This is a genomic window from Vibrio sp. 1CM8B, assembly GCF_023161685.1.
GTDB lineage: Bacteria > Pseudomonadota > Gammaproteobacteria > Enterobacterales > Vibrionaceae > Vibrio > Vibrio coralliirubri.
In genome coordinates this window covers 57,051-114,721 of the sequence record NZ_JALNTU010000010.1, presented here as the reverse complement: position 1 = coordinate 114,721, position 57,671 = coordinate 57,051, and the positions used below count along the sequence as shown (strand labels likewise).

Annotated in this window: 54 protein-coding genes (1 of these 54 only partly in view); 26 read left to right on the top strand and 28 right to left on the bottom strand. The window is 44.3% G+C overall.

All coding sequences use genetic code 11. The features are described from left to right. On the bottom strand, window positions 1-653 hold the beginning of the coding sequence (locus MSG36_RS18095; RefSeq protein ID WP_248369163.1) for an MATE family efflux transporter. The gene continues 811 nt to the left of window position 1, outside the view; 653 of the gene's 1,464 nt are visible here — the first part of the coding sequence; it begins with the start codon at window positions 651-653; the stop codon falls past the left edge of the window. A 178-nt stretch (window positions 654-831) separates the two neighbouring features. Further along, window positions 832-1,248: a CBS domain-containing protein gene (locus MSG36_RS18090; RefSeq protein WP_017060213.1), complete on the bottom strand. Its 417-nt coding sequence runs from the start codon at window positions 1,246-1,248 to the stop codon at window positions 832-834. 302 nt (window positions 1,249-1,550) lie between these two features. On the opposite strand from MSG36_RS18090, the gene MSG36_RS18085 reads away from it, so the two are divergent. Both MSG36_RS18085 and MSG36_RS18080 read left to right on the top strand, forming a co-directional pair. Further along, window positions 1,551-1,784 carry a hypothetical protein gene (locus MSG36_RS18085; protein ID WP_048609358.1) on the top strand — a complete coding sequence of 78 codons (234 nt, stop codon included), beginning with the start codon at window positions 1,551-1,553 and terminating at the stop codon, window positions 1,782-1,784. A 165-nt stretch (window positions 1,785-1,949) separates the two neighbouring features. After that, on the top strand, window positions 1,950-2,246 hold the full coding sequence (locus MSG36_RS18080) for a hypothetical protein (RefSeq protein ID WP_050622140.1): 297 nt from the start codon (window positions 1,950-1,952) through the stop codon (window positions 2,244-2,246). A gap of 98 nt (window positions 2,247-2,344) precedes the next feature. Here MSG36_RS18080 and MSG36_RS18075 read toward each other — a convergent pair whose 3' ends face one another. Continuing rightward, window positions 2,345-3,331 (bottom strand): glycosyl transferase family protein, encoded by a 987-nt coding sequence (locus tag MSG36_RS18075; RefSeq protein WP_282452248.1) that lies wholly within the window; start codon window positions 3,329-3,331, stop codon window positions 2,345-2,347. 167 nt (window positions 3,332-3,498) lie between these two features. On the opposite strand from MSG36_RS18075, the gene MSG36_RS18070 reads away from it, so the two are divergent. The 3 genes from MSG36_RS18070 to MSG36_RS18060 all read left to right on the top strand — a co-directional run bounded on the left by MSG36_RS18070 (window position 3,499) and on the right by MSG36_RS18060 (window position 6,074). After that, on the top strand, window positions 3,499-4,107 hold the full coding sequence (locus tag MSG36_RS18070) for a TetR/AcrR family transcriptional regulator (protein ID WP_248369159.1): 609 nt from the start codon (window positions 3,499-3,501) through the stop codon (window positions 4,105-4,107). 123 nt (window positions 4,108-4,230) lie between these two features. Then, window positions 4,231-4,725, top strand: a complete 495-nt coding sequence (locus tag MSG36_RS18065; RefSeq protein WP_048616619.1) for a peptidylprolyl isomerase — start codon at window positions 4,231-4,233, stop codon at window positions 4,723-4,725. 224 nt (window positions 4,726-4,949) lie between these two features. Next, window positions 4,950-6,074: a BamA/TamA family outer membrane protein gene (locus MSG36_RS18060; RefSeq protein ID WP_248369157.1), complete on the top strand. Its 1,125-nt coding sequence runs from the start codon at window positions 4,950-4,952 to the stop codon at window positions 6,072-6,074. Between the two features lie 73 nt (window positions 6,075-6,147). On the opposite strand, the gene MSG36_RS18055 is transcribed toward MSG36_RS18060, so the two are convergent. Beyond that, the gene (locus tag MSG36_RS18055) at window positions 6,148-6,585 is read right to left on the bottom strand and encodes a cytochrome c (RefSeq protein WP_248369155.1); all 438 of its coding nucleotides are present in this window, start codon (window positions 6,583-6,585) and stop codon (window positions 6,148-6,150) included. Between the two features lie 208 nt (window positions 6,586-6,793). Here MSG36_RS18055 and MSG36_RS18050 point away from each other — a divergent pair, with 208 nt between their 5' ends. Beyond that, window positions 6,794-7,438 carry a cytochrome b/b6 domain-containing protein gene (locus tag MSG36_RS18050; RefSeq protein WP_248369153.1) on the top strand — a complete coding sequence of 215 codons (645 nt, stop codon included), beginning with the start codon at window positions 6,794-6,796 and terminating at the stop codon, window positions 7,436-7,438. A gap of 16 nt (window positions 7,439-7,454) precedes the next feature. Next, window positions 7,455-7,883 carry a MarR family transcriptional regulator gene (locus tag MSG36_RS18045; RefSeq protein WP_050622032.1) on the top strand — a complete coding sequence of 143 codons (429 nt, stop codon included), beginning with the start codon at window positions 7,455-7,457 and terminating at the stop codon, window positions 7,881-7,883. A 100-nt stretch (window positions 7,884-7,983) separates the two neighbouring features. Here MSG36_RS18045 and MSG36_RS18040 read toward each other — a convergent pair whose 3' ends face one another. The 4 genes from MSG36_RS18040 to MSG36_RS18025 form a co-directional block, all read right to left on the bottom strand. Next, the gene (locus tag MSG36_RS18040; protein WP_248369151.1) at window positions 7,984-8,850 is read right to left on the bottom strand and encodes a DMT family transporter; all 867 of its coding nucleotides are present in this window, start codon (window positions 8,848-8,850) and stop codon (window positions 7,984-7,986) included. 110 nt (window positions 8,851-8,960) lie between these two features. Continuing rightward, the gene (locus tag MSG36_RS18035) at window positions 8,961-10,058 is read right to left on the bottom strand and encodes an alkene reductase (RefSeq protein ID WP_248369149.1); all 1,098 of its coding nucleotides are present in this window, start codon (window positions 10,056-10,058) and stop codon (window positions 8,961-8,963) included. Window positions 10,059-10,072: 14 nt separating this feature from the next. After that, a complete protein-coding gene (gloA, locus tag MSG36_RS18030) occupies window positions 10,073-10,450 on the bottom strand; it encodes a lactoylglutathione lyase (protein WP_017084654.1) in 378 nt (125 codons plus the stop codon). Window positions 10,451-10,707: 257 nt separating this feature from the next. Beyond that, window positions 10,708-11,643 (bottom strand): LysR family transcriptional regulator, encoded by a 936-nt coding sequence (locus MSG36_RS18025; RefSeq protein ID WP_248369147.1) that lies wholly within the window; start codon window positions 11,641-11,643, stop codon window positions 10,708-10,710. Window positions 11,644-11,777: 134 nt separating this feature from the next. Here MSG36_RS18025 and MSG36_RS18020 point away from each other — a divergent pair, with 134 nt between their 5' ends. From MSG36_RS18020 to lepB, 8 genes are all read left to right on the top strand, one after another. Continuing rightward, window positions 11,778-13,004: an outer membrane protein transport protein gene (locus MSG36_RS18020; protein WP_248369145.1), complete on the top strand. Its 1,227-nt coding sequence runs from the start codon at window positions 11,778-11,780 to the stop codon at window positions 13,002-13,004. Window positions 13,005-14,004: 1,000 nt separating this feature from the next. After that, entirely contained in the window at window positions 14,005-14,616 is a 612-nt protein-coding gene (locus tag MSG36_RS18015) for a hypothetical protein (RefSeq protein WP_017070446.1), read from the top strand. Next, a complete protein-coding gene (locus tag MSG36_RS18010; protein ID WP_012604427.1) occupies window positions 14,616-15,605 on the top strand; it encodes a biotin/lipoyl-binding protein in 990 nt (329 codons plus the stop codon). Before MSG36_RS18015 ends, MSG36_RS18010 begins: the two co-directional genes overlap by 1 nt. 330 nt (window positions 15,606-15,935) lie before the next feature. Then, the gene (locus MSG36_RS18005) at window positions 15,936-17,912 is read left to right on the top strand and encodes an alkyl sulfatase dimerization domain-containing protein (RefSeq protein WP_248369143.1); all 1,977 of its coding nucleotides are present in this window, start codon (window positions 15,936-15,938) and stop codon (window positions 17,910-17,912) included. A gap of 221 nt (window positions 17,913-18,133) precedes the next feature. After that, on the top strand, window positions 18,134-18,622 hold the full coding sequence (locus MSG36_RS18000; protein WP_248369141.1) for a hypothetical protein: 489 nt from the start codon (window positions 18,134-18,136) through the stop codon (window positions 18,620-18,622). A 308-nt stretch (window positions 18,623-18,930) separates the two neighbouring features. Beyond that, entirely contained in the window at window positions 18,931-20,004 is a 1,074-nt protein-coding gene (locus MSG36_RS17995; protein WP_050650264.1) for a WYL domain-containing protein, read from the top strand. A gap of 388 nt (window positions 20,005-20,392) precedes the next feature. After that, window positions 20,393-20,635 (top strand): hypothetical protein, encoded by a 243-nt coding sequence (locus tag MSG36_RS17990; protein ID WP_050650265.1) that lies wholly within the window; start codon window positions 20,393-20,395, stop codon window positions 20,633-20,635. Further along, the gene (lepB, locus tag MSG36_RS17985) at window positions 20,622-21,269 is read left to right on the top strand and encodes a signal peptidase I (protein ID WP_248369140.1); all 648 of its coding nucleotides are present in this window, start codon (window positions 20,622-20,624) and stop codon (window positions 21,267-21,269) included. Before MSG36_RS17990 ends, lepB begins: the two co-directional genes overlap by 14 nt. Window positions 21,270-21,352: 83 nt before the next feature. On the opposite strand, the gene cyoE is transcribed toward lepB, so the two are convergent. From cyoE to MSG36_RS17950, 7 genes are all read right to left on the bottom strand, one after another. After that, window positions 21,353-22,222: a heme o synthase gene (gene cyoE / locus MSG36_RS17980; RefSeq protein WP_086970421.1), complete on the bottom strand. Its 870-nt coding sequence runs from the start codon at window positions 22,220-22,222 to the stop codon at window positions 21,353-21,355. A gap of 8 nt (window positions 22,223-22,230) precedes the next feature. Then, window positions 22,231-22,542, bottom strand: a complete 312-nt coding sequence (gene cyoD, locus MSG36_RS17975) for a cytochrome o ubiquinol oxidase subunit IV (RefSeq protein ID WP_016786088.1) — start codon at window positions 22,540-22,542, stop codon at window positions 22,231-22,233. After that, the gene (cyoC, locus tag MSG36_RS17970; protein ID WP_016786087.1) at window positions 22,542-23,159 is read right to left on the bottom strand and encodes a cytochrome o ubiquinol oxidase subunit III; all 618 of its coding nucleotides are present in this window, start codon (window positions 23,157-23,159) and stop codon (window positions 22,542-22,544) included. The genes cyoD and cyoC overlap by 1 nt, the downstream gene beginning before the upstream one ends. Continuing rightward, window positions 23,149-25,236, bottom strand: a complete 2,088-nt coding sequence (gene cyoB, locus MSG36_RS17965) for a cytochrome o ubiquinol oxidase subunit I (RefSeq protein WP_248369138.1) — start codon at window positions 25,234-25,236, stop codon at window positions 23,149-23,151. The genes cyoC and cyoB overlap by 11 nt, the downstream gene beginning before the upstream one ends. 5 nt (window positions 25,237-25,241) lie before the next feature. After that, complete coding sequence (cyoA, locus tag MSG36_RS17960) at window positions 25,242-26,138, bottom strand: ubiquinol oxidase subunit II (RefSeq protein ID WP_081228834.1); 897 nt, start codon at window positions 26,136-26,138, stop codon at window positions 25,242-25,244. Between the two features lie 768 nt (window positions 26,139-26,906). Then, a complete protein-coding gene (locus tag MSG36_RS17955) occupies window positions 26,907-30,005 on the bottom strand; it encodes an efflux RND transporter permease subunit (protein WP_248369136.1) in 3,099 nt (1,032 codons plus the stop codon). Window positions 30,006-30,013: 8 nt separating this feature from the next. Next, on the bottom strand, window positions 30,014-31,135 hold the full coding sequence (locus tag MSG36_RS17950) for an efflux RND transporter periplasmic adaptor subunit (RefSeq protein WP_052879834.1): 1,122 nt from the start codon (window positions 31,133-31,135) through the stop codon (window positions 30,014-30,016). Window positions 31,136-31,371: 236 nt separating this feature from the next. Here MSG36_RS17950 and MSG36_RS17945 point away from each other — a divergent pair, with 236 nt between their 5' ends. Beyond that, window positions 31,372-31,986: a TetR/AcrR family transcriptional regulator gene (locus tag MSG36_RS17945; RefSeq protein ID WP_248369133.1), complete on the top strand. Its 615-nt coding sequence runs from the start codon at window positions 31,372-31,374 to the stop codon at window positions 31,984-31,986. A gap of 18 nt (window positions 31,987-32,004) precedes the next feature. On the opposite strand, the gene MSG36_RS17940 is transcribed toward MSG36_RS17945, so the two are convergent. Then, window positions 32,005-32,916 carry a LysR family transcriptional regulator gene (locus tag MSG36_RS17940; RefSeq protein WP_059021005.1) on the bottom strand — a complete coding sequence of 304 codons (912 nt, stop codon included), beginning with the start codon at window positions 32,914-32,916 and terminating at the stop codon, window positions 32,005-32,007. A gap of 189 nt (window positions 32,917-33,105) precedes the next feature. On the opposite strand from MSG36_RS17940, the gene MSG36_RS17935 reads away from it, so the two are divergent. Next, complete coding sequence (locus tag MSG36_RS17935) at window positions 33,106-33,411, top strand: monooxygenase (protein ID WP_048609337.1); 306 nt, start codon at window positions 33,106-33,108, stop codon at window positions 33,409-33,411. Between the two features lie 73 nt (window positions 33,412-33,484). Continuing rightward, window positions 33,485-33,859 (top strand): hypothetical protein, encoded by a 375-nt coding sequence (locus MSG36_RS17930; protein ID WP_193840701.1) that lies wholly within the window; start codon window positions 33,485-33,487, stop codon window positions 33,857-33,859. A gap of 89 nt (window positions 33,860-33,948) precedes the next feature. Here MSG36_RS17930 and MSG36_RS17925 read toward each other — a convergent pair whose 3' ends face one another. Next, entirely contained in the window at window positions 33,949-34,476 is a 528-nt protein-coding gene (locus MSG36_RS17925; protein ID WP_248369130.1) for a cytochrome b, read from the bottom strand. A 108-nt stretch (window positions 34,477-34,584) separates the two neighbouring features. Continuing rightward, entirely contained in the window at window positions 34,585-35,103 is a 519-nt protein-coding gene (locus tag MSG36_RS17920; protein WP_050645693.1) for a lipocalin family protein, read from the bottom strand. Between the two features lie 320 nt (window positions 35,104-35,423). Here MSG36_RS17920 and MSG36_RS17915 point away from each other — a divergent pair, with 320 nt between their 5' ends. Beyond that, the gene (locus MSG36_RS17915; protein ID WP_248369127.1) at window positions 35,424-37,154 is read left to right on the top strand and encodes an amidohydrolase; all 1,731 of its coding nucleotides are present in this window, start codon (window positions 35,424-35,426) and stop codon (window positions 37,152-37,154) included. Between the two features lie 99 nt (window positions 37,155-37,253). Here MSG36_RS17915 and MSG36_RS17910 read toward each other — a convergent pair whose 3' ends face one another. Next, complete coding sequence (locus tag MSG36_RS17910; RefSeq protein WP_017065270.1) at window positions 37,254-37,742, bottom strand: hypothetical protein; 489 nt, start codon at window positions 37,740-37,742, stop codon at window positions 37,254-37,256. A 267-nt stretch (window positions 37,743-38,009) separates the two neighbouring features. Here MSG36_RS17910 and MSG36_RS17905 point away from each other — a divergent pair, with 267 nt between their 5' ends. After that, window positions 38,010-39,272, top strand: coding sequence for an amidohydrolase family protein (locus MSG36_RS17905; protein WP_017086137.1), 1,263 nt, complete (start codon window positions 38,010-38,012; stop codon window positions 39,270-39,272). 655 nt (window positions 39,273-39,927) lie between these two features. Here MSG36_RS17905 and MSG36_RS17900 read toward each other — a convergent pair. From MSG36_RS17900 to MSG36_RS17885, 4 genes are read right to left on the bottom strand one after another with little or no spacing between them, the layout of a single operon-like run. After that, entirely contained in the window at window positions 39,928-40,653 is a 726-nt protein-coding gene (locus MSG36_RS17900) for a DsbA family protein (RefSeq protein ID WP_048614638.1), read from the bottom strand. A 10-nt stretch (window positions 40,654-40,663) separates the two neighbouring features. After that, window positions 40,664-41,191 (bottom strand): protein disulfide oxidoreductase, encoded by a 528-nt coding sequence (locus MSG36_RS17895; protein WP_048609330.1) that lies wholly within the window; start codon window positions 41,189-41,191, stop codon window positions 40,664-40,666. Then, the gene (locus MSG36_RS17890) at window positions 41,188-43,284 is read right to left on the bottom strand and encodes a protein-disulfide reductase DsbD domain-containing protein (protein WP_248369125.1); all 2,097 of its coding nucleotides are present in this window, start codon (window positions 43,282-43,284) and stop codon (window positions 41,188-41,190) included. The genes MSG36_RS17895 and MSG36_RS17890 overlap by 4 nt, the downstream gene beginning before the upstream one ends. Window positions 43,285-43,340: 56 nt before the next feature. Continuing rightward, window positions 43,341-43,763: a hypothetical protein gene (locus MSG36_RS17885; RefSeq protein ID WP_248369123.1), complete on the bottom strand. Its 423-nt coding sequence runs from the start codon at window positions 43,761-43,763 to the stop codon at window positions 43,341-43,343. A gap of 355 nt (window positions 43,764-44,118) precedes the next feature. Between MSG36_RS17885 and MSG36_RS17880 the strand changes: the two genes are divergently transcribed. The 5 genes from MSG36_RS17880 (at window position 44,119) to MSG36_RS17860 (ending at window position 50,319) form a co-directional block, all read left to right on the top strand. Next, window positions 44,119-45,363 carry an alpha/beta fold hydrolase gene (locus tag MSG36_RS17880; RefSeq protein ID WP_248369121.1) on the top strand — a complete coding sequence of 415 codons (1,245 nt, stop codon included), beginning with the start codon at window positions 44,119-44,121 and terminating at the stop codon, window positions 45,361-45,363. A gap of 186 nt (window positions 45,364-45,549) precedes the next feature. Continuing rightward, on the top strand, window positions 45,550-47,121 hold the full coding sequence (locus MSG36_RS17875; protein ID WP_248369119.1) for an amidase: 1,572 nt from the start codon (window positions 45,550-45,552) through the stop codon (window positions 47,119-47,121). Between the two features lie 43 nt (window positions 47,122-47,164). After that, window positions 47,165-48,163, top strand: coding sequence for a DUF2860 family protein (locus tag MSG36_RS17870; protein WP_248369116.1), 999 nt, complete (start codon window positions 47,165-47,167; stop codon window positions 48,161-48,163). 104 nt (window positions 48,164-48,267) lie between these two features. Continuing rightward, window positions 48,268-49,287, top strand: coding sequence for a helix-turn-helix transcriptional regulator (locus MSG36_RS17865; protein WP_048614650.1), 1,020 nt, complete (start codon window positions 48,268-48,270; stop codon window positions 49,285-49,287). A gap of 138 nt (window positions 49,288-49,425) precedes the next feature. Beyond that, a complete protein-coding gene (locus tag MSG36_RS17860; RefSeq protein ID WP_248369113.1) occupies window positions 49,426-50,319 on the top strand; it encodes a DMT family transporter in 894 nt (297 codons plus the stop codon). 112 nt (window positions 50,320-50,431) lie between these two features. Here MSG36_RS17860 and MSG36_RS17855 read toward each other — a convergent pair whose 3' ends face one another. Further along, a complete protein-coding gene (locus MSG36_RS17855; protein ID WP_248369110.1) occupies window positions 50,432-51,316 on the bottom strand; it encodes an SMP-30/gluconolactonase/LRE family protein in 885 nt (294 codons plus the stop codon). Window positions 51,317-51,415: 99 nt separating this feature from the next. Here MSG36_RS17855 and MSG36_RS17850 point away from each other — a divergent pair, with 99 nt between their 5' ends. Further along, entirely contained in the window at window positions 51,416-52,312 is an 897-nt protein-coding gene (locus tag MSG36_RS17850) for a LysR family transcriptional regulator (protein ID WP_248369107.1), read from the top strand. A gap of 922 nt (window positions 52,313-53,234) precedes the next feature. On the opposite strand, the gene MSG36_RS17845 is transcribed toward MSG36_RS17850, so the two are convergent. The 4 genes from MSG36_RS17845 to MSG36_RS17830 form a co-directional block, all read right to left on the bottom strand. Continuing rightward, a complete protein-coding gene (locus tag MSG36_RS17845; RefSeq protein WP_123322200.1) occupies window positions 53,235-54,248 on the bottom strand; it encodes a manganese-dependent inorganic pyrophosphatase in 1,014 nt (337 codons plus the stop codon). A gap of 425 nt (window positions 54,249-54,673) precedes the next feature. Next, window positions 54,674-55,123, bottom strand: a complete 450-nt coding sequence (locus tag MSG36_RS17840) for a septal ring lytic transglycosylase RlpA family protein (RefSeq protein WP_048614662.1) — start codon at window positions 55,121-55,123, stop codon at window positions 54,674-54,676. 308 nt (window positions 55,124-55,431) lie between these two features. Further along, the gene (locus tag MSG36_RS17835; protein WP_248369104.1) at window positions 55,432-55,923 is read right to left on the bottom strand and encodes a VOC family protein; all 492 of its coding nucleotides are present in this window, start codon (window positions 55,921-55,923) and stop codon (window positions 55,432-55,434) included. A 246-nt stretch (window positions 55,924-56,169) separates the two neighbouring features. Continuing rightward, window positions 56,170-57,546, bottom strand: a complete 1,377-nt coding sequence (locus tag MSG36_RS17830) for a nucleobase:cation symporter-2 family protein (protein ID WP_248369101.1) — start codon at window positions 57,544-57,546, stop codon at window positions 56,170-56,172. Window positions 57,547-57,671: the final 125 nt, after the last annotated feature.

The following is a 57,671-nucleotide window of genomic DNA, read 5'->3' as shown; positions in this document are numbered from 1 at the left end:
CTGCGAATAAGAGGATAAAGCGAAAAGAATAGCACCGAGAAACGAGCGACAACCGAAGCGATAGCCGCCCCTTCGATGTTCCAACCAAAACCAAAAATAAACAGAGGATCGAGAATCGCGTTAACAATGCCGCCCGACAAAGTTGCCCACATCGAACGTTTGGCATCACCTGCCGCTCTTAAGCCCGCACCCGCTGCCATCGCTAACGCCAAAAATGGACCACTTGGTAGCAAAATCTGTAGGTAAGCTTGAGCGCGCTCGGCCGCAATCCCTTTAGCGCCTATCGCGGCTAGCAGCTCTGGAATATAAGCGAACATGATTGCAGTTATGGTTGAACTGATAACAAACGCAGTCATCATGATACTGGTGCTTAGGTTTCGAGCGTGCTCTTGATTCTTTGAGCCGATGGCTTTGGACACTAATGCGCCCATGGCAATGGAAGTACCGATAGAAACGGAGGTAGAAAAGAAAGTCAGCGTACCTGCAAAGCCTACCGCAGCAGCTAATTCGACCTGTCCGAGCATACTGATAAACAGCATGTCGAGTAAGTCGACCACGAATAACGCCATCAAACCAACAGAGCCAGCCCCCGACATCACCAATATGTGGCGCATCGTTGAACCTTCAACAAACTTTGCCGTTTGATTTGACATGATACCTCCAAAAGTTGGAATACCCAGAGCTAAAGCCCAATCAGCTAATCAACAGATCAACAGGATACGGATCCCCAAAGAAAGGATCGACCAAGAAAAGCGCTATACAGAAAAAAGGCGCTAGTGCGCCTTTTTTCAATTGAGGGTATTGAGAAAAATAATCGTTCTTAACACGCTACTATACCTGATGTTTGAAGCATTCTTCCAAGTTCTTGCCGATTGCTCTCAAAACATCGGTTCTGGTGATAATACCCACCAGTTTTCGATTATCGATCACAGGGTATGCTTTAGGTTTTCCAACCTGCATCATGTCCGCCAATTCAATAATGGATAAGTCAGGGGACACCGACAGCACTTCTTGGTACATGCAGTCACCCACAAGGTGTGTGTCTTGGCAGAAGTAACTGACCTTCACAAGTTTCTCGAGTAAATCCTGCTCTGAAAGGAAGCCAATCACTTGTTCATTATCGTCGATTACGGGTCCACCCATGTGGTGACTACGCATCACTTTGTCTAACGCTAGACTTAACGGCATATCAGGAGTAAATGTCACAACCTGCTGCGTCATGTAATCTTTCACTTTAATAGAATGCATTGCGTTCTCCCTAAATACTTTGCGTCATATATTTTTCTATCTTGTTAAGTTAATTGTTGTCTAAAATCTTGATTTTACTAAATGGATTTCAACAATTTTATTGATAGGCAAAACCTAACAAGACAAAAAAGTGAGACAAACAAAGGGTTGAGCACGTTTTCGAACGCCAGAAAAAAGAAAAAAAGAGCCCTTACAAAGCCTTACTTTCCCTTGCTTAACCTTACTTAGCCAAACTAGCCTGCGTAAATAAACCCTGTAATCTTCACCGCACTAACAATTAGAAATCCCGATTTAGGAAGTTTATGCAACACGACAACAACATGTACGCGTATGTTTATGCAGGTAACGACGGCACAGAAAACACACTCATCGCCACTATCGATAATCAAGAAAAACCGCTGATATCAAGCTGCGTTGATGAGATAAAACGCATGTCATGCTTAGCCATTGATTTAGCAGCAAAACACGACCTAAAAGTGAAGCTGGTGAAGTATCAAAGAGAACAAGAGATCGACTTCGGCCTATTCGTTAAATAGTGAATCCGACACCGGTTTGGTTAATCACGAACTGGCAGCCACAGTAGCAATAGCAAAGCATTAGCGTGAATGGCTGCCGAATTCGACCTGACAAGCCTAACGGGTAAAGGCTATAATGATCAGACGGCGTCCTTGCCGATTTTCATTGTCCAAATACGGTTTACTATGTCTTCTCAAACCTCACCTAAAACGTATCTAACGAATTCCTTATCTAAGTTAAAAAGCTACTTTAGTGAGTTATTGGATTTCCAATCACGCATTTGGGTGGTTCATATCTTTGAAGACTCTATTACCGATCAGTCGTTTGTGATTAATGAAGATGGATTTAAAGAACCGCTAGAGTGGATGAAAAAACGTGATTACCAAGCGAGAATGCTTGATCGTGTTGATAAGATGAAAATCTCACAGGTGATTGAGATTCAGTTCGAAGACAAAATGCATCGCTTGATGCGAGTGAAGTAGCTCTATTATTTGGGCACGCACGAAAAGCCATTACTAGAAATTAAGCATAAAAAAGGCCAGCGCTCGCTGACCTTCTCTCATTGGCTACAAACCATCATCTAACGCGCACAATACCCATGCCACAAACGCACCGCTTTCTGGTATGCCTCAGTTTTATCGTGCGTTTCCGCAAACAGAATGGCTGTCATGCTGTCGACAACGGTATTCGCCATTAGCGCCATCTCTTCAGCCGACGTACCAAGTACACATTGACTAGGAAGTGGCAACTCTAGGTTCATCATCTCTTCCCAGTAGAACGATTCGACTTTGTCAGGGGAGCTCATCCACACCGTTTGGCTAACTTTCGGATTATATTCCGACTCACCGTTCATCCCTTTGAATGAAATCACCGAGTGGGATTTATTTCCGATAACATGCTCAACTTCCGCATGAAGTTGTGGGAAGCCAGGATGGAAACTGCCACGCAAACCTAAACGGCCACCACCAGGATTCAATGCTCGAACTACCGTGTTAATTGGTGTTCTCAAACCGTAACGGTGTTTCCAACCAATCATGGTTTGTGCTTCGGGCGCAAAGTTAGCTAGCGGTAAATAAGCAATGCCGTCTTGTTCAAGAATCGACTTAGCATGTTCAGGGTTCTCAGCACTTTGCACACCGACATCTTGCAAATGGCTTTCAACGTGCGTCCTACCGCTCGGCTTATCCATATAGCCATGCATTAACAGTTTATAGCCATTGTCAGCGAGTATTTTTGCTGCCAACAAGTTCCAAGGCTTGCCACTGGCGTTATCGTTACGCTTACCTGCATAACACGGCCAATCAATATCAGCGCCTAAATCTGGCACTCGAGATTGAAACGCTTTTACAAAGCCAGCGATCTCTTCATTAGTTTCATTCTGCACACGAATCAGCATCAGTAGCATAGCCATTTGGTCGTCACCGACCTCTCCGCTTAAATACTCATCCATGATGCGGTAGGCCTGTTCGAACGATAAAGGCTTACGCCCTCTTTCTCCTCGTCCAACTGTACGAATACACTCTAAAATACTACTCATTGATTGTTTATTCTCTTCCGTTGATATCAATAAAATTCGAATACACTTTCGATTCTATGATACCCACAGTGCATTGCAAAGCGATTCAGTTGCTATCGACCGAATTACCAATACACGGATTGGTGTTCTAAAAGTAAACTTACTGGTGTAAAATTAGCGTATGCAATGCTAACCGCGACATATTGAGTAGTATCCCGATGACTGTAAAAAAAACGCTGAGCCAAAGAAAACGTGAATCGATCGTTGCCGCTGCTATCGCAGAGTTTACTGAGCATGGCTACAAGGCCACCAGCATGGATAAAATATCGAGCCGCGCAGAAGTATCAAAGCGCACCGTATACAATCACTTTGCCAGCAAAGAACTGCTTTTAGATGAGATTCTAGACAGTATTTGGAGCAAAACTCTGGCCGCTACGCATTTCCCTTATCAAGCAGAACTGCCACTTGAAGAACAGCTTTCATCGATAGCCAATCAAGAACTTGAATTACTTGAGTCTGAAGGCTTCATCGACCTGTCACGCGTGTTGTTCTCAGAGTATTTCCATAACGTAGAACTGGCGCATCAAGCGATGGAAAAATATTCCCAAGCAGAAAGTGGACTTACAACCTGGATTAAAGCCGCATTGGCAGACGGTCGTCTAATCGATCTTGACCCACAATTCGCCTCCACGCAGTTCATTGGTCTGCTTAAGTCTTTTGCGTTTTGGCCGCAAATCATTGGCCATGTGCCGTCACCGGATGCTGCGCACAAACAAGTGATCATTACTTCAAGTGTCGAGATGTTTCTTAAGCAATATCGGGCGTGATTTTGGTGGTTGACGAGAATTCAACCACAATAAAACCATCACTGGTATCCGCTGTTATTTTCCCTATACTGCAACCCACTTTCGTCATTACGACTCAGTAAAACTTCAACTTTAGGTAGCCCTATGATTACTTTCACCACCAACTTTGGCGATATCGAGATTGAGCTGAACCTTGAAAAAGCGCCAGTAACGTCGAAAAACTTCCTTAAATACTGCCAAGACGGTTTCTACGAAGGCACGACATTTCACCGTGTTATTGAAGGTTTCATGATTCAAGGTGGTGGACACACTATCGACATGACAGAAAAACCAACTCGTGCACCGATCGTCAACGAAGCAAACCGTGGCTTAAAGAACGTAATTGGTTCTGTGGCAATGGCTCGTACTGATGCACCACATTCTGCAACGGCGCAGTTCTTCATCAACCTTGATGACAACGATTTCCTAGATCACACCTCAACAACCAATGCTGGCTGGGGTTACGCAGTATTCGGTAAGGTTTCAGCGGGTATGGATGTGGTAAACAAAATTGCGGAAGCACCAACAACCATTCGCTGGGGACACGAAGATGTGCCTTGCGAAGATATTGTGATTACTAAAGTCACCATCAACGAGTAATTCACGACGAAAACGCAACGAAATGGTGAGAATTTTTCTCACCATTTTTTTATTGTCGATGTTATCAACTGTACTCATTTCTGTACGGTATATTTACAGGGTTAACCATTCCCTTACTATTAATCAGTATAAATGACGTGTTATGCTCCTGATCCGCAAGCTCCCATTGCTCTGTGGTCAACCTTACATTGGACGTAACTCTCTACATGACTCGACACTCTTTTTTGACAACAGCCCTCTTCTCTTCTGTTGCCAGTTTCTCTAGTTCCGCATTCGAAGTTGATACACGAGAATCAAAAGAACCAGAACTCGATGACCAATTTCGTGTTATCGCGATCCCCTTTTATGACCCGAGTGTAGATACCGGGATCTCTGTGGTGCCCATCTATAACTTCTACGCCGATGGCGAAACCAAGAACGCTTCCACATTATCAGCGACACTGACTTACACACAGAACGACAGCTATTACATCAAAGGTAATGCGGAGCTTTTGCTGAAAGGTGACTCAATAAGATTTAGCGGTGAGATGGGGTTCTCTAGCACCAACATAACCTTGGTCGACCTTGTTGATACCAACCATCAAGAGTACGCGTTCGATGGCGATTTCTACTTCAAAGTGTATGACAATATCTATCTAGGTATGGGGTTAGACTTTTCTACGGCTCGCTATTTAGCTGACACACCCCGTGACAAGTTGTTATTGAAGTTGACAGGGTTTAGCGAAGAATATGAAGCCGATACTGGGGCTAAACTTTCATTCTTGTGGGATGAGCGAGAGCATTACTATTATCCGTACCATGGCTTTTTATTCGAACTCACGTATGAGAACCACGGGACTTGGTTAGGCAATGATGAAGATGCGACCTACTCTTCACTGTTTTCAGACTACCGTTTTTTCTACAGTTTGACCCATAACGATAACCATATTATTGCCAGCCGATGGGTGACTCGCTACCTATTAGATGCTGAAAATGCCCCAAGCAGTGCGTACAGCACTTACGGGCGACAAGGGCGAAACGTTCAACGAGGCTTTGTTGCTGGGGATCATATAGCCTCTCATATGACCAATCTAGAAATGGAATATCGCTACTCAATTTCTGGCTCATCGATCAATTTCCTAAACAACGTTTCTGTGGTCGGGTTAACCGGTGTCGGCAAAGTATTTGGTGAGAGGCTCAACCCGAAAGACCCATACCATAGCTTTGATGATGGTGACCTTCTATCAATGGTTGGATTGGGGCTGCGTTATCGCCTAATGCGTCAAGAGCGTATCAATGTTCGCATGGACTTCACCTACAACAGCGAAGATGAAGTGTTGGCGTATTTTAGCTTGGGCGAAAATATTTAGCTCTCACCAACAACTATCACATCAAGCCTGTCGCGAACCGCACAGGCTTTTGTTTTTAAAGGCCTTTCAAAAACTACCAACGAGAACGATAAGTACGGTGACACCCTTTGCACGTCTTATTCGCAGAATTTAACCCTTGCTCTGCACTCGACAAGTCTTGTTCAACACTCGCCTGATACAGATCTACAAAGCCTTGGTTCATCTGTAACATCAGTTGGTTAAATTTCTCAGGCTTGCTCCAAATCTCCTTTTTTGCCTTACCTCCAGTATCACCTTCAGCAAAACTCGCGTTCAAGACATCACCATGTTCCACCAACATTTCACTTAACTCGCCCACCTTCAGCCAATCCACGTCACTGTTATTCAATTCTGAATCGACTTGTTTACTGACCTCTTCAATAGAGCTAAAAGCCTGTTGACGATTATTTACAACATCCGCTGCGGCTGCAGAGTTCATAGGCAGAGCAATCGTTGGTAGTGCGATGATTAAAGCGATAGTGAATTTTTTCATAGTGTCATTCCTCGTGATTAATTGACTGAGTGGTTAATTGATTGAGTGATTTCTTCGTTAATTACTGATTGGTTTCTTAGTGAATTACGGCTTGATAATTCAACCGTAATCGAAGAGATGCATTTAATTTACACAACAATAGTTGCACGAGCAACTATTGTTGTGTAAATTATTACCATCAGGCAAATTTACGAACAGGAAAAGCATTATGAAAATCTGGGATCTACCAACTCGACTTTATCACTGGCTTCAAGCCGCACTCTTTATTGGTCTTGCTGCATCAGGATTTAACGGACAAGGCCCCCATGTTTACTTAGGCCTCGCGCTGTTCAGTCTGATTTTATGGCGCTTGGTTTGGGGAATCGTCGGCAGTGATACCAGTCGTTTTTCTCAATTCATTAGCTCCCCGAAATCGGCATGGAATTACTTGCGTGGAAAGGCTCGCCCAAAACCGGGACATAATCCGTTGGGTGCCTGGATGGTGATAGGAATGATCACGACTCTGTTTGTCCAATGTATGACAGGGCTTCTTATTGCTGGTTTCTTTGATGCGATTCCAGGTTCGGAACGCGTGATTACTGATGCAATATTCGATGTGTTATGCACAGTACATGGCATTGCCGCCCGCATGTTAGTGGTCTTTGTCGTACTGCACTTGGTGGCCATTATCATCTACAAACTGCGTTCAAAACCTCTGGTACTTGCCATGATCACAGGCAAACAAAACCATTCAGCGTCAACGGATTATTTCAGAAATGGCAGTCAATTGGCTTTTTCATCAAATAGGAAAGCGTTGTTGGTGCTAATTGCATCGGTATTAGTTACGATGACAATAGTTGTAATATCACAGTAAAATTAGGTAGCGAAAGATGCCAGAAGAGTTTGATAGACAAAAAAGCTTTGGTTGGATGATCAATGTGATCGCCAATAAGTCGACCAAAGATTTCGACACGGAATTGAAAGAACATGGCTTAAGCATTGCTCTATGGCCAACCATGATGTGTCTTTGGGAAGAAGAAGGTGTGACTCAGCGTGATATTGCTGCGAAATCCAAAGTCGAGAATTCAACAACGACACGCACATTAGACAAGTTAGAAAAGCTTGAACTGGTCGAACGCAGAGCCGATCCAAACAGTCGCCGTTCTTTCCGAATTTACTTAACGGAAAAAGGCAAAGCACTTGAAGAACAACTCGTTCCTATCCCCGTTCGTTTAAACAAAGAGTTGATGAACGAGTTAGATGCTGAAGAACAGCAACAAATGCTCAAGCTACTTCAGAAAGTAGTCGCGGCAATCTGATCTTACCGCGTTCACTGCTTAGCAAGCTTAGTGCTTAGACATTATTACACTCTGAACGTGTATTGAAAAACAACCCACACTCGGTCTTGCGCCGAGTGTTTTATTTTCGTCTCGACCATTTGATATAGCAAAACAGTGAAGCAATGATCACCGCTCCACCGAGCAGCTTCTGCATCTCTACACTTTCGCCAAGCACACTCACACTTAACAGCAGCGTCCACACTGGCTCAAGAATCATGATCAATGCCGCCACTTCCATGTTCACGGAGTGCTGACCGACCGTTTGCAGCAAGTAACGAATAGACGTTGCGATCACCGCAGAGACAATAAACCAGAAGACTAAGGTTTTGGTGATTTCGAACTCCGGCTGAGCAGTCATAGAAGCAAAGGCTAAACCACTCACACCCACCACAAACAGTTGCACACAGATTGATGCGATAGGCTTGATATTAGTAATCACACGCTTGTTCATCACAAAGTGAACGGACAACAACATCGATGCTAGTAAGAAGTAAATCTGACTCTGCTCAACATGCCAACCATTGCCCAAAGTCAGCAGTAGCATGCCAATAATCGCGATCGGGAAAGACATCCAAAACGCACGATTAGGCTTAACTCGAAACAAAATCCAAGACACAAACGGTGCAATGATCATGGCTAAGCTCATGATGAATGCCCCTTCCGACAAGCTTTCCGTCACTGAAACCGCAAACACCCATACCTGCAATGAGGCAGACAACAACAAACCCACGCCGCAAAGAGACAGAATCTGCTTAAGCGAAAGCTTACGAATATGGTGAATACAAAATGGCAGAAGAATAAGACTCGCGACGAGGAATCGCACACCAATGAACACTGGCCCAGGCATTTCTAATACCACCAGCTTAGATGCAATCCATCCCACCCCAGCTAGCAGGGTGGCAAATAGAAGGTAAAGCTCTCCGCGTATCGCTTTCACATTCATCATTTTACTTGGTCCAATAACAAAAAAAGCAACCCGACTCTGCAAGGTTGCTTTTTATAAACATTCAACAGGATCAAGATACTATCTCAATACTCTGCTTCAAACAGCTGTTTTTAGCCTGCGTATTCAGGGTAATCCGTTAAACCTTTTTCAGCACCACCGAACAATGTGTTTGGATCGTGCGCCGCAAGTGGGTAACCATTTTGAATACGAGCTGGTAAATCTGGGTTCGCAACGAATGGACGACCAAAGCCAACCATGTCAGTTACGCCTTCAGCAACGGCCTTTTCGCCACGCTCGCTATCATATTTACCCGCATAAATAAGGACACCATCATAAGCTTCACGAACTGCCGCTTTGAACGCTTTTGGCGTTTCAGGTGCATCGTCCCAATCAACTTCTGCAATGTGCAGGTAAACAATTTTGTAAAGGTTAAGTAGTGCTGTCGCTGCTGTGTAAGTCTCTACTGGTGTAGCGTCAACCGTACCATTCAACGATGTGAACGGAGCAAGGCGTACACCAACACGGTCAGCACCAATCGCTTCAACCATAGCTTCAACCACTTCGCCTAGGAAGCGTAAACGGTTTTCAATTGAACCACCGTATTCGTCAGTGCGGTTGTTTGCTTCAGAATCAATGAATTGGTTGATTAAGTAACCATTCGCGGCGTGAAGTTCGATACCATCAAAGCCCGCTTCAACAGCATTCAAAGCCGCTTGGCGATACTGTTCAACCACTTGTTTGATGTCTTCTTTCGTCATCTCACGAGGTTCAACCACGTCAACAAAGCCCGGTTCATCAGTGCCGTTATCGATGAATACTTTTACGTTTTCTGCTTTAAGTGCAGAAGACGAGATTGGCTGTTCACCACCAATGTTGTCTGGGTGTGTTACACGGCCTACATGCCAAAGTTGAGCGAAGATAACGCCCTCTTTTTCATGTACGGCATCAGTCACTTTTTTCCAACCAGCAATCTGCTCGTCAGAATAGATACCCGGAGTCCAAGCATAGCCTTGACCCATAGGTGAAATTTGTGTGCCTTCCGCAACAATCAAACCTGCAGAAGCGCGTTGAGCGTAGTAAGCCGCCATCATGTCGTTTGCTGAATTACCAGGTTGCGTTGCACGAGAGCGCGTCATCGGTGGCATAACAATACGGTTTTTAAGCTCGATATTACCAAGTTGAATTGGTTGAAATAGTGCGTTTGTCATTGTTATATCCTCGATTAACCTAGTTGAATCAGTTCGATTTGGTAGCCGTCTGGGTCAGTAATAAAAGCGATATGAGTTGAACCGCCTTTCACTGGACCCGCTTCGCGAGTGACGTTGCCACCTAGCGATTTGATCTTGTCACATGCTGCGTAAATATCTTCTACACCCAATGCCAGATGACCAAACGCGCTGCCCATCTCGTACTCGTTAGTATCCCAGTTGTATGTTAGCTCGATAGTCGTGCCGCCTTGCTCGTAGCCAACAAAAACCAATGTGTAGCGGTAGTCTTTGTTTTCATGACGTTCAAGTTCCTTCATTCCCAATACCTTGGTGTAGAACTCGATAGACTTGTCTAAATCAGTAACTCGGATCATTGTGTGTAGGAATTTCATATTTCGCCCTTGATACTTTAATCTCAGCCTCGTCGTATGAAGTTAACTCATAGAATAAAGCTAAGTATTGTTCGTTTAGGTTGACCTTGAGGCCACCTACTTCTCTGTTGCTAGGTATATTACTGAACACACACAAATCAGTGAAATTATTAAATATTCTCATTTTAATAATTTTCTGTTATTAACATATGATCTAGTACCAACTAAGCGACACAAAAAAGGGAAGCCAATGCTCCCCCTTAGATTTAGACTCTCAATTAAAATCGCAACCGCCTATCTTTAAGCGCCTTCGACATTGAGTCTGATGTACTGATGACTTGTTCTCTGAACCATTTATGAGCGGGGTCGCTGTTCTGCTTCTTCAACCAAATCAGGTAGTGAGACATCGGCTGATACTCAAAGGGTGGCTTGAACAGCTGTAAACTTAACTTTTCTTGGAACTGCACGGCCATAGATAAAGGCACGACAGTGATGTAATCGGATTGGCTACACAGCAAGATATTACTGAACAGCGAACGCCCGTGAAACACGATTTTACGCTGGGACAGATCCAAAGATGTGTAGTGATTCAAACTGCGAACTTTGCGTCGTGTTCTGTCTAATACGGCATGCTTTTCACTTAGGAACTGAGCTTCGCTGATTTCACCTTGGATTCGCGGGTGATCAGCTCGACACACGATCACAAACTCGCCTTCATAAAGTGTTTCACTGACGATACTTGGGTGTTCAGGCACCACAATATCGATCATCGCATCGAACTCTTGCGTCAAAAGATCTTCGTAAATGCGCTCATCACTGTCTGGTTGATCAAAGACTTCCAACGACAAGTTTTGATTAGGAAGCTCCGCGAAACTATTGAGCAGCACCCACTGTAAGTGCTCAGGTGCAGAAATAACAAACTTACGCTCAGAGGATTGCTCATCAAAATTAGTCATCGACTGAAACACGCCATTGAGTTCATTGATCGGCGCTTTAATTTGTTCATACAAGCTTTGCGCATAAGACGTAGGCGCAACACCTCTTCCTTTGCGAACAAAAAGCTCTTGGCCAATCTCTTTTTTTAGGCGGGCTAATGCGGTACTGATGGTCGATTGATTGGTGCTGAGTTGATCCGCAGCTTTACTTAAACTGCCCTGCTCCATCACCGCAGAAAACACGGCAAGTAGATTGAAGTTGGGGATGTCGTTGCTCATATATCATTACTCGTTAGGCGACCATGAGCACCATGCTATCGTAAAAACGATAGAATGAAATAAGAATCCCTCGTTTAAAGTCCCAAATTGAGACACTAACATCCCGCATAATTAGTTTCTTAATAGGTTTCCCCATGAAAAAACATTACCTTGCCATCACTATTGCGATGATGACGAGTAACGCGATGCTTTCAAACCCAGCACAGGCTGCAGCTCACCTTCTTCCTGAACTTGGCTCTCTCAACGCAAGTACCGCGGGCGCAGGATCGGCAGCGTTAGCTGAAAGTGCGTTAACCGCATGGACTAACCCTGCCGCTATGTCTCAACTAGAAAACCCTGAACTCACCGTCAATCTGGCAGGCCTCTACACAGACATCAACTATTCAGACACAAACCCAACAGAGCGTTTTGACAGTAACATTGATGCTGGCGGTTGGGCTCCGGTAGGAAGCTTCTACTTTGTCACCCCTATCAACGACAAATTTCACGCAGGATTTGCTTTGGCTTCTCAAGGTGGTTCAGGGATCGATTATGGTGATAACTTTTCTGGGCAGCGTTTATTAAAGAATGTTGAATTCATGACTGTTCAACTGATGCCTTCGATATCTTACAAAGTGAATGAGCAGTTTTCGTTGGGTGCCTCAGTCAATGCGGAATACCTCACTGCAAACGGCGAGTTGAATCCTTTTATCGGCACTGGCGACATTGGATCTGAGCACTTATTCGAAGCAGACGCGGATGATTTCACGGTTGGCTACTCTCTTAGTGCCTTTTACCAACCGAACGAACAACACCGTTTTGGCTTTATGTACCGCTCTGAACTTGCTCATTACGGTGAGGGTGATCTTCAACATTCGGCGAGCGACACCAAGCGTGATGTTGGGCTCGACTTTATCATGCCTCAACACATCCAAATTAGCGGCGTGCACGCCGTCAATGACCAATGGGACATGCTGTGGAGTGTGACTTGGTATGACCTATCAACTTGGACAGACCTCACACTAGACATCAATGATAACTCAGTAAAAGTTGTCGACCGTAACTTTGACGATGTGTGGAACCTAGCCATAGGTACTCATTACCAAATCACCCCTACCTTACGACTAGAAACAGGCATCAGCTACGAGACTTCCCCTCAAGATGACGCAACTCATCAATATATGGATCTTCCTGTAGGCGAAACCAAACGTATTGGAGCAGGTGCTACCTATGCGCTCAATAAGAACTGGGAACTACGCGCTTACTACGATTACATCGATCTTGACGAGCCTGAACTGAATTATGCGAATGGCCGCGTTGTAGGCACGTATAACAACAGCGCACACTTCTTTGGCATGCAAGCGAACTACCGCTTCCTGTAAAGCAGCCGTCTCGACCTTTTCGTCGATTATCGATTAGTAATGCACAGTACCTGATTCATGGCTTAACTCGTGCACCACATCAAGGCCTAGCTATCCGCTAGGTCTTTCTCTATCTGTTCTTCAACTGCAATATTTCATCCCCATTCAACATCGCATTTGATTGGGTTAGATTACATACTCAATAGAACTTAAACAATACGATATTGTCTCGTTTATCATGACACTGTGTTCAGCGTCATTGAGATATACATTTGAGCAATTAAAGCTACAATATTTCGAATCCAGCACTCTACCGTAAATAGAAACGTATTTTCCCAGTGTTCAAAAACCTATTATCAGTTATATGTCATCCATCATTCGTTTCTATTACTCCCTTTATTGTAAGAAGCGTGTAAAAAGATGAATTCCGCCAAATTTCTTATTGATGCTTTTATTAGTCATTTCATTGATCCAAACCAAATTAACTAACGATGTTTTAAAGCCGAATTTGAGCGCTAGCAAATAATTCAACCTACCGATTTAGAGTGATAGCGACTCATCGTAATTACGATATTATCAAATCGTAATTCTGGGTAGATACTGCTCAAAACTCTTCCTATTATCCTGCTAACAAATCAATTCTTAGCCCAAACAGAATGCTGACAAATGTTTTACAACACTATGTCAATGACCATGGAAGATCCCCTCGACAGACGAGGTATTACACGTAAAGAAGACAATAGCTAAAAGAACGAGTCTAATATTTCGTTCAACAGTGCATCGTCATTCAACCTGCGTTTCAGGCTAACAATAAGAATTGGTTTGTAGGGAAGCATATTCGCTTCTTGATACCGAGAATCGGTTGTCTGGACTGAGTAGTATCACTTTAAATACCATCTATTACTTTTGTTTATTATGCGCACCAATCTACCCACATAATAGACATCTACTTTTTAAGATGTCGTTAAAAGTTAGACTTCTAGGCTGCAAATTCTCTCTTCTTATTGATGTAGGTTGAGATATGAACTTTATTAAAATCGTTTTCCAGAAAATCTGGGCCGTTGTGATGGTCTTGATTAAATTCTGCCTGTTTATGGCGGTGATGTTTGCTGGAGCATGGGCTCTTGCACCATTAGGCACAATCCATTCTAAAGACATCGACATGTCTCAATTCAACAATCATCCCAATGAAATGATGATGAACTTCTTCCAGATGGAGTCCTTCTCTGGTTACTTGTTCTCAGTGACCATTGCTGTGGTTTTAGCCGGTGTTTACGGCATGTGGCAGTTGCATGAACTGGGTGTGCATAAAGCAAAAGAGCACAAAAGCGCTCACGTTCAGATCGTGTTTGCACTGTCACTTTGCGGACTCTTCATCAGCAAAACGTTCTGGGTTATCGCTTTGGTTATCGCATTGGCGAACTGGAAACATATTGGTCAATCACTGAGTGATGTGATTCGCCGTGGTGTTCAGCCTAAACAAGATACGACCAATACAGAGACAGCCGCAGTCCACGTATCACCTGAACAACCGGTAACAGAGCCGTCTTCAGTAGAGCAATCTTCAAAAGAACAGGCTTCAGAAGAAAAGACTCCAACAACACCATCCGCTACAGAAAAAGAGGTCGCATAATGAAAGAGATGATGATCCCATACATCCTAATTGTATGGTCACTGTTTGCGACAGGCGCACTTAAGAAGAACTTCAAGAACTACACATGGGCTGCCATTGGTGGCGTAACGATTCTTGCGGTATTAGCGGTAATCTCTCGCTTGTGGGCACCCGTTGATTTAACCAACTCAACCACAGTGAAAGCACCACACGCGGTGATGTCACCTATCTTTGGCCAGCAGATCGACCAAGTGCTTGTTGAGCACAACCAAATGGTTAAAGAAGGCGACGTAATTTACACACTCGTCGACATTGACTCAGCCGCAGACAAAGCAAAGATCGAATCTTCAATTGTTCAGAAAGAAGAAGAGATCAAGCAAATGAATCGCGACTTAGAGCGTGCTGAAACGTCACCTGAAATCTTCAATATGCGTGACGTAGAAAAGTACGACTCTGATCTTCGAGTGCTGCACGCTGAACTTGTGTCGTTAAAAGCCGATCTACAAAAAGTAAATTGGGCGCAAGAGAAAAAGACCATTAGAGCTGAGTTTGACGGTCAGGTTTCGATAGTGAACATTGCTGAAGGTTCTGTTATGGGTAACATGCACCTCTACAACACCAGCAAAAAATTCCTTGAGATGCGTATTTCAGACCAAACTTATGGCTATGTTCAAGTAGGAGACTTCGCTGAGTTCTTCGTTGATGCATACCCAGGCCACGTGTTCCGAGCAAAAGTACACAGCTTTAATGCCGGTACTGGTGAGTCGAGTATTTCTCCACTTCAGGGGCCACAAAGCGTCGGTCAACACGTGGTAAGAAACGGCAATGGTTTAGGTCGTACTATCGTACTTGAGATCATTGAACCAGAAGGTTACAACATCCCTATTGGTTCAACTGGCGCGGCTTGGATCTCGGCTGAGAAGCCGCATCCGTTCTGGGGCTTCATTGATGTAATCGGCGCAGCAACGGTTCGCCTACAATCTTACAAGTCATACTTAGGTGCTTGGTAAGCGATTAAGCTCTTGGTAAACGATTAGCTCTTGATAAGCAATTAAGTATTCAATGATTTGGCTGTTATTCACTCGTATCACAGCCACTCATGAACTAGCGACTAATTGTAAAACAAATGCCCTGAATTTCAGGGCATTTTTGTATCTGTTGCAAGCTCGACTGACTAATTGATTTAGATCAAAACAAATCGCCAATACAATCATTGGATAAATAATATATCGAAAAAACGATGAATTGAAATCTTATTAGCGCGTAGATAGCGACCTCCACCACCTCTATCATTTGGCTCAAGAAATCCAATTCCTGTATCCAAATATAAGGTCACTACCATGACTAATACATTCAAAAAAATGGCGCTTCCTGTTGCTATTGCGAGCACTCTACTTGCTTCTGGTTTTGCATCTGCAACGCCAACTGTAGAAGCGACATCGAAAGTCGGCCAAGAACTTCAGACGGCAAATGCTGCGCAATACCAAAACATTGATCTTGATGCTCGCTACAAGAGCGAGGTTCTATTCGAACACAAATCAAACATGTTCTGGGGAAAAGGCGAACGTATTCAAGTTGTTTCTAAAACAGGCGATTCTCTAGCTTACACTGCTGAGTCTGACCATGTTCACCCAATCCTCACCAAGCATGGTCGTAAAATGGACCAAGCAATCATCAAAGTAGATGACAACGTATATCTTGGTTACGGTTTCGGTCTAGATACACCCGTCATGATTGAAGGTACGGACGGCATCATCATTGTTGATCCAGGCGAGTCGGTAGAAATGGCTCAATCGGTTAAAGAGCAGTTCCGTCAAATCACCGACAAGCCGGTTAAAGCAATCATCTATTCTCACAACCACATCGACCACATCTCTGGTGTGCGTGCATGGGTTACTGACGAAGAAGTGGCATCAGGTGAAGTAAAAATCATCGCTGAAGAAGGCCTAACCGCTGCCGTGGCTAACTGGTCTTCAAACCTAGGTACTCTATTTGGTCACCGTACTTCTTACACAGGTGCTAAGCACGTAGAAGAAGGCGAGCACGGCACAGTAAACGACGGCCTTGGTCCGCGCTTCATGCAAGGTGCTATCTCGTTCATCGAACCAAACCTGCTTGTACCAAGCCAAAGCCACATCGAAATCGAAATTTCTGGCGTGAAAATGCACATCGAGAACGTGCCATCTGAAACTAAAGATGAGTTAGTGGTTTACTTCCCAGATCAGAAAATCCTGCACGCGGCTGAAGTACTTCAAGGTGAGAACTTCCCTAACCTTCACACTATCCGTGGTACTAAATTCCGTGACCCATCAATGTGGTTCAAGGGCATCGACGTAATGCGTAAGTTCGACACTGAGATCATGATTAACTCTCACGGTCGTCCTGTTGAAGGTAAAGAAGCAGTAGCTGACGTACTAACGGCTTACCGTGATGCGATTCAATACACTCATGACCAAACTATCCGTTACATGAACAAAGGTATGACGCCAGACGAGCTAGTTGAAGTAGTTAAACTTCCTAAGCACCTTGCAGAACACCCTTGGTTAGGTGAACACTACGGTACTGTTGCACACGCCGTGCGTCAGATTTACGTAGGTTACAACGGTTTCTTCGAAGCGGATCCATGGCAGCTAGAGCCAATGGCTTACGAGCAACGCGCTAAAGCATTCGTAGAGATCATGGGCGGTCGTGACAACATCCTTACTACTGCACAAGCAGCAATTAAGGCTGAGAACTACACATTTGCAGCAGAAATTCTTTCTTACCCAATCACGGTAAACAAGCAAGATATGGAAGCTCGCGAAATGAAAGCACAAGCTTACAAAGCATGGGCTGCAGACCAAGTGAACATCAACTGGCGTAACTGGGCGCTTAACGCGGCTGCTGAACTAGAGAACAAACGTGACTTCTCTAACATGATCAGCTTCGCTTCTGTTGACGTTCTTACTGCACTACCAAGCAAGCAGATCTTCGACATGATGACTTCAACGCTTATCGCAGAAAACTCGTTAGACGTGAACATGATGCTAACGTACAACTTCTCTGATACGAACGAAGCATTCACTATCGAAATTCGCAACGGTATTGCTCAGTTACACGAAGAAGCAGTGAAAGGCGCAGACGTTCAAATCGACACCACTCGTGCAGTATTGAACCAAATCTTGATTGCGGGTCCAAACGCTCAACAAGTGATTGGTACCAACCTACAGTCTGGTGCATTCAAGTTCTCGAACGGCGACATCAAAGGCTTCGGTCAATTCATGAGCTACTTCGATAAGGCAATGACTCCAGAAGAGATCATGCTCATCGTTCGCTAATAGCGAGCTCGAACGGTCACTCTTTGGCGATAGATCTTCGACGATGGCTCTTTGACGAAAGCTACTTAGCAAACAATCTCGCTAAATAGCTATCAATCGATTCGCTGACCGTTACATGGACGACAAACAAATACAGGGACCCTTTGTGGTCCCTTTTTTTATCGTTAGGTTCGGCTGCTGCCGTCAGCTTCTTAACCCTGTTATAGGTCTCGATAACCATTATGTTAAAACGATTTGCTTTGATTCTTTCACTCACCTCTTCACTCACGTTTGCCTGTGGCCTTCACCAAGATACCGGGTTTAGTTTAGTGACAGAGCCCGGTTCACTAGAGGTGTTTGGCAACGTCATCACAGCCAGACAAAACAATGAATTCAACAACCTCAATAAACCGGATCACTTTCGACTCTTTGCCATCAAGGCTGCGCTTTCGAAGCCCCACCCAAGCAAAATTGAGTTCAACTTATTCGAAGCAATTAAAGGTCATTACAGCCAAGTGAAACTTGAGAAGGGCGTCGATGTGTCAGGCAGAGACACTTTGCCTACTGAAGAAGATCTACTGTTAATTACTGAATTAGATGTGTTCGATGCGCTAGCAACTGGCACTATATCTTGGGATCACGCGACACTAAACGGCTTAGTGATCATCAACGGCCCACAAGATAAACGAGAACAGCTTGAAGATTGGCTTGGTGATATTTTTGGAAAGTAGTTCGATCTCCTATTCGTATTTACTCCCCCGTTCAATTTGAGACAACAAACAAAACCCAACATAACTAAAGCTAAGTAACAATAAGCAAGAAAACTATTTATGGGAGCAATGTTTTATTTTTGAAACAAAACCCATCAACTTCGAACAAAAAACAACCCAATTACAATCAGTTACAAAATACATTACAAAACTGATGTTAAAACCACCTGTTTCATTAAGTTCTACATACAAAGTGTGATTTTCTACCATTCTTTGAAATATTTTTGTGATTAAATACGACAAATTTCAATCAAAGGTGGAGAGATAACATGTCTGCAAAAGCATTCGGTGACTTTTACTGTTACTTGCACTGTATGAATTTACTTTCAATTAAAGAGCATGGGATAACACCAAAAGAGTACCTGGATGATGTGCGCAAAGAGCCTTTTTACTATCGTGGAGACACCTCCAAAGAAGCGCAACAAAAGTGGGCGGAGAGAATTTTGGAGTCGATCTACAAATATCACGGTATTCAAGGCGACGGTCCAAACGGACATAATGATCTCTTGATACGAGAAGGTATCGCATCAAAAGCCCGCTACAAAATAAGAGAAGGCGCTGAATTCGATGTTAACCCGGGATTACATGAATCAATAGCAATACTCAACACCATCGGTAGCCAATTACTTGAACGAGTTCTACCCGCGGCAGGGTCTAAACTCAGCAAAGCATTAACACTGCTTTCTAGGTCCAAGAATGTATCCAATACAGCACCTTTTAAGATGATAATCGGCAGTTATGACCTCATTGCTCCTGCCGCAGATTACACAGTACTAAGCAAGCTAGAGAGCGCACTAGAAAACCGTCTTGTGGTTTCATTTGAGTACGAAGGAAGTCGTTGCGAAGTCGATCCTTATGCTTCATTTGTTTACCAAAGGAGCTTCTATCTTGTCGGTCTAGAGCGCTATAGAAAAAGCACTGAAAGTAGTTTGATGCTCGGCGATTATCGTACTTACAAGGTCCATAATATTAACAATCTTGAGGTTCACTCTACTCAGAGCTTTTCAATGGGTAATCAAAAAGACTTTTGCCTCCATGATTTCCTCTCATCAAGCAATGGTAAAATGGTTAATGGTGGCGAAACCTGTGAAGTAGTCTTAAAGATGAAAAGAGACACTGATGGCTACAACAAGTTTGTAGATGAATACAAACTAAGTGAATGTCAAAAAATAGAAGAGATCGCTGACAATCATTACATTGTAAGAGCTCAAGCTCGTGATAGCGTAGTTTTCAAAAGCTGGCTCATTAACAACGCCGATTGCGTTGAAATTCTAAAACCACTACAACTACGTACTGATGTGATACAAGACATTAAGCACGCTATGAGCGTCTATGCACATTAAATTTAAAAACCACCATATATGAAGTTCAACATTGGATCCTCCAATATCAATAACCATTAAATATAGTAATAAGTTCAACAATAAACAAAAGTAATTCATAAAGTAGCATTCAACTAAAATAAAAGTTAACGGTATTATTTTTAGCTATTTTCTATTTTAGACAGAAAATGTCAGATTTTATTGTCACAATACTATTCTCACAACAAATAAAATTAGGCTTAGCTGTGATATACAAAATAAAAAAATCATTTATTGATGAACTTTATCACCTTAATTATAAATCAAACAGTTTAGTACATCGTCTTCCTTTTTATTGGTATAGACCTTTAAAGGTATTAAGTCGACTACTCGCATTGCCTGTTATCTTATTTTTCATGGTGTAAAAATAATGAACCGTAATTTATCAAAGGTAGAATGGATTCTGCTGGCCATAGCTGCAATATTCTTAGGTTTAAGCTTATTCCTCTACTACTCACTCTGTAAAAATCTATTCTCTGGCGGATTCAATGACATCATTGAAATCATTGTAGTTCTGGGGCTTTTTTACTGCTCATTCATTGCAGCAAACTACAGTATAACCATGCTCGCTGAAAAATACTGTAGTCGGAGAAACCGCTATGAAGAGCTTTAAGTTCCTTCTCTCGGTATCCACTTCGCTTGCATTTTGGATATTCGCACTATTTTATTTCTTCTCAAGCTCGATTAATACCAATACGGGGCTAAGTATGGCTCCTACTTTTGAAGGTAAATACTGGACAACAGTAAATGGGGTTAGACCCGGGCGATATACTCCAGAACATGGTGATGTAATTAGATTCCGACACCCACCTAAGCACCGAAGCGAAAATATAACCTTTAGAAAGCGGGTAATTGGTATTCCAGGCGATACAGTCACGTTAAAGAATGGCTACCTTTATATCAATGATAATAAGATGTCACATGGAGTGACCAAAAAAGAAGATGGATTTTTCTATATAAAAGAAAAAATAGGTAATAGTAAATATAATGTCAGGTATCTAAAAGAAGATTCAAACATACTTGAAGACAATATTTCTTGGCATGTACCAGAAGGAAAGCTATTTGTTCTTGGCGACAATCGAGACTACTCCTACGACTCAACCTATGAGAGTTTTGGTTATGTCGATATAAATAGCGTTAATGGTGTCTATAACAAAGTCCTGCTCAATGTTGCCAATGGAAATCGTAAATTCAATTGCTCATTAACGATGGCAACGAACTACACGCCTTTTCATAGAACTTGTTAGAAACCGCCCAGTAGCGAGCCAATAATGATAATAAAAAACCGAGCTATTTAGATAGCTCGGTTTTTGACATACTTGCCATTTACCTACAAGAAAGGCAGTGGAATCAACTCCAGCCCCAGCACACCACTGATGCTCATCACCACCAACAGTGACACCTTAAACACGGTCTTTGACCACTGGATGTAGTTGAGGCAATCGACTTTGCGGAATGTCACTTTGGTCCACATAAAACAGACTGCCGCCGACACAGCTAGGTATTCATAACCTGCTTCTCCGAGTAGGAACAGCGCCAATGAGACTGCGCCAAACGCCACCACATAGGCTTTCATGTGTTTATGTGCTTTGTCGACGCCCTCTTTCACCGGTAACACGGGAATGCCTGCATCGCGGTAGTCTTGAATGCGGAACATCGCGATCGCGTACGAGTGTGGCATTTGCCATAAGCAGAACATCACAAACAACAATACTGCTTCAAGGCTGATGTAATTCGTCACCGCCAAGTAACCTACCAACGGCGGAACTGCGCCCGAAATACTGCCGACTAAAGTGCCGTAAACCGATGTACGCTTGTACCACATGGTGTAGAAAAAGACGTAAAACACATAGCCAAGCAACACCATGACCGCAGAGATCGGATTAGCGAACTGAAACAGAAGCGCTGTGCCTGAGAGCAGTAAAACCAAGGCATAAACGAACGCTACGTCTGTATTGATGTTGCCCTGAACCAATTCTCGATTTTGTGTGCGCTTCATCTTTTGGTCGATGTCTCGATCAAAGATGTTATTCACCACACAACCTGATGCAATCACAAGTCCCACACCCGCTAATGTTGTCACTAACAACATCGCATTGGCTGGTTCTGTTTTTGCGGCGAGGAAGAACCCCGCCGCAACAGAAATCAGGTTGCCGAAAATGATGCCCGGTTTGGTGATAGACAGATATCTTTTCAGCATACCCTAGCCTACAACTTCATGTTGACGTTCATGTTGTAGATGATCCATACCGAGCCAGCGATAAGAATCAATACAACAATGGCGGTAAACATCAATGACACCAAGTTCCAACGTCCATCGGAAGATTTCGCTTCCATGTGCAAGAAGTACTTAAAGTGGACAAAGATTTGTACCAGCGCACAACCGAACAAGATCACATAAGTTTCCGTGCTTGGTAGCGCATGTGCCCACACGATGTAGAACGGAATAATGGTGAGAATCAGTGACGCAATAAAGCCTTTCACATAATCCGTTGCACCGCTGTCTAGATGCTGTTCCATTACATCACCCCCATTAAGTACACGATGGTAAATACACAAATCCAAACGATATCAAGGAAGTGCCAAAACAAGCTTAAACACTGGAAACGCATCGACATGTTGTCGTTCAATCCTTTGGTTGAAAGCTGGTGATACGCCACCGCCATCCAGATCAGACCGAACGTTACGTGCAAGCCGTGTGTGCCAACCAAGGTAAAGAACGCGGAAAGGAACGCACTCTCTTGAGGACCATAGCCTTCTGCAATCAAGTGATGGAACTCATACACTTCCATACAGATGAAGGCTAAGCCCAATACGAAAGTCACTTTGATCCAGCGTTTCAGTCCTAGAACATCTTTACGCTTCATTGCAATCATGCCAAAGCCAAAGGTGATGCTACTGAACAGCAGCATCATGGTTTCGACAAACACGAACGGCAGTTCAAAGATGTCTTTACCTGTCGGCCCTGCGATTGATCCACTCTCAAGCACGGCATACGTCGCGAAAAGCGTGGCAAACAGGACACAATCACTCATCAAGTAAACCCAGAAGCCAAACAACTTGTTGCCCGCAGCTTCGTGGTGATGATCATGCGAATGTGCAAGATCATAAGTGTGTGACGGAGTATTAGCTTGCATACGTCGTCTCCAAATCATCTTTATTGTCGTTATTACCACTATCAGCATCACTGTCAGCGCTGTTACCACGGCCAGAATGGTCGCCTTTCACTGACTGTTTCTTTGCTTCTGCAAGCTGCGCACGTCGAGCGGCTTCAATCGCTTTGATCTCTTCAACTTCCACGTAGTAGTCCACATCGTCGTTGTAGCTGTGTTGAATACACGTCACTACGATGCCCACTAAGCTTGCAGCCGCTAGCCACCAGATGTACCAGATCATTGCGAAGCCAAATGCCAACGCCCATGCAGACACATAAATGCCTGTCGGTGTGTTCTTCGGCATGTGAATACGTTCGTATTCTTCTTCCTGAGTTGGGTCAAACTCACCACTTTGCTTTTGATACCAGAAGGAATCGATCTCATCGCCCTTAGGCAGTTTTGCAAAGTTATAGAACGGTGGTGGTGACGATGTTGCCCATTCGAAGGTACGTCCGCCCCATGGGTCACCGGTTAGATCTCGGTTGTGGTCGCGGTCACGAACACTCACGTAAATCTGAACGAATTGACACACCACACCCATCGCAATCACGCCCGTACCTGCAGCCGCAACCGCCAGTAGAGGGAAGAACTCAGGGTTGATGTCTTGGCTCAAACGACGCGTCATGCCCATAAAACCTAGAGCGTAAAGCGGCAAGAACGCCATCAAGAAACCAATGATCCAGCAGTAGAATGCGCGTTTGCCCCAAAGCTCGTTCAGAGTGAAGCCGGTCGCTTTCGGGAACCAGTAACCAATCGCAGCAAAACAGCCGAACACGACGCCACCGATGATTACGTTATGGAAGTGAGCAATCAGGAATACCGAGTTATGCAGAATGAAATCTGCGCCCGGAACTGCCATTAATACGCCCGTCATACCACCAACAGTGAAGGTGATAAGGAAGCCCACAGTCCACATCATTGGTGTGGTGAAGCGGATACGACCTTTGTACATGGTAAATAACCAGTTGAAGATCTTAACCCCGGTTGGGATAGAGATAATCATGGTTGCGATGCCGAAGAAGGCATTCACATTGGCGCCAGAACCCATGGTGAAGAAGTGATGCAGCCAAACCACAAACGCTAAAATAGTGATAGCCACCGTCGCCCATACCAGCGAGGTATAACCAAACAGTTTTTTGCGAGAGAAGGTTGCAGTCACTTCAGAGAACACACCGAAGATAGGCAAGATCAGGATATACACCTCAGGGTGTCCCCATGCCCAAATCAGGTTCACATACATCATCACGTTGCCACCAAGGTCATTGGTGAAGAAGTGCGTGCCGATGTATCTATCCAAAGTCAGTAACGCAATGGTCACAGTTAGGATTGGGAAAGAGATGATGATCAGGATGTTGGCACACAGCGATGCCCAAGTGAATACAGGCATCTTCATCATTGGCATAGATGGAGTACGCATGCGCAGAATAGTCGCGAAGAAGTTCACACCCGTTAATGTGGTACCCACACCGGATATTTGCAGCGCCCATATCCAATAATCGACCCCGACTCCCGGGCTCGCCTCAATGCCAGACAGCGGCGGATACGCCAACCAACCCGTACGGCCAAACTCACCTAAGCCCAGTGACATGTTGGTTAGAATAATACCCACTACAAACAGCCAGAAGCTCAAGTTATTCAGGTAAGGGAATGCAACATCACGAGCACCAATTTGCAGCGGCACGATGATGTTCATCAAGCCGATAACCAGAGGCATCGCTACGAAGAAAATCATGATCACGCCGTGAGCCGTGAAGATCTGGTCATAGTGATGTGGCGGTAAATAGCCCGCCTCACCAGCTGCAGAAAGCAATTGCTGACTGCGCATCATGACCGCATCAGCAAAACCACGAACTAACATCACCATCGCAACCGCAATGTACATGAAGCCCAGTTTTTTGTGGTCTACAGAGGTAAACCATTCATTCCAGAGGTATTGCCACTTACCGGCTTTAGTGACCGCGTACACCACTAAAGCACCCACCAAAGCGATCATGGTTAAGGTAACCACAATAATGGGTTCGTGGTAGGGAATTGAGTCTAGAGTTAATCTTCCAAACATGACGATTATCCTTGGGTTTCCGGCAGACAGTTCATTGAACCAGGGTGCTGGGTCACGACATCAGTGAATAAAAATGGTGGGATACTAGAAAACAGCGTCACAGGTTCAGCCACACTTGGCGCGGCCAATGAACGGAACTGCTCCCAATCTTCGATGCGATCAGGACTTGCTTTCACTTTCTCTACCCAGTTTAAAAACGCCACTTGATCAGGCATGGCCGATGCGGTGAATTTCATCTGAGAGAACCCTTTGCCACTGTAGTTCGAAGCAAAGCCTTTGAAGTCACCTTCGTGGTTTGCAATCAAATTCAACTTAGTCACCATTCCCGGCATCGCGTAGATCTGCGAACCAAGACGCGGGATAAAGAACGCGTTCATGATGTTGTCTGAAGTCAGCTTAAACGTCACCGGAACATCTTTCGGGAACGCAACATAGTTAACCGTCGCAATGTTTTGCTCCGGATAGATGAACAGCCATTTCCAGTCCAGAGAGACCACTTCGATCACCATGGGTTTAACGTCACTTTCCAGAGGCTTTGATGGCTCCAGTTCATGGGTTGTTCGCCAAGTGATGGTGGCTAGAATCGCAATAATGATGATTGGAATTGTCCATACCACTATTTCAATTTTGGTTGAGTGCGCCCAGTCTGGTGCATACTCTTCCGTGGTATTGCTTTCGCGGTATCGGTAAGCAAAGTAGATGGTCATCAGAATTACTGGGATGACGACAATCAACATCAGCAACAGAGCCGTGATAATCAGCTCTTTTTCCTGAACGCCAACGCTACCTTTTGGGTCGAGCAATGCGGAGTTACATCCTTCGAGCATCAGAATGGTTCCCAGCAAACCAATCTTCGACAAACTTGTCCTCGATAAAATGCGTTTATATCTTGAAGCTTCCATTAACTTTCTCGATGGTTATCCAGCCTCAGAACGAACGCCTAAGTACTGGTTGTCATGATCATTAGAATATTTATGTGTTGAGCATGTGAAACGCCGCATCTCAAAAAGCAATGCAATAGAGCCCGTTACCGCTGGGTTAAAACCACACAGAAAACATGACTTAATTGTTACACTTTGAAATACATTGTTACATTTGGCGCATTATGAAGAGTTGAATTTGAAAGCTCACCAAACAAACTTGGAAACTAACCTTCCATTTATGGATGCGAAAACTAAGAAGTAGAAGAGGTTAAGACACACACCAGCAGCGTGCTACATGGGTGGAGCCAGTGCTGACAAGGGATTTAGAAAAAGCAGATAAACACTCGCGCGTCACCACAGCTCAGGGCAAGTTCAAGGTACATTAGAAAGAGCGAATAAATAGAAGTGTGACGCCCGTCAAGATTGTGAATTCACATACCATTTACAAGGTATTCACTGGTTAGATTATTCAAAACACCCACTCATTCACCAGAAAGATAACCAATCATTCATCGATGCACTAATGTGACGAATTGAAAGAATATAATGACTAACAGAAAGAGTATTGTGGCTAACAGAAAGGATAATTTGACTAATTGAGGGCGTAATAGCGGTGAAAGAACAACAGAATGGTAGGAATTGGGATGAATTTATCGAGAATAACAACACCATAATCGAGCCAGATACGGCTCGATTATGGGCAATTGAAAAGCAGTTAAATTGAAGATGCGTTAAATTGAAAAACAGTTATGCCGCTTGAGTCGCGATGGTTTTTCGCTGATTTCGAGTCATCAAGTGATAAACCACCGGCACAAAGTAGAACGAGATAAGCGTGGTTAACACGGTACCGCCCACAATCGCGACCGCAAACGGAGGCCAGAAACCACCGCCAGCAATGATCAATGGCATAAAACCGCCCACGGTTGTGATCGTGGTCGAGCTGATATGGCGAGTACACGACATAACGGCTTCGACGACTGCATCGACATTGCCAGATGAAGCCTCTTTATCGAGTTTCAACTCGGTCAGAATGACAATGGCCGCGTTAATCGCCAAACCCGCAATCCCGAGCATCGCGATAATCACCGTAAAGCCGAACGGATAACCGAAAGTCCAAACAGACAACAACCCTAACCCACCAGCCAATCCTGCGACCATGAAGATGATGCTACTCATTCGGAACGAGTTGAACGACATCACCACCACCAACACCATCAATACCACCACGACTGCGACATTCGAAATGAGACTGTTGACTGAATTATCTCGTTCAGCGGATTCACCACCAAAACCAATCGTATAGCCCGATGGCATCTGATAGCTTTCTAAACGTTTTTGGAACTCATTGAGCACAGTTTGAGGCAAGACACCCGCTTCAATGTAACCCTCAATGGTATTCACTCGCTGCCCATTTCTACGTGTAATCGCACCACGACTGGTGGTCAGTTCAAGCTCAGCCAAGGTAGACACATTGATACCCGTAGAATAGACATCAGAGCTTATCGGCAAGCGAATATTACTCAGGTGAGCCAAGTTTTCACGCGCATCATCCGCAACACGAACACGGATTGGCACAGACTCACTGCCCTCAATCACCGAGCCACTTTCACGACCTGTCAGCGTGGTTTGCAACATGCCAGCAAACTGGTTGAGTGAGATGCCGTTAAGTTTCGCGGTGTCTTCATCAACCTTCAACCACACCTTCGGCGTACCCGGCTGCAGGGTTTCCCTTGTGTGCGTGACATGAGGGACACCTGCCAGAATCAAGCGTACATCTTCACCAATTGCTTTTAACGTATCAAGGTTTTCACCATATACTCGCAGTTCAACAGGCGCGGTAAATGGAGGCCCTTGGTTAAGCTTACGTACCAAGATTTGTGCTTCCGGCACCTCTTTATCTAACACCTTTTGCAACTGTGGAATTAGCGCATTGGCTTGGTCAAAATTCTCTGTTTTCACCATGGCTTGCGAGAAGTACGGCGCATTGTTTTGCCTTGCTTGCAGGTTGTAATAGAAGGATGGGAAGTTTGCGCCCACGAGCCAATCGATACGCTCCACTTCGGGGTAACGATGAATGATGTCATCGATTTTTTCAGAGGTGTTTTTGGTGGCGTAAATACTCGCTTGCGGCGGCATATACACCTGAATCTCAAACATGTCTCGGTCAGATGGCGGGAAAAATTGCTCAGTCAGCTGAGACATGCTCCAGTAACCAGTAAACGGAACCAACAACACCAAAGCAATCGTGATGATTGGATGCGTGACACCAAAACGGACAGAAGATGAGAACCAGCGCGTCAAAGCCGGGATTCTCAAACCCGTCATGTACCAATGGTGCTGGCCTTTTTTGTCGACATCACTGAGTTGTTTCGGCAGTAGTTTGGTCGCTAAGCCCGCAATTAAGGTGTGCGAGATTATGTAAGAGCCGATCAACGAGAAAGAAACGGTAATCGCAATACCACCGACAAATTCACCCGATGCACCCGGCATCAAGATAATCGGGGCAAACGCCAACACCGTAGTTAAGGTTGAGCCTAATAACGGCACCCATAAATGCTTCAATGCATTCATGGTCGCTTCAGCTCGCTGTTGCCCTTTCAAGCGATAAGCTTGAATGGTATCGACCATCACCACCGCGTTATCCACCATGATCCCGAGCGCCACAATTAGGCCTGTCACCGACATTTGGTTAATCGGCACACCGGTCATTTTCATGATCGACAGGGTCAGTAATGAAGTTAACGGCAGAGAAATGGCGACTAAGATCGCGGCACGTACGCCTAAAGTGACAAACAGCACAATCAAAATCAGACCGAAACCGATCATCAAACTCTTGCCTAAATCGTCTAAGCGAGTTTCGGTATAACCTTGCTGATTAAATAACACCGTCACCTTAACGTTACTTGGTAACTCTTGCTCAAATTTACCAATCAGAGCATTAGCTCGTGACGTCCAATTATCGACTCTCAGATCAGGGTGCATTCTTGCCGCGACAATCACGCCCGGCTCGCCGTCAATAATCGCAATTTGGTCTTGTGGGGTTTTCTCACCACGCTTCACAGACGCAATGTCTTCCATACGGATGATGTGACCATTGCTGTCGGTAGCGATTGGGACTTGCTTGATACGTTCAATGGAGTCCAGTTCAGACTCAATTTCCAACCCAAAACGGGAATAGGCACTGACCAATTCACCCGCAGAATTCTTGGCGTCTGCCCCTTCGAGCGATTCAGCGATATTGGCACTTGAACGCCCTAGAGCAGCGGCATCGGCCGTACGTAGACTGATTTGAATCTCTTCTTGCGGCATCCCGTATTCATCAACAAATTCGGTACCCGACAAGGTTCGCATCCGCTTGGCGAGCTCTTTGGCATAACGGCCCAGCGTTAACCTATCAGGCTCGCCTGCACCAGACCAAGTTAGAGATGCGATGGTCGTGAAAGCATAGGTATGGTCGCTATCGAGATCGGGAGATTGAGCACCCGCAGGCAAAATGGATTCGATGTCAGATAGCTTGTCGCGAGCTTGGGACCAGACAGGTTCTGGCTCGGTAATGGTATCGTTAAGTTCTAGCGTAACAATCGAGACGCTCGGCCTAGAGGTTGAGCTCACGAGTTTAACTTCACTCAGTTCACGCAGCTTATTCTCGATAACCTCAGTAACCAAGGTTTCAACACGCTCAGCACTGGCGCCGGGGAAGCTGGTTGTGATGTTCGCATAACGGTTGATGATTACTGGGTCTTCTGCACGCGGCAAGGTCATGAACGCCGAAATACCACTCACCATCAGCAGCGCGGTCATCAAGATAAGCAGTCGAGTGTTGGAAATAGTCTCTATTATTTTCATACTATTACCTACTCAGCCGCGCTTGCTGGCTTCACGGTTTGTCCGGGAACTAAACGATGTAAGCCACTGGCAATCACTTGTTCACCGTCTTCAATCGCCCCACTCACGTATGCTTGTTGATTGTTGGCAAACAGAACCTGAACACTTCTACGTTCAACCTTATTGTCTTCACCAATCACAAAGATGTTCCACACACCGCGCAATCCATCAATCAAACCGGTTAATGGCACCCAGTAACCTTGCTCTTCAATCTGTTCATCAAATTTAAGGTAAGCAAGTTGCCCTTCTAATACCGACGACTTTTCAGGGAATAGGTAACGCAAGCCAACACTACGAGATTGGGTATCCACCATTGCGCCGGGATTCAATAGCTCCACGGCATAATCTGTTCTCCCAACTCGGATGTTAGGCGAAGAAAGTGAGGTGACTTTTTGCATTTGGTGAGCAGGAATACCGATGAAGGCCTCTTTGCCCTCAGAAGCAAGCAGTGTAAGAGTTGGATTACCGACATTCACCACATCTCCGAGCGAGACATAGCGTGTCGCGATGGTGCCAGAATAAGGCGCAAGCACTGTCGATTTCACCAATTTCAATTCGTTGCCTTTTACCGATGCATCGATGCGTAGCAAATTAGCCTGCAATACGCGTTGCTCACTGGTGAGAGAATCAATCTCCGCTTCGGCACTGAAGCCTTTCGCTTTCAAAGAACGTTGACGCTTTAAGTTAGCAGCAACAAGACTCAACTGAGCTTTCACTTCTTCAGCCTGCGCTTTCAGTTGGCTAGACTCGGTTTTCAAAAGTTGAGTATCCAATCGAATCAACGGCTGACCGGTTGTGACTGTGTCACCGACATCCACCAGAATCTCATTGACCTTGCCCGCCAATTCAAAACCCAAATTAGCCTGCTGCCCCGCCTTTACCACACCGACATATTCACGTTGTACTGCATACGATGGAGAGCGTTCCAAGGCGACAGTTTCTACTGTTAAGACTGTCGACGCTGCACTATTCGATTCCACTGCAGCATTATCTGCATCGGATGCTGTCTCAGCTTGTGTATTTTCACCACACCCGACAAGAAGAGTCGACAACGCCACTGCTACTGCGCTTCCCTTCATCAATTTATACATACTTCCTGTTCCTATGCGGTACTCAATTATGTTCTTTTTTTAGACTAACCAAACCAAACTAGACTGTCTAGTTTGATTATGTTAAAAATAAGTTTCATGGTTAATGATTGATAAAACCATCACAAAAAGCATAATGCTTAGCGCAAAACGACACACCTATTACTGAGTATCAATAGGCACTAAGCAAAGAGACAAGCTAGGTAACGACCCAACACCAAGTAACGAGAAGCAAGCACGTGACAAAAATCATCAAGAGTGAACAAAAGAGATCGCAGATCTTAACCGCAGCAAGTAAACTTTTCTCTGAACATGGCTTCAAGATCAATATGGATCAAATAGCCAAAGCAGCGAACGTTTCCAAGCAAACGGTCTACTCTCACTTTAAAAACAAAGACGAGCTTTTCGAAACCTGCATGCAAACTAAGTGTGCCGAGCGCGAACTCAGCCCTTCTGCTTTTGATATGAATGCCACTTTGGAAGACGAGTTGGTGAAATTTGGTGTGAAGTTTCAAGATTTGTTACTTGATGAGCAATCCAGACAGACCTTTAAAAATGCGGTGAGCCAATCCAACACGCACCCAGAGATCGCTTCGATCTACCTAGAAACAGGACCGCAAAAAACTACCCTTTTGCTCGCCGATTATCTACAAAGCAAAGTGGACTCGGGTGATTTGATCTTATCAACGTCAAGCTCGCCGATCATTGCTGCAAGACAGCTACTGCTGATGTTCCATGGTAAGTCGGCGTATTGGGGATTCTTCGGACACGAAAGCGGTGAGTCTGAGCAAGAGAGACTTCTCTACACCAAAGAGTGTGTCGCGCTGTTCTTAAACGGCAATCAGCCTCGTTAATCTTAAAATATTTATCCGTTAGCCAGCCATAGAAGCTGACTCAAGAAGCAGTTCATAAAAACGTTTAGCGGCTGGGCCTGTCTTTGCCCCTTTTGGCAGAGCCAGATGCAGCGGAACGTGATACCCACTGCCATTTTCGACATTGAGCACCGTCAGCTTATCGCTACCTCGGCTTTCCACAATGTGCTTTGGTAATCGGCAATAACCCACGCCCTGCTCTACCGCACCAAACGCATGGTCGAAATTATCCACCGTAATACGCTGACTCGACTTCAACCAACCCACATCCTGTTTGTTCCCTTGGCTTTTAGCGCCTTGACTGGATCGTGCACCTAAATCCCTCACCACAATTTGCGGCAAAGACGACAGTTGATTCAACGACACAGAAGCAGCACTTGCTAACGGATGTGAACTCGCAACAACAGGCTCCATCATCGTAAAACCAAAAGCCTCAGCAGAATAATTAGTGATAGGCAGATTGATGATGGCAACGTCGGCGAGTTCTTGAGTGACCATTTCAGTCGTCTTAGACAATGACGTTTCCATCACTTGAATTGATGTGGTGCTGTTCTCCGCCATAAATTGCGCCATCGGTCTGTATAAACGTTCAAGACAACACAGATGATCCACGGCGACCACGATTTCAGATTCGACGCCTTTCGCCAGCTGTTCACTGATAAGTTCCAACTCTCTCGCCTGTTCCAACATGCTGCTTGCACGGCGCAACAATGATTTTCCATCTTCCGATAGCACCGCCCTGCGACCTTCAACTTGCACCAAAGACACACCCAATTGATCCTCCAATTTTCTCAAAGCATAAATCAGCGTGGTATGGCTCTTATTCAATTGCACTGCCGCCGCTTGAATGCTGCCTGCACGGTCAATTTCGTAAAGCGTTTGCCATTGGTCTAGGGTGGTCTTTAATCTCATCGGTCTAAAATCCTGACAGTTAATGGCAATATTATGAACTTTTCTGTGTGTTTTTTACAGGTAATATGAGTTTCAACAACAAACGAGAATGGCTTGTTTGTCTTGAACACCTATTTGTTAATGGAATTTTTTAAACGGAATTTGCTAAACAGAATTTGCTAAACAGAATTTATTAAACGGAGAAACACCATGAAACTACTACAAGTTGATTTTGAATTTTCAGGCCCTTTCGGTGAAGAGATGTCAAACGCACTCGTTGACCTAGCAAAGTCTATTAACAACGAACCGGGCATGATCTGGAAAATCTGGACAGAGAACGAAGCAGAAAAACTGGGGGGCGGCGTCTACTTATTTGAAGATCAGCTGAGTGCTGAAACCTATCTGGCGATGCATGCTGCTCGCTTAAAAGAGATGGGTGTACAGGAAGTGCGTGGTGTGATTTTTGACGTCAATCAGCCATTAACTACCATTAATAAAGGCCCAATCAACGCTTAACGCATCGCTCACTCCTGTATTGAGCAAAGAGACAGGTTAGCGATATCACCAAGTTGAAAAAGAGAGCGACACAATGAACAACAAAACATTCTTGAGCCTACACGGCATCATTTACGCAGGGTTTGCCTTCGCGCTGTTTTTCCTACCCACCCTTATGTGGCCAATGTACGGCGTAGAGATCAATGATAAGTACGCGTACTTTCTCTCTCAACACACCAGTATATTTTTGGGTGGTATCGCAGCGATAAGTTGGTTGCTAAGAGACATTGAACCCGGCGTATCCGCCAAAAAGCTCATCCAAGGTTTGGTGGTTACCAATATGCTCGGCGCCATCATCACATTGTATGCGGCGTTTACAGGAATATTTGTTGGCTTTGGCTGGAGTGATCCTGCGTTCTTCTTGTTTCTATCAATACTGAGCGTGTTGCAGGTTCGCAAGCAAGCTTAACTAACCAATGAGTTCAGATAGCACAAACAAAAAAAACACTCGGTATATGCCGAGTGTTTTCGTATTAAATCGTTAACTTTAACGTTAGGCTATGAGCGACCAAGCATACGACTTAGCGTGCCATCTTTATCGACAAACTGATGCTTCAATGCGCCTAATACATGCAGAGCAAGTGCCACCATGATCAAGTTCACTGAGTTGACATGAACGAAAGAAGCCGCAGACTGTAACCATTCGGTTTTTTCACCAGCAGCGATAAGCTCGAACCCGAACACGTCTAATGCACGTCCACCTGCAACACTCATCACAGCGCCAGAAATTGGCATCGCCAACGTCACTAACAACAAGAAATGGTGAATGCTTTTCGCTGCGATTTCTTGTGCTCTCGTCAATACGGCAACACTCTCAATTGCGCCTTCTTTAAAACGCCATACCAAGCATGAAAGTGCGACAACTAAAACAATCAAACCCAACGATTTGTGCAGCCCCATTAACTCGCCTTTTTCGGGGCCTCGCGGCATGCCTTCAAATTGAAGTCCAATAACAAACACGACAAGGAACAAAATACCGGTAAGCCAATGGAAAACAACAGTCTTTTTCGATAACGATTTACTCATGATGACCACTTTATGTCTCTAATAATGAGGCTATTTTCGCCTAATATCATTACACTTTATAGGGTAAATAAGTAAAGTTAGGTAAAGACCAAAAGAAGCCCAAAATCGTTACTTTGTGTGCTCGACAAAAATCAACTCGTCAGTGTTGAAGCCGCGCTCTTTAGACATGCTTTTGAACTTCTCCATCACCTCTGGCGCAACTTCTGGTGTTCTTGAAAGCAGCCACAAGTAATCGGTGTCTGGGCCAGAAACAAACGCGTATTGGTATCCCTCTTTGTCCAATTCAAACACCACATAAGCGCCGTAGAAAGGGCCAAAGAAAGACACTTTCAAATAGCCTTGTTCAGAACCTTCGACAAAATACGCTTTGCCTTCCGCTTCGTTCCACTCACCCTCTTCGGCAGAGTATCCACGGTTAATCACCTTCACGCCGCCATCATCACGCAGGCTGTACTCAGCGCTAATGTTATCTAAGCCACGCTCAAACGAGTGATCCAAACGAGCCACTTCGTACCATTTCCCTAGGTATCGATCCAACTCAAACTGCTGAACAGGCTTTACCGTTTCGGGCATGCCGACACAACCACCCAATAAGATCACGCTAAGCAACAATAATATTTTTTTCATCCTAACCTCGACTTGTTTTTATTAGTAATGCGAGTAAGTCTCGTGAAAACATAAACTTACATCCTTGGTAATACGTTAAATCCATTTTTATAGTTCACTTAACTGTAATTTATTCAGAACCTTATGTGAATCGTTTAGTCTGCGAATAGATTCGCAATCCTTTATTCATGAGCTGTATTCCTACAACCACCTCAAAAGATATTGGAATTACATGCAAACAACAGAGCAACCAAGGACACTTAATTATTAAAAATTCGCGATATGATTCTGGCCACTCGCTTTCTATACTTATTAAACAGTGGAACATGGAAGACATAATAATGAATAACAAGCTCACTCTGTCACGCACTGCATGGATAGCATTACTCACAAGCTTTACCGCCGTAGCGCCGGTGCTTGCACAAGCCAACACCGTTGTCCAAGCGCAAACAGCCGTTAAAAGCCAAAGTGCTGACCAAATTTTTATCAATGCTGATATATACGGGCATCGCGAGTCGGACTCTATCGTTACCCACAAAGGCAAGATCATCTTCATTGGTAACCAATCACAGGCGCAAACTTTTCAAGGGCAAAGCACTGATGTCATTGATCTAGACAATGCCTTTGTCTTGCCGGGATTCATTGACAACCATAATCATGTGTTTGAAGCTGCCTCAGAGCTGGGTGGCAATTGTGAACTCGACTCTGAAGCAACATTAGAAGAGCAAATCCCTTACTTAGAAGCATGTAAAATCAATGCTGATACCGATGGCAGAGGTTGGCTAATGGGTTATGGTTTTTCTTTGGAAGCGACGCTCGATAGCGATTCTGACTATACACCGCTAGAGATCATCGACAGTATCTTCCCGGATCGCCCAGTGGTGATCATGGAGCAAACTTCACACTCGATGTGGGTCAACTCAAAAGCACTAAAAATCGCTCGAATCAGCCAACAATCTCCAGACCCACAAGGCGGTGTTTATTTAAAAGACCAAGACAGTGGCAAGCTCAATGGCATCTTATTAGACAATGCTGGCGATCAACTGATGGAGATGGCGTGGAACAGCCAAAGCGAACTGTTTGAGCAAAGCTACCAAGGCTTAATGTTCGGACTTGAGGAAGCGGCAGCCCACGGCATCACCACCATTGGCGACGGTCGCATGTATTGGAAGCGAGGTTGGTATGACGTTTGGCTAGAGGCCGAGCAAAATCAAGACTTAACGGCGCGTGTATCGCTGCGCCCTTGGGTGTATCCATCGATGGCGATGCCTTCTCAATTAGAAGTCTTTGAGAAGATGTATTCCGACGATAAAAGCCGTCTGTTACTTGTCGATCAGGTGAAAATGTACAGTGATGGCATCTTCATCAATGGCACCGCCAAAACGCTCGCACCCTACTTAGATACTTATCTGCCCCAGTCTCCCAATGGCTTGAACTATATTCCCACAGAACAAATGAAAGAGTGGCTAACTGCACTCGAAAAGATCGGCTTTAGTGCCCACATTCATGCCATTGGTGATGGAGCGGTTCGTGAATCGCTTGATGCGATAGAAAGCATTCGCAAACAAGGTTCAACCAAACCCTACACCCTAACCCATGTCGAATTAATCAATGATGAAGATGTGCCACGCTTTCGCCAATTAGATGTAACTGCAGATTTCCAAGTTGGCTCTGATTACGTTGCAAGGCATCAACACCAATGGGCTGAAGCTTTCCTAGGTGCTCGCCGTGCTAAAGCCATGATGAACCTCGATGCAATACTCAAGACCGACGCCAATATCACCTTAAGCAGTGACTGGAACGTACACGACATCAACCCATTGGTCGGCATCGCGAACAGCTTAATCATGGGCAAAACCGGCCTAACCGATATCTATACCGCCATCGACGCTTACACGCTTAATGCAGCCAAAAGTCTTGGGATTGAAGACGTAACAGGCTCTATTGAGGTAGGGAAATCCGCTGATTTCGCCATTCTCAACCGAGACATCACCACAGTTTCAGCAAGACAAATCGCTAAGACTCAAGTGTTGATGACGGTGTTACGAGGAGATGTGGTTTACGAAAAATAGAGCCAACCGGCGCATCGAATTAGTTATCGCAACTCAAACGAAAACGAGCCAGCTTATTCAGCTGGCTCGTCTGTTATTCACATCTGTATTTTAATTCTGTTACGCGTTGGTCTCTTTAAGCGCTTTCACATTTGAATCTTGTTTGTCATCCAGAGCAAAGTAGATCTTCGATACAATCACTTCAGCAACCAGAATCGTAAATACCACTGCGAAGAAAGCAACCACGCCGCCCCAAGGGCCTGTAAAACTCACCTTATCCCCGAACAGGAGGTTAATCGCTTCTAGCATCACGAATTTTGAGCCCACCAAGATAATGTAAGTGGTGATTGCTCGGTACACCTTAGGCGCTGTGCCCGGCTTGCTTTTGAAGTGCTCGGCAATCTTGTGCTCTAAACCAATAGAGAGCTTCAACAACAACTGCAACAACAACGCCGCAATCAAAGATATAGTGAAAGACTCAATGTTGACGAAGTCCCAGTACTCATCGAAGAAGTTAAGTACTACTAAGTCCACCAGCACGGCTAACGTGTAACCTACGAATAGACGTTGTGGTGTGTTGAACCCGTAAACTTTGTCTGATTTAGTCATTCTGTCTCTCTCTAATCTAATTTGATAAGTCGCCTTGATTTGAAATACATCTTAGCGTTCGAATCGAAGCAAAACTTACCATTTCATGACACCGCCAACATTCATTTCTCAAATTAATGATTCAACAAAAATCCCCCTTGCCTCTCTTATAGCAATAGCAAAAACACACCCAATTCATCACTGTCACCAAATGGCCATTCTTCAAATGCTGCGCCCCATAAGATGACTCCATCAGCGACACACACTCATTTCCAAAAGGTGCAGACTATGAAAAAGCTAATCACTAACGCGAACGTATTTAACGGTGTTGATAACAACTTAATCGAGAACGTATCCATCCTCATCGAAGATAACTTGATCACTCAGATTGGCGAGATTGACCCAACGATTGCCGATGAAACGATTGATGCTCAAGGTGGTACGGTCATGCCAGGCCTGATTGATGCACACGTTCATATCACTTTATCTGCACCATTCAATGTGATTGATACCATGACGCGTGAAGAAGTGGCGATTCGCTCAGCCAAGATTTCTGAAGAGATGTTAATGCGCGGCTTTACTACCATTCGCGATGTGGCGGGCAATACGCTTGGCCTTAAAAACAGTATCGACAAGGGCTATGCGACTGGCCCACGTATTCTTCCTTCAATGGCGGCTATCTCGCAAACCTGTGGTCACTCTGATTACCGTCAAAACCAAGCACAAGAGCGTTTAGCTAACGGGCATGAAGATTCACCAATGATGAAGCTTGGCGCAATGAAAGTGGCAGATGGTCGTTCAGAAGTCTTAAAAGCGGTTCGCGAACAGCTGTTTATGGGCGCTTCTCAAATCAAGATCATGGCGGGTGGAGGCGCATCTTCAACGTTTGATCCGCTAGATACATTGCAATTCACATCTGAAGAGATGAAAGCGGCGGTTGATGCCGCTTCCGATTACGGCACCTATGTTGCCGCGCACATCCACACCTCTGATGCGATGCGCCGAGCGGCAGAAGCGGGCGTGATGTCTTTCGAACACGCCACCATCATGGACGACGACATTGCCGAGATCATTAAAGAGAAAGGCATTTGGGTGATCCCTTCTTACTTTACCTCTTCATTGATTGCAGAGCGCAAGATCCCGCTGCCGAATGAGGAGACATACCGCAAGACAGAACGTGTAGGCAAAGCCATGTTCAAGTCAGCAGAACTGATTAAGAAATACGACATTCAGAACATTGCTTTTGGTACTGACTGTGTGGGTGAAACCAACGTTCATGCGACACAATTGAATGAACTTGGTGCGATTGAGCAAGTATTCGATACCATCACCGCACTTCGCATGGCGACATCAAACTGTGGTCGCTTGTTCGAAATGTCGACTTACCAACACCCATACCAAGAAGGCAAGTTAGGTCAGATCGTTGAAGGTGCTTATGCCGACCTATTGATCATCGATGGCAACCCACTGGAAAGTGTTGCGTGTGTGGCGAACACAGAGACACAAAAACTGATCATGAAAGACGGTAAGGTGTACAAAAACACGCTTTAACCTCGAAAAGCGCTCGTCCCTTAACCGCAAAACAACACATCTAAAGCAAATAACCGAGATGACTAACTTGGTTGTTTGCTTTTTTTTGGATCGCCTAAAGCTGATCTCACCTTCCATTGAAAATCTTAGATATCCAATTCACTCAATAAAACATATAAATTCACAGCCATGCTACGAGTTATTTTCCACTCGATGAATTAATTTACATTTACGTATTAACAACCATATGAAAATTAAAAATAGAATATCAAACTGTAAAAATTCAGTATAAAAACCCTCTGATTATTTCTAAAAAAACACAAAGAAAATGGAATTATTTCAGCATAGATAGCTCTAACTAAATGCTAAGTGATAATTTATCAGGAGGTGCTAATTTAATATAACTTTGTCAACCCCACGCCCTTAAATTGCACATAAGACAATTTATAAAAGTAAATACTATTAATCATTTTTTAAATCAGGAATTAAACATGAGACTGTTGTTGTACTCAACATGTGGTGTTCTGAGTTTTTTAGGAATATTTGGACTAGCTGCGTTATACATTGTTTATTAAGTTGTGAACTACTTTTACAATTAACATTAAAATAAAAAAAGCCCTAATCAATAGGGCTTTTTATCCATCAAAAATAATAATTAAGTTATCGTAAGTTTATTCTATTTACTTTTCTCTTCTAGCTTAGCCTTTACTATTGGATATAGTTTTTCGTATGGCAAGTAACCGGGGAGCAATGTTCCATCAATGAGCATCGCTGGTGTACCTCGAACACCCAGCCTAGTAAACAAATTATAGTTTTCAGCAACTTCAATCGCTATTTCACTGTCTGAAGAAACATAATCGGTGGCTTTATTCTTCTTCGCTACTTTCATTATCGAACGAACGTTGTGAATGCCAGGCTTACTGATCAACATCTCTTCAACTGCTTTGTATTTTTCTTTGTCATTGTTCCAGACATTGAGTCCAAAGGTTGCTGAGTTCAGTGGTGAATCTCTCTCCTTTAGAGGGATATAAATATTTATCACCTTGATGTCATTAGGAAACTCATCCGCTATTTTCCGAAGAACAGGATCTAACTTTTTACACCACGGGCAACTAAAATCAGTCATGTTTACGATCGTCAGCTTTGGATGTTCGGAACCATACCAAGGGTGGTGTGGATTGTTATAAATAAAGTCATGGCTCTCGGCCAACGTTTTATCGAAACTACTTTGTTGATCTATGTAAGCAGCCAGACTGTCATGAACCGAATCGATAATACCTTCATTCGTTTCTAACATTTGCGTTATCTCGGCAATCTTTTCTTGTTTTGTCATTGCGTAAGTGACAGGAGAGAAAGCCAGTGTAACTAATAATGTGATGATGCTTTTTGTTATGAATTTCATATTTTCCCCATTAATACTTAGCTAACCAAAGTCGGGCTGCGATGCCTATTGGCGTAGTAATTCCTGAAGTAACACTAGTTACTTTTCCATCATTAATAACAATGAGTGTTGGCGTTAAGGAGATCCCCCAATCGCGTGCTATTTTTCCTTCAGTATCATTAATGTTGTCGTAGCTATACCCTTTAGCATTCATGTAACGTCGAACTCTTTCATCCTTACCCGAAGTCAGTGATACACCAACGACGGGATAGCTTGATGAAAACCAATCAACCACTGGCGTCACAAATTTGCAGGCCACGCACCATGTCGTCCAAAAATAAACTAATACCGGCTCTTTCTTACTCATTTCAATTACATCTATCGGCTTACCGGATAACGACATTCCGACCATCGGCGGAACGTTCTGCATTGGAACGTCTTTTGTACGCCAATAATCAACACCAAAGACCACGACCGCCGCGAACAAGGTATACAGTAATGCCGATCTCAACTTCTGCTTTTTGGTCTGAGGTTTTGCCTTAGATTTTGTTCTAATCATTCGTCATCACCTCTTGCCTTCTCAATGGCTTCCATCACCGCATCACTGGTTAAGATGACAGGAAGCTCAATACCTTCTGGGGCATTAGGGCCATAAACCATATTGAACGGAACACCGAACCGGTTGTGATCTTGTAGGTATGACGTGACACTATCACTTGGGACTGTCCAATCGCCCTCCATCGGCACTACATCACCTTCAGTCAATGCGCTGTAAACCGGATCTTGTAAAAGAACACCTATCTTGTTTGCTTTACAAGTCACACACCAATCAGCAGTGACATCAACAAAAACCACTTGGCCATTAGCAACATGTTCATCAATGACTTCGGTAGACAACGCTTCCCACTCAGGTTCTGGTGGCAGCATTTTAGATGTTGCTTTCTCGACAAATAACGAGGCAGAGATAACACTCAACAGCAGCAAGGCAACAGCACCCGCAGTCTTGATTCCATGCACTTGAACCAACCTGACAAGTAATAGGCAAACACTGACTGCCAATACTGCGTATAACCACAATTGAGGGACATGAGGTCGAAGCAAGCTAAAGAGCCAAACGCTAGTGATTAGCATCATTCCGCCGAACAGGTATTTAACACGGTTCATCCATGCCCCGGGTTTAGGCAACGCCAAAGCTATCGATGGGAATGCAGCAACGAGAATCCATGGAAGCGCCATACCAACGGCAAGAGCTGTGAAAATACCAAACATCGTCGGGATAGTAGTGGCGAGAGCAAAGGCGACGGCTGTTCCAAGAAATGGAGCAGAGCATGGCGTAGCCAATAGCGTTGCGAACATACCTTGAGTAAAGTGTCCGACGTAGCTACTGTCGCCCTTGGTTGCCATCCATGTATTTGCATTCGATGAAAGACGGATCTCGAAAAGCCCTAACATATTGGCGCTGAACAGAGCGGTGACGATAAACATCCCACCGATAAACCAACCGTTTTGAAACTGAATTCCCCAACCGATAACGCTGCCTGAAACTTTTAACACAGCCAAGAAAGTGGCTATTAACCAGAAGGATGCGAGGATGCCACTTGCAGATGCAAGGAATTGGAACCTAACTTGTTTTCTTGCCATTCCTTGAGCAGAAATAACCCCACTCAGTTTCATTCCAAGCACAGGGAATACACAGGGCATGATATTGAGAATCAACCCACCTAATAGCGCTAAAAGCACCATACTTATCATAGAGCTGTTGCCCACAATGCCATTGGTAACAGTGGTTGGATATTCTGCGATGAAGTCTTTGTCTTTGATGCTTACACGGATGTGCTGGTTGTTAAGATCGGGTGTGCCCATCCAGCTACTTACATCGTAAGTCGCAATGACTTGGTTACCTTCAATTTCAATGTGAGGAATACCAAAGTCAGCATCTTGCATTTCATCTGAATCACCATCCACGATTACATCGGGTGCAGTCCAGCCAATTTGATGTGTAGCAATAACTTGAAGTTGCGACTTGCGAGCATCCCAAATCGTAGATGTACCTTCTACAAGCGGTGAATCTTTCGGCACTTCACTCATTGCTTTGGCGTAGACAAGCATCGCGTCGTTATCCACGGTCATCTCACTTGGGTTAAACACCAAGTTGATATCAAAATCCGTGAGAATACATATGGTGGTGCATGAAGACATCGTCAGCACAGCATTAAGCTCAACAGGTTTGTTCATATCATCAATATGAAGATTCATCGGGAAGATGATGTTGTGCTTGTAACCTAGCGTATCTATGCCGAGCAAATTGAAGCGTTGGGGAAACTTCCAAAACCATTGCAGTTGCGAAACGTTCTTAGAGTCGGCCCATTTGATTTTGGGCGCAATACCTCCTTCACCAGGACTTCTCCAGTAAGTTTTCCATTCATCAGAAAGGTTCACTTCCAGATAACCCGCCGCGGTTTTATCTTCTTTATTAGTTTGTCCTGTCATGACAAAACGCGTTTCTACATACGGATGTAACTTGTCTTGCATCCAACCCGTTGTAACAGGAGTCATCGATTCGCTCGCACTTGCGTTCACAGTGAATGTTGAACACAGCGCAACGAATAGCCAAAGCACAACAAAGTGCAATGACATTTTGCTTTTAGGCATGTCTAATTTTTCCTTAAAAAATGAATAATATGAGTGTTAGTTAAACGCTCTTATTCTCATTCTTTAAAGACACAGACCTTGAGATGGATGCGCCTACCCTTGTGAAGGATTGGCTCAGTGAATGGAGGGAAATACGGAACAGTACTTAGCAGCCACAATACGACTACAACGAGTATGAAGTACGTGAATATAGCTTGATCATTGACTTGGTGGTGATCAAAATTTATCAGGTGTTCTGATAACTCACATTTGTGGACGGATTGGTCGTCTTGAGATTGAGATGCACCCTTGATAAAACCGCCACCATCATCAATCTTGTTTACCTGCAGGACATTAGAAATCGCAGAATCACTGTTTTCATAATTTACTTTGCAACCTTGGATAAAGCTCATATTACTGGCGAGACAGAAACAGATAACCCAACCCACTAATAATAGTGCGCTACGAGTTAGCTGATGTTTGTTTCGACTTGAGATCATATCTAAACTGCAGATGTCTGGTGATGGTAAACGTAGCAATACGACTTAACTAAAATAATAAAGTTCAATTTTTTTCACATGGTCGATAATTTTCATGAATCAAAGCGATTGAAAATGGCAAAAATCGTATACCAACAATCAGTATCGAAAAGACAATCTCTATAGCACATCGGCATCAGCCATAGCGCTGTCGAGCTGCATGGAATAAATAAACTCGAATCAAAACAGGACATGATCAAGAACACGTATGACCTAACTCTCTGCTTTCTTGCTAGTATTAAATTCATGCTGTTTGTTTTTGTATAAGATTTGTTGATTGAAGGACGAAGCTTGTTGATATGGGGATGAGGTTGGAATGAAACGATTACTGACTGCACGCTTACTCAGTACAGTGCTGTTACTCAGTTCAGTGCTATCAGGGTGCAGTAACTTTAGAAACCTATCTAATGAGATACAAGCTATCGACTCCATAACCAATCAGTACACCATCACCTTGAGTCAACCGGCCTCAGATTCTGCCGTGGTGATTGAACAAATCAAAGACATCAGTAAAAGCGAAGTGGATGGTTACGATGGCATCATAGACAGCGACAGTATTCACTTACAACTATCAAATAGCATCCATTACCTACTCGTCTTTGAAGATAAGAATCAAGACCTAACCCTACAAGCTGATGAAGCATTCAGTGTGGTTAACCTGCGCGATCACCAAGACAAATCGACAATCGAAGTATCACTTGCCATTAATGAGAGTGATGCCCCAAGATCGTTTGTTGATCGTTCATTGTCCTCACTATTGAAAATAGAGTTAGACCTCGTCGATATAGGCACCGTGGTGAATTTAACAGATTCTCCCTTTGAGAAAAGAAATGCAAAGCTTGGCATGTGGCAGCCGCTGACCTTCTTACTTGAAGATAATGCTGGGCTCTATTTTCTGTCTGAATATGACCCAAATAAAATCCCAATCCTATTCGTACATGGAATCAATTCAACGGCTTTAGATTTCGCCCCTCTCATTGAAAATGTGGACCAATCTAAATACCAAATATGGGTGTTTAACTACCCTTCAGGTCTGTCTCTGTCTTTGAATTCGAAAGGCTTAAATAACCTATTCCATACAGTTGTGACTGAATATAAGATCCAACAGTTGCATGTTGTTGCCCACAGTATGGGTGGCTTGATCGTGACTAACAGTATTCGTCAGTGTCGCATTGGGCAGTTATGTGATTTTATTAGCAGCGTAACCACCATCTCTTCGCCGTTTGGTGGTGTCGAGTCAGCTAAGCAAGGGGTGGAATACTCTCCCGTGGTAATGCCTGCTTGGGTTGACTTAAACCCAGACGGCCAATTTATTAGCGACTTATTTGTTGAAAACGATCAAATCCACATTCCACACTTTTTAGCCTTTGGTTATAACTCGGGTGATCTGTTTAATACCAACAGTAACGATGGCGTCATCAATTTATCAAGCCAGTTATCACGCCCCGCTCAATTGAACGCCGACCAAATTCGTGGTTACAACGAAAACCATCTCAGTATTTTAGATAATGATGATCTGTTTGAAGACCTGTCGAGCTTTTGGCTAGCAGCAGAGCAATAACCCCTCCCTATACATAACCCGACAAATCAGTTGGCGTGAATGGTATGAACATTGGCGGTATTTGCACTGCAAGCCAACACGCCAATCTTTATTCTACTCCCATAAATAAACACACGGAGTGACGCTAAGCCTAGCGAACTAGGTTTCGAAACAAGGATAGTGACTTTCTAACTTGGGATAGAAACGATGACTATCAATGAATTAAAACGCAGAGATTTTTTCAAAGTTATGGGGAAAGGTGCAGTTTCAGCTGCGGCTATCTCTCTGCCGACCTTAGCGAATGCAACACCAACTTCGCCAACAAATTTGCCTTCAGATCACCAAACCGTTGACTCGCCACTGGATGCGACTGAGATGGCGAATCTGATAAGAGACAAAAAAGCCTCGCCAAAAGAATTCGTGCAAGAAGCCATCTATAAAATTCGCCAGACCAATGATCAGGTTAATGCGGTGGTTGCTGAGTGCTTTGACTTAGCGCTAGAGCGTGCGAACTCGTTTAACCCAAACTCACCCTTTGCTGGCGTGCCTTTCTTGGTGAAAGACTGCGTTGATGTTGCTGGGCTTGAATGCACCCTGGGTTCGAAGCTAAACCAAGGCAGAAAACCCAATACGACCTCTTGGTTTATTCGTGCGACTCAAAATGCAGGGCTGAACACCATTGGCATGACGAACATCCCTGAGATGATGACACTAGGCTGCACCCAGAACTCCCTTTATGGCGCGACGCGCAACCCATGGGATCTAAGCCGAGGTGTTCACTCATCAACTGGCGGTGGCGCAGCAGCGATTGCAGCTGGCTATGTACCCTTAGTGCACTCTACTGATGGTGGCGGTTCTTCTTGTATGCCCGCTTCGGCGACTGGAATCTTTGGTTTTAAGCCAAGTCGAGAATCTTTGATCTCAGGGCTAACTGACGGCTCAACAAACGAAGGTTTTACCCATCAATCGTTTATGTCCAGAACCGTTCGTGACGCTTCTTTGGCAGTTTCAGTCACCGAGCATCATACAAAGAATGATTTTGAGACGCCTTTTCCTCGAACCCCAATAGGAATGGTTAATGCTTCTCTTAACCGTCAGATAAAGATTGGCGTCACCCTCAAAGATATCCACGGCAGGCTTCCTGATGAAGATACGCTCGCAGCCATTCGTTCTACGGTCTCTTTGCTCGAAAGCCTTGGGCATATCGTTATCGAAGTTGAACAACCAATCCAAAATGGCGATGTGTTCATGCGTAACTACATGGGCGTATTTGGCAACAAGATGGCAAGCTTTGCTGAGCAATTCGACCGCTTAGGGATGCCGCTAGAATCGATGCCAGACAAAGTGAGCGATAACGTCGTCTATTTAGCTCGTACGATGCAAGCGCGCTTAAAAGCCACTCCTAGCTTGTATATCGACTCTCAACAGCGATGCCGAAACTTCGCGATCAATCACAACCGAGAGTTCTTTAAAAACATAGATATATGGCTCACCCCTTGTGCAAACCATCTTCCTTTGGACATCGCATATTTCGACCAGAAAGCGCACTCCGGCAAAGAGATATGGGCACGTTCAGAAAAATTGATGTCCTACACGCCTATCGAAAACGTGGCAGGCAATCCAGCGATGTCGGTTCCCTTGTATTGGAACAAGCAGAACCTTCCTGTCGGTAGCCACTTTTCCGCAGCGAGAGGCAACGACCGCCTGTTATTTGAATTGGCCTATCAACTAGAACACGCAAAGCCTTGGGCAAACATAAAAGCCCCGATTGCGCTTTAACAAGCGATTCAATTTAGAAAATCATTTAAGTACGAGTCTATTGATGAAACATATTATTTTCCTATTCTTGGCAAGTCTGACGCTTGCGCCACACTCATTCGCAGCTCTAGCTCCAAGTGAAGGCTTCAGTGGCAACATGACCTTCCTAACTGGCTTCACCGCAAACTCAAGCAATCTCAATGTTGGTCAAAGCAATCATCAATCTCAAGCCGATTTAATGTCGTCGGGTAACACGGAAGCCGAGGGAATGGTCGCTGTTTTGGGTTCGGTGCAATACACCTTTGGCGCTTTGAATCACAAACAGTTTTTCTTAGGCACCTCAAGAGACGACATCATCACTGGTACGCTGGCATTTGAAATTGGATATAGACAGCAAGTGGAAAGCGGCATGGTGGTCGATTTTTCTATCTTGCCGACTCTGATATCTGGCGAAGTGTGGGATGACCCTTATGCTGTTGACTCAAATAGGAAAGAAACCGACCTCACTGGCACTGTGGTTCGAATGCAGCTTTCAAGAATAATGGGCTCGAACTTTAATCTCGATGTTGCTTCTGGTGAGTCAGACGTTAAAAAAGAAAACACCGGCCTAAAGGGGCTTGGTTTAACTGACGAAGAACGCGCACTGATGATTCGAGAACGAAAGTACTTTTATCTCAAGTCTGGTTATCAGTACTTCTTGAAAGATGGGTCAGGCATTCTCACACCTTCAATGAATGTTTTCTCTTCAGATTCTGAGGGTGATGCACTATCGTTCTTGAGCCTTGGCGCGGAAATCAACCTAGCGAAAAGATACGGAAATCATGGTCTTGCTTTAACACTCAATGCAGCAAAACGCAGCTATGATAAAGAGAATCCAATCTTTAATAAGACACGTGAAGACAAAGACTTTGGCGCCTTCGTTGCTTATGAATACGCCAATATCTTTGATGCAAAAAACTGGTCTTTGGTGTCACTGCTCGGCGCGAAGACAACGAATTCAAACATTGAGTATTACCAATCATCACAATATGTGGTTTCAGTCGGTGTTGATTACAAATTCTAAGGTTGAACTGAGATTTTCATTACTTGTAACCCGTAAACAAATCCTTTAATTTGGACATATTACCGAGAAGAACACTCTTCAATCGCCAGCAATAACAGGGAGTTATGGTGGAAAGTTTTAGTACTCAATTGCCCATTTTTTGGTTTAAAACTTTAGATTCTGCTATTCAGGCTAGAATTGGAGACAGCAGCGATATCTGGTCGGGAGCAGAGGTCTACAAACAACTTTGCTCCGCCGAATCGATCTCGGCTTATCAGCTTCAAACCGCCATCACCAATATCTACCAACGCTTTGATCATGAACTGATCGACCTATTTGATGAATCTGCTCGCTACTTCGATGAGCTTGAAATGGGCGCGCCGGTAATGGCCATGCTCACCGCGCCAGATCTCGCCAGCTTTTGCCAACTGCTGAGCCGCTACTCCATTCATATACATCCGCTACTGAAAATATTCAGTCGTGAAACAGAGAGTGGTGAAGTCGAGCTTTGGGGCGTCACACCCGAGTACATTGACGAAACCACACTGATGACACACATCAGTTTGGGACTCTATTTCAGTATTATGATCAAGCTCGTTCGCAGGTACCTTAATGCGCCAAATCAAAAGCTCGCCATTCACATTCATAAAAACACTATCGGTGATGAGTTCTTGAGCATCTATGAGCGTGTCTTTAATGTTGAAATGAAGGAGGGCTTCCCCGCCCGTTATCTCCTTTTTCCTAACGATCTTGTTCAAGCAAAACCTCGCCAATTCCAAGCCGACTTTCATGCAGAGTTAGTGCGAATCGCCGATCAACAGATGGAAAAAACGTTAAAAACTAACCTGATCTACAAAGTGAATGAAACGTTCAAGGTGCTCGCGGTGAAAGACACCAACCTAGATAGCGTGGCGAATAATCTTCACATCAGCCCTCGAACCCTCAATCGTAAACTTAAACAACAAGGTGTGAGCTTTCGTCGTTTATTCGATAAATACCGTCTTGAACTGAGCATGACGCTACTGAATCAGAACGACGGCAATATTACCTATGTGGCTCACGAACTCGGCTTTTCAGACTCGAGCGCATTCAGTCGAGCATTCAAAAACTGGACTGGGCACTCTCCTACTGAACTCAGGTCGTAACAACAGATCTCGCCCCCCCCCATATCACTACGCATCGAACGACACTCCTCTTACTTGGTTTTTGTTCTTACATATTTTCGATTCTCATGTATTATGTGCGCCCATAATTGTATGACAAATATGTAGCACCGTTTCTGTATGACCAAAGCCACCAACCACGCGATTTTGCTCTTAGTATTCGCAAACCTGCTCGCCTCCTTTTCAGACGTCTCACTCAAAGTGCTGAACGGTGAAGTGCCCACGTTCCAATATGTGTTTATCCGTCAGCTATTGAGCGTGATGTTGCTGCTTCCTTTTTGGCTAAAGCTCCCCAAAGAGACGCGCATGCAAGGTGGTTGTCGCATCAACTTCTTGCGGGCCCAATTCATCCTGGTGGGCAGCGGCTGCGCAATGATTGCCATCACACACCTCACCTTGGCGACCGCAAACGCGATGTTCTATGTTGGGCCCATTCTCATGCTCCCGCTTTCTATTGTTTTATTGAAAGAGAAACCGACATCATCAAAAGTAGTCGCGACATTGATTGGCTTCGTGGGTGTGTTAATCGTGTTGCGTCCAGAGCAATTTCACTGGGCCGCTATTGCAGGCTTAGGCAGTGCGCTCGCGATGGGCGTCGGCAACATTTTGATTAAACGTCTTCACGCAGAACAACACATTATCTCGACACTATTTTGGACCAGTGTGATGACTCTGCCGCTGGCGTTGGCTCTTGCTCTGCCTGCATGGGCGGCGATTGAATGGCGTCATGTTGGATGGATTATGGCAATAAACCTATTCGTTCTGGGATACCATGCCCTTGTGGTGGTGGCTTATAAAAAAGCGCCAGCAAACCAAATTGCTATCGCAGAATACTCAGGGTTGGTGTTTGTGACCCTATTTGGCGTGATGTGGTTTGACGAGATTCCAGACATGCTGACCCTTGTCGGTATCAGCCTCATCGTCATTCCTACGATGCCAATAAAATGGAAAAAGTACTTCAGCAGGTCAAATCAAACGGCCCTTGATATAGAGGCCAATCAGCCTAGGCCTTAATCGTCGGCAGCACCATTAAAGCGCATCGAGCTAACCCACTTTCGACTTATTCAAACTAGAAAAGGGACCGGTATTTCTACCCGTCCCTTTTTGTTTTCGTTTGTGTCAGGCGTTACTTAAGCTTAAACACCAACACTTTGTTGTATGCCGTTACCATCAGTAAGTCTTGCTGTTGCCCGCCAATTTCTAGGTTGCTGATATGGCCCGCATCGATGGCAATGAAGTCTATTTGCTTACCGTCTTTATCGAACACACCCACTCCACCATGCGCTGCAACAAAGAGGTTGTCATCGGCATCAACAGCAACGCCATCAACCATAGGTTCAGAGCCAGACTCCGCCTTCACCTGGGCAAACTGCGTCTTATTGCTGAGTGACTGTCCATCAACATCAAATCGGTATACCCAGCCATCAGATGTGTCGGCAACGTATAACGAAGATTCATCAGAAGAAAAAGCGATGCCGTTTGGCAGCTTGAACTCTCCAGTGATCAACTTTAGATCACCATCTAAATAACGATAAACGCCATTAACCGGTTGCTCTGATTCTGCCTTTGCTGGGCCGTAACCTTGGATACCAAACGGAGGATCGGTAAACCACACGCTGCCATCGCTGTTAACGGTTAAATCGTTCGGGCTATTAAGCAGTTTGCCGTTATACGTTGCAGCGACAATCACTTTCTCTCCGTTGCCCTGACGGTACGACAACTTTCTATCATGGCGAGCAGCCCAAAGGTTGCCTTTCGCATCAATATCGAGACCATTGGCATAGCCAGAATTGTCATCAAACACGCTCAGCTTGCCGTTAAGATCGTAAGAATAGGTTGTGTTATTTGGGATATCGCTAAACAAGAAACGTTGATGTTCCACATCCCATGTAGGGCCTTCAACAAAGCCGAATGAGTCTCCAACCAATGTTGGGTTGCTTTCTACAACAGAGGCAGCTGAAACATTCATAGAGGCAGCCATTGCAGCGGTAATAAGTAGTAATTTGTTCATTGTTCTTCTCCTTTCTGTTTACGTTTTGAATCTTAGTTTCTTGAATGAGTGAGAAAAACAGTACAAAATGACTTCACTGTTTACTAAATGGCGTTAATGATGAATTTGATTTATATGCAGACCTTCTTGACTGTCGCCGAAGAGCAAAGCTTCACCAAGGCCGCTGAAGTATTGGATGTGTCAAAAGGTTTGGTGTCTCGGCATGTACAACGGCTCGAAGAAACATTGAATTCTAAACTGTTTCACAGAACGACTCGTTCTATCAGCCTCACGGAAGTGGGCGAAGAGTTGTATTCGAAAGCGAAGCAAATTCAACTATTAGCAATCGAAGCGGAAATGCGTGTCTTAGACATGACGCAGGAAGTGGCAGGCGATTTAAAAATTACCGCACCGATAGAGTTTGGGCGTGCGCTTTGTCGTCATATCATCCCTACTTTCAAGCAAGAGTACCCAAAAGTGGATTTGATTCTCGACTTTGGGCCGATGAAAAAGAAGATCGAGTCTGGCGACTTTGACATTGCTTTTCGAGCCTACGATGAACTGCCTAATGATGTGATTGCCAACGATCTCGGGCATATCCGCAATGTTCTCGTTTGTAGTGCGGGTTACGCATCGACTAACCCACTTGCCACCACTAAAGACATCCATAAATGCAGCTTCATTCTTAACAGTCAAAATGAACGCTGGAATCAGCTGGAGTTGATCAATGGCGAGCAAACCTACCATGTTGAAGTAACTGGAAGCGTTAGCTCGAATACCTACAGTTCAATTTTAGAGTTGGCGATGCAAGGGATAGGTGTCGCCAGCTTGCCGTTCTATCAAGTTGAAGAGCAGATCAAACAAGGTAAGCTTATTCACGTGTTCCCAGAATGGTCGATAAAAGCCCAGAAGCTAAGCCTTATCTATTCTCAAAGAAGGGTAACACCGCAGAAGTTGGTCACTTTTAACCGAGCGGTAAAAGAGTGGTTGGGAGCGAATAACGCATATACGTTGTGAGTCTTAGAACGCCAAATCTTTCAATTGGAACGTATGTGCGTTCCATTCATATCAGGCGCAATCACACTGCTTTCAATAGCTGATAGGCTGCCGTGTGTTCGCCTATTTTGAAACACCCTCCCCCTCTAGATTAACGACCGAGGGGGAGAACCTTCTTTACCGCTGAATGTGCAAATGCGGATTAAGGGGGAGGTTTCTCCATCACCTTTTGAAAAAATAAATCTTGCGTGAAAAAATAAAATGTATTGATAAAAAGCAATCTTCGCAAAACGAAAGTAACAGTTTTCATTTTTGACAATTTCGTGTCTTTATTTGTAAGTAACACCGTGTGGCTTATTGAATAAGATATTTATGGTTACCGTTAGTATTGGTCACGTGATGTCGTAATAAAAAGGTGGCGCCATCTAGCTATTGAAAAGTTGGTTCTACAATAGACACATTTGTATCTGGACTTTTGGTATAAGCGCCCCAATCTTCCGCGTCTAATTCGGTGGTATCGAGGTTTTTTGCAACAAGCCATAAATTGAACAGGCCTCACACTACACTCCATTTATTTGATGTTGGTTCCATATTTATTCTACGTACCGACATCTCGATCAGTAAAGTAATGGGCTATATAACCAAAAGTTATAATTTAATTTCTTTTAATACCAAGTTTGCATGTTTGTTGTTATTTATGCTTAGCCGATTACTAACGTGAATGAAGTGGATCATTCCATTAAATATAAGAAAGTTTTAGTTCGTTAAACATACATTTCTATTTAAATTTGATATCACGGTATAAAAATCGAATTGTTATAAATGAGAGCAAAGTCATACGATGAATTCTAAGCTTTAATGAATAAACTTAAAAATGAGTGAAGGGATTGGTATCTCTACCAATCCCTTCACTACTTATTTATAAAGTAACGGGGCTTGCTCTCTACAAGCTCTCAATTGCCTTTTGAACCGCAGGGCCAATCTGACGCTTACGCGAAGTGACGCCTTCTAACGTCAACATGTCGCTTGTTGGTTCAGCGTTGAAAGCGGACTTGATGACCTGATAGTCGCTTTCATCTACCCACAGTAAGTTTGCTTCTTTGTTCTTAGTGTCTGTGATTGAGAAGAACAGATGATCTAAGCCGTTCTCTTCTTTATAAGACTTCATCGCTGCCAAAAGCTCGTCTTTACGATCAATCAGTTGTTGAGCCGTTAGCGTTTCAGCCACACCGATACCCACCTGTTTGCCACCGTATTTAAAGTTTTTGTAATCCAGCGTCAGAATGGTTTCAGAAGAAAGGTGACTGAGATCCGACTTAGCAATCAGCATCTGTTGGCCGAAGTCTTCGATATCTGAAATGCCTGCAACCTTTGCCAGTTTCTCGGCGTATTCACGATCGTACTCAGTCGTGGTTGATGATTGGAATACCACAGTATCAGAAAGGATTGCGCCTAAGCCGACACAAGCAAGGTGTTTAGGTAGGGTCACATCCAACTTTTCAGCGTTGTCAGCCAGAATAGTTGCAGCCGATCCCCAACCTCGAATATCCATTTCGACAATTTGTGGTGTATTAATCGGTGAGCCACCAATTGCGTGATGATCAACTACAGCAACAATCGATGCTTGGTCAATGGTTGGCGCTAGCTGAGTGACCTGATTGAAATCCACCAGCCCCACGCGGTATGAAGAGTAATCTGTCTCTACGCGTGGCGATTCTGCATTACAGTAGTTCAAGATGAAGGTGGATTCTGGATTAATCGGCTCTGGCACTGTCGCTGTACCGCCATAGATATGAGCCGCGAGCATCGCAGACATTACCGTGTCGCTGTCTGGGCTAAGGTGTCCTGTCCATACGAGATCTTCACTGTTTTCATTGGCAGATTGTTGCAAGCTAAAAGCAAAACTTGCTGAACTGAAAGACATAATTACGGCTGCAACGACAGGGGTTAGCTTCACGGGTATTTCCTTATTTGAATGCGATATAGAACCCCATAAGCTAAACACCAAAAATTTCAGAACCGTGTCAGCGATATTTCAGATTTACTTCAGTGAGTAACGAAATGTAATTTCCCCTAGGCTTTCACTGTTAATCACACCAAAACTCAACTTGGATTAGGTTAGCTTTTCATTATTTCACAATGAATTTCAATGAACCCTAATGATAAGAAAGCTAAGACACTGATTTATTGACCACATAACATCATCAACCCACATATTAGAAATAAGATAATCTTATTAAAAATGGATTATCGAAAGGCACAAAAAAGGCTACAAAGCAGCCTTATTGAGTAGGCATAAATGTGACATTCAATCATCGAGACCGAGGTTCTGTTCCTCCCAGGAGTCGGAGATGTAAACCAAGGGGAGGTTAGGAGGGGGTTCTAGTGTTTGTATCGAAAGGTGTTGCTGTCATCAATGATCTCAATTTTGACTGTTGCTACGCCTTTCTTGACGTCACCAATTTGAGAGAATGCTTTGTGCGAAAGGTCAATCACTCGGCCTTTTACGTAGGGGCCTCTATCGTTAATTTTCACATCGACTGACTTGTTATTGGCTGTATTGGTCACTCTTACGATAGTCCCAAATGGCAAGGTTTTGTGAGCGGCTGTATAAGCATTTTTATTATACGTTTCACCACTTGCTGTCAGTTTTCCGTGGAATTTATCGCCATACCAAGAAGCCACTCCCACAAGCGCATGTGAATTGGCATAGCCCTTTGTTTTTGAAGTATCGACGGCCGCATGTGACGAGCATCCGGCAAGCAAAGTAATAAGAAAAGCGGCAAAGATAAGGTTTAGTTTTTTCATGCTATTTGAGTAGATCTTCTTCATGTAATGTTTATCTATTTTCATTGTAGTGCGGTTCAGCAGTATTGAACTGAGTATTATGAATTCTCAGCGAAGGCTATCACCAGTGTATTCCGTAATATTTTCATGAAGCTCGCTCGCTTCAGTCATATTCATGAAAGGTTTTATCTTCAAAACGTCAACTTTAACAACGCTTTAAACCTGATTACTTCTTAATCACCCCATGCGATGGAGCACTTAAAAAGCACACAAACACAAAAAAGGATTGGTATCTCTACCAATCCTTTTTAGGGGGTGTTCGGTTTTCTACCTTATGAAAGGTAGTAACGCGATTACTCGTAGTCAGTCGCGTACGTATCTTCGTATGAGTGCGAGTAGAATTCGAACAGGTTGCCAAACGGGTCTTCTAGGTAAACCATTTGTGCTTGTTTTAGTTCGTCTTCTGGGTGGTAACGCATGATGTCCATACGAACCTTACCGCCAAACTCTTCAACACGCTTAATCGCTGAATGAAACTGCTCTTTTGGAAGCTGTAGACAGAAGTGGAAGATACCTAAGCGAGAGAAATCTACTTCGTGACGCTCTTGGCGCTCTTTCATTTCGAACAGCTCAACACCGATACCATCAGATGTTACTAGGTGTGCAATGTTGAAGCCTTTAAAGCCTTCACCGAACACAGCGATACACATGCGGCCGATTGCTGATTCGCGCTCTTCCATCACTTTGGTGTTGTTCATTACGACTCTTAGACCTAAAGCTTTCGTGTAAAACTCGACTGCTTTGTCCATGTCGCCAACCATGATGCCTACGTGATTCATTTTCATAACTTTCTCCAAATTCTCTTTAATTCTGTATTTTTCGAAGACTCGCTTCGGTGTTTCGTTTCGATGGAGAGAGTATATGGAGATACGACGATTAACTTAAATTATCATAATTTATATTAATGATAATTTTATGTTATTTACTAAGTTAAGTGAGATGCCAACACGTCACACAATAAGTTAAAGTTCAGAGCCACATATGTCATGTGGCTCTAGTTAAACATCCTTAGTTCAGCACGAAGAAGCCCGTTACGCTTTACTGGTTTGAACTGCATCCGAGATCGGCTTGGCTTTTGTTTCAGGCACCAATGACATCAACCCGGTAATCACAAGCGCGGCAATACCAGACATGGTTACAGGTGAGCCAAATATGCTTTGCACTAGCTTGGGTGCTTCTTTCAATAAATCTGGTACCAGCATGACACCAAGCCCTAAGCCTAGTGAGATGGCTATCGTCATGATTCTGCGGCGATCCAGTTTCTCATTGGCGATGATTTTGATGCCCGCAGCAGCAACCGTACCGAACATCACTAATGTCGCCCCGCCTAAGACTGGCTTTGGAATCGTCATTAATACCGCACCTAAGATGGGAAATAGCCCTAACAGAAAAAGAATCGCGGCAATGAAATAGCCGATGTAGCGACTCGCGATCCCCGTAAAATGGATCACACCGTTGTTCTGGCTGAAAGTCGTGTTCGGAAAAGTATTGAATACCGCAGCGATAAGTGAGTTCACGCCGTCACCCAGCACGCCAGCCTTGAGTCGATTGAGGTATTTAGGCCCTTTAACCGGCTGCCCTGAAAACATGCTGTTGGCGGTAAGGTCGCCCGTGGTTTCAATAACGGTAATCAAGTAAATAAAAGCGATAGGCAGGAAGGCTTGCCAATCAAAAGCGAAGCCATATTTAAATGGGACAGGAATACTCAATAGCGGTTGAGAAGCAAAAGAAACCATTGACGCTTTGCCCATCAAAATGGCAACGCCCCAGCCAACTACCATCCCAACTAAAATCGACGACAACCTAACCATATTATTGTTGCTCAGGTTAAGCGCGACTATCGTTCCGAGGACGATGGCACCCAACATCAGATTGCTTCCAGAGCCAAAATCTTCTGCGCCAACGCCACCAGCAATATCTGTGACGCCAACTTTAATCAAAGAGATGCCAATCGTGGTGATAACGATTCCGGTCACAACTGGGGTGATCACCACTTTCAGCTTTTCGATAAAACGCGAGAGGACAATTTCGACAAACGCACCGAAGAAGCAAACACCAAAAATGGTCGCCAGCATTTCATCCGGATCACCGCCATTCGCTTTAACAAGGAAGCCCGCACCTAATACAGATCCTAAGAACGCAAAGCTGGTTCCTTGGACACAGATCATCCCAGCACCAACTGGCCCTATTTTTCTGGCTTGGATAAAGGTACCTACCCCAGATACCATTAATGCCATGCTGATCAGATAAGGAATGTGTTCACCTAACCCTAAAACGCCACCGATAATAAGCGTGGGGGTGATAATGCCAACAAAACTGGCTAATACATGCTGCAGCGCCGCGTAACTGGCTGCTTTAACTGAAGGTCGATCGTCTAACCCGTAGATCAATTCACTGTTCTGTTCCATGTGACTTCCTTAATGTATTTTTTATTGTATACAATTTACACAAAGGGAATAGAGCAACATATATGCCAATGGTTTAACATTATATTTATCAATCAGTTAAGTTTTCCATCAAGGATATGCTGCAC

What these genes read in the sequence shown, in the direction of transcription:
- MSG36_RS18090 (WP_017060213.1), bottom strand. Translation starts at nt 1,248, where the DNA reads ATGCATTCTATTAAAGTGAAAGATTACATGACGCAGCAGGTTGTGACA.
- MSG36_RS18085 (WP_048609358.1), top strand. Translation starts at nt 1,551, where the DNA reads ATGCAACACGACAACAACATGTACGCGTATGTTTATGCAGGTAACGAC.
- MSG36_RS18080 (WP_050622140.1), top strand. Translation starts at nt 1,950, where the DNA reads ATGTCTTCTCAAACCTCACCTAAAACGTATCTAACGAATTCCTTATCT.
- MSG36_RS18070 (WP_248369159.1), top strand. Translation starts at nt 3,499, where the DNA reads ATGACTGTAAAAAAAACGCTGAGCCAAAGAAAACGTGAATCGATCGTT.
- MSG36_RS18065 (WP_048616619.1), top strand. Translation starts at nt 4,231, where the DNA reads ATGATTACTTTCACCACCAACTTTGGCGATATCGAGATTGAGCTGAAC.
- MSG36_RS18055 (WP_248369155.1), bottom strand. Translation starts at nt 6,585, where the DNA reads ATGAAAAAATTCACTATCGCTTTAATCATCGCACTACCAACGATTGCT.
- MSG36_RS18050 (WP_248369153.1), top strand. Translation starts at nt 6,794, where the DNA reads ATGAAAATCTGGGATCTACCAACTCGACTTTATCACTGGCTTCAAGCC.
- MSG36_RS18045 (WP_050622032.1), top strand. Translation starts at nt 7,455, where the DNA reads ATGCCAGAAGAGTTTGATAGACAAAAAAGCTTTGGTTGGATGATCAAT.
- MSG36_RS18040 (WP_248369151.1), bottom strand. Translation starts at nt 8,850, where the DNA reads ATGATGAATGTGAAAGCGATACGCGGAGAGCTTTACCTTCTATTTGCC.
- MSG36_RS18035 (WP_248369149.1), bottom strand. Translation starts at nt 10,058, where the DNA reads ATGACAAACGCACTATTTCAACCAATTCAACTTGGTAATATCGAGCTT.
- gloA (WP_017084654.1), bottom strand. Translation starts at nt 10,450, where the DNA reads ATGAAATTCCTACACACAATGATCCGAGTTACTGATTTAGACAAGTCT.
- MSG36_RS18025 (WP_248369147.1), bottom strand. Translation starts at nt 11,643, where the DNA reads ATGAGCAACGACATCCCCAACTTCAATCTACTTGCCGTGTTTTCTGCG.
- MSG36_RS18020 (WP_248369145.1), top strand. Translation starts at nt 11,778, where the DNA reads ATGAAAAAACATTACCTTGCCATCACTATTGCGATGATGACGAGTAAC.
- MSG36_RS18015 (WP_017070446.1), top strand. Translation starts at nt 14,005, where the DNA reads ATGAACTTTATTAAAATCGTTTTCCAGAAAATCTGGGCCGTTGTGATG.
- MSG36_RS18010 (WP_012604427.1), top strand. Translation starts at nt 14,616, where the DNA reads ATGAAAGAGATGATGATCCCATACATCCTAATTGTATGGTCACTGTTT.
- MSG36_RS18005 (WP_248369143.1), top strand. Translation starts at nt 15,936, where the DNA reads ATGACTAATACATTCAAAAAAATGGCGCTTCCTGTTGCTATTGCGAGC.
- MSG36_RS18000 (WP_248369141.1), top strand. Translation starts at nt 18,134, where the DNA reads ATGTTAAAACGATTTGCTTTGATTCTTTCACTCACCTCTTCACTCACG.
- MSG36_RS17995 (WP_050650264.1), top strand. Translation starts at nt 18,931, where the DNA reads ATGTCTGCAAAAGCATTCGGTGACTTTTACTGTTACTTGCACTGTATG.
- MSG36_RS17990 (WP_050650265.1), top strand. Translation starts at nt 20,393, where the DNA reads ATGAACCGTAATTTATCAAAGGTAGAATGGATTCTGCTGGCCATAGCT.
- lepB (WP_248369140.1), top strand. Translation starts at nt 20,622, where the DNA reads ATGAAGAGCTTTAAGTTCCTTCTCTCGGTATCCACTTCGCTTGCATTT.
- cyoE (WP_086970421.1), bottom strand. Translation starts at nt 22,222, where the DNA reads ATGCTGAAAAGATATCTGTCTATCACCAAACCGGGCATCATTTTCGGC.
- cyoD (WP_016786088.1), bottom strand. Translation starts at nt 22,542, where the DNA reads ATGGAACAGCATCTAGACAGCGGTGCAACGGATTATGTGAAAGGCTTT.
- cyoC (WP_016786087.1), bottom strand. Translation starts at nt 23,159, where the DNA reads ATGCAAGCTAATACTCCGTCACACACTTATGATCTTGCACATTCGCAT.
- cyoB (WP_248369138.1), bottom strand. Translation starts at nt 25,236, where the DNA reads ATGTTTGGAAGATTAACTCTAGACTCAATTCCCTACCACGAACCCATT.
- cyoA (WP_081228834.1), bottom strand. Translation starts at nt 26,138, where the DNA reads ATGGAAGCTTCAAGATATAAACGCATTTTATCGAGGACAAGTTTGTCG.
- MSG36_RS17955 (WP_248369136.1), bottom strand. Translation starts at nt 30,005, where the DNA reads ATGAAAATAATAGAGACTATTTCCAACACTCGACTGCTTATCTTGATG.
- MSG36_RS17950 (WP_052879834.1), bottom strand. Translation starts at nt 31,135, where the DNA reads ATGTATAAATTGATGAAGGGAAGCGCAGTAGCAGTGGCGTTGTCGACT.
- MSG36_RS17940 (WP_059021005.1), bottom strand. Translation starts at nt 32,916, where the DNA reads ATGAGATTAAAGACCACCCTAGACCAATGGCAAACGCTTTACGAAATT.
- MSG36_RS17935 (WP_048609337.1), top strand. Translation starts at nt 33,106, where the DNA reads ATGAAACTACTACAAGTTGATTTTGAATTTTCAGGCCCTTTCGGTGAA.
- MSG36_RS17930 (WP_193840701.1), top strand. Translation starts at nt 33,485, where the DNA reads ATGAACAACAAAACATTCTTGAGCCTACACGGCATCATTTACGCAGGG.
- MSG36_RS17925 (WP_248369130.1), bottom strand. Translation starts at nt 34,476, where the DNA reads ATGAGTAAATCGTTATCGAAAAAGACTGTTGTTTTCCATTGGCTTACC.
- MSG36_RS17920 (WP_050645693.1), bottom strand. Translation starts at nt 35,103, where the DNA reads ATGAAAAAAATATTATTGTTGCTTAGCGTGATCTTATTGGGTGGTTGT.
- MSG36_RS17915 (WP_248369127.1), top strand. Translation starts at nt 35,424, where the DNA reads ATGAATAACAAGCTCACTCTGTCACGCACTGCATGGATAGCATTACTC.
- MSG36_RS17910 (WP_017065270.1), bottom strand. Translation starts at nt 37,742, where the DNA reads ATGACTAAATCAGACAAAGTTTACGGGTTCAACACACCACAACGTCTA.
- MSG36_RS17905 (WP_017086137.1), top strand. Translation starts at nt 38,010, where the DNA reads ATGAAAAAGCTAATCACTAACGCGAACGTATTTAACGGTGTTGATAAC.
- MSG36_RS17900 (WP_048614638.1), bottom strand. Translation starts at nt 40,653, where the DNA reads ATGAAATTCATAACAAAAAGCATCATCACATTATTAGTTACACTGGCT.
- MSG36_RS17895 (WP_048609330.1), bottom strand. Translation starts at nt 41,191, where the DNA reads ATGATTAGAACAAAATCTAAGGCAAAACCTCAGACCAAAAAGCAGAAG.
- MSG36_RS17890 (WP_248369125.1), bottom strand. Translation starts at nt 43,284, where the DNA reads ATGCCTAAAAGCAAAATGTCATTGCACTTTGTTGTGCTTTGGCTATTC.
- MSG36_RS17885 (WP_248369123.1), bottom strand. Translation starts at nt 43,763, where the DNA reads ATGATCTCAAGTCGAAACAAACATCAGCTAACTCGTAGCGCACTATTA.
- MSG36_RS17880 (WP_248369121.1), top strand. Translation starts at nt 44,119, where the DNA reads ATGAAACGATTACTGACTGCACGCTTACTCAGTACAGTGCTGTTACTC.
- MSG36_RS17875 (WP_248369119.1), top strand. Translation starts at nt 45,550, where the DNA reads ATGACTATCAATGAATTAAAACGCAGAGATTTTTTCAAAGTTATGGGG.
- MSG36_RS17870 (WP_248369116.1), top strand. Translation starts at nt 47,165, where the DNA reads ATGAAACATATTATTTTCCTATTCTTGGCAAGTCTGACGCTTGCGCCA.
- MSG36_RS17865 (WP_048614650.1), top strand. Translation starts at nt 48,268, where the DNA reads ATGGTGGAAAGTTTTAGTACTCAATTGCCCATTTTTTGGTTTAAAACT.
- MSG36_RS17860 (WP_248369113.1), top strand. Translation starts at nt 49,426, where the DNA reads ATGACCAAAGCCACCAACCACGCGATTTTGCTCTTAGTATTCGCAAAC.
- MSG36_RS17855 (WP_248369110.1), bottom strand. Translation starts at nt 51,316, where the DNA reads ATGAACAAATTACTACTTATTACCGCTGCAATGGCTGCCTCTATGAAT.
- MSG36_RS17850 (WP_248369107.1), top strand. Translation starts at nt 51,416, where the DNA reads ATGAATTTGATTTATATGCAGACCTTCTTGACTGTCGCCGAAGAGCAA.
- MSG36_RS17840 (WP_048614662.1), bottom strand. Translation starts at nt 55,123, where the DNA reads ATGAAGAAGATCTACTCAAATAGCATGAAAAAACTAAACCTTATCTTT.
- MSG36_RS17835 (WP_248369104.1), bottom strand. Translation starts at nt 55,923, where the DNA reads ATGAAAATGAATCACGTAGGCATCATGGTTGGCGACATGGACAAAGCA.
- MSG36_RS17830 (WP_248369101.1), bottom strand. Translation starts at nt 57,546, where the DNA reads ATGGAACAGAACAGTGAATTGATCTACGGGTTAGACGATCGACCTTCA.